This is a genomic window from Rappaport israeli (genome assembly GCF_001888055.1).
GTDB classification, from domain to species: domain Bacteria; phylum Pseudomonadota; class Gammaproteobacteria; order Cardiobacteriales; family Cardiobacteriaceae; genus Rappaport; species Rappaport israeli.
Window position 1 is genome coordinate 57,672 of sequence record NZ_LXHZ01000027.1, and the last position, 56,015, is coordinate 113,686.

The following is a 56,015-nucleotide window of genomic DNA, read 5'->3' on the forward strand; positions in this document are numbered from 1 at the left end:
GGCAGGTGGCGCTCAGGCAATCGGGCGTGATGTTGGTTTGTTCGTCTGTTAAGATTGCTGAAAGGATGGCGCGATTCATATGGCCTGCGCCTAAAAAACCGATATTGGGGTGGCTCATTTGTACCTCTATTTTTAAAAAAAGTATTTTAACAGTTATGGGGGTTATTTTAAGTTAAAATGTTTTTCCTTTGGCGCAAGGCGTCAAAACTGAATTATTCTAATTGAATTAGGGAGTAGTTATGGCTGAAGCGATGAACTTAGATGACTTGTTACGATTTTGTGCACAACAAAAAGCCTCGGATTTGCATTTAAGCGCAGGGTTACCGCCAATGGTGCGGGTGGATGGGGATATTAAGCGTATTAATGCCCCTGTTTTAGAGACAGAAGATTTGCGCGATATGCTTTATGGCATTATGACCGATGAGCAAGTAAAAAACTTTGAATCCGATTGGGAAGCGGATTTTTCTATGCAATTGCGTGATGTTGCGCGCTTTCGTGTGAATGTGTTTAATCAAAATCGTGGGATGGGTGCGGTATTTCGTACTATTCCTAGTAAGGTTTTGACATTAGAAGAATTATCTGCGCCAGAAAAATTTAAGGAATTAATTGAAGTGGCGCGTGGATTGGTGTTGGTAACAGGCCCAACAGGTTCGGGTAAGTCTACTACTTTGGCGGCTATGCTCAATCATATTAATGAAACGAAAAGCGAGCATATTCTGACTGTAGAAGATCCGATTGAATTTGTGCATGAATCAAAAAAATGTTTGGTCAACCAGCGTGAAGTGCATAGAGATACCCAGAGTTTTGCCAATGCTTTGCGTGCCGCACTGCGGGAAGATCCAGATATTATTCTTGTAGGGGAGATGCGGGATTTGGAGACCATTCGTTTGGCGCTAACCGCGGCAGAAACTGGACACTTGGTTTTTGGAACCTTGCATACTAGTTCAGCTGCAAAAACTATTGACCGAATTATCGACGTATTCCCAGGAGATGAGAAACAGTTGGTGCGCTCCATGTTATCAGAATCTTTGCGTGCGGTTGTAGCACAAGCATTGGTTAAAAAAGTTGGCGGTGGACGGGCTGCAGCGCATGAGGTGTTGGTGGGAACTTCTGCGGTTAAAAACTTGATTCGTGAGGATAAAGTAGCGCAGATTTATTCAATGATTCAAACAGGTTCACAACATGGAATGCAAACGCTTGACCAAAGCTTGCAACGCTTGGTGCAACAGGGCGTGATAGACCGCGCTTCAGCAGCAGGTAAAGCAAATGACCGTAATTTGTTTATTTGAGTGAGTTTTAATTTAATTTAGTCACCGAGAGATTTTATGGATATTGATTCCCCAGATGTTGCGCGAAAGATTTTTGAAAAATTAGCGCATTTTGCTATTGAGAAAAAAGTATCGGATATTTTTATTAATTCTAATCAAAATGCCGCGGTTAAAATCGATGGGCAAATGATTTATTTACAAGATTTTTTCTTTGATGAGCAGGGAGTGTATTACTTTTTAGAAGCCATTGCTCAGCCTCAGTCGATTCAGCAGTTTAAAGACACGCACGAGCTCAATATGATGATTGAGATTAAGGGGTTAAGTTATTTTAGGGTGAATGTCTATATGCAGCGCAATATGCCTGGATTTGTTATGCGGACAATCCCTACTGAAATTCCTGTGTTTGAAGATTTAAAATTACCCTCTATTTTGGCAGAATTTTCTATGGCAAAGCGGGGGTTGATTATTCTTTGTGGCGCAACGGGAACGGGAAAATCGACTACTTTGGCTTCGATGATTGACTACCGCAATCGCCATAGTCAAAACCATATCATCACTGTAGAAGACCCGATTGAGTTTATGCATAAAAGTAAAAAATCGGTGGTCATTCAGCGTGAGGTGGGCATTGATACGGAGTCTTATGGGGCAGCTTTGAAAAACTCTCTGCGTCAAGCGCCTGATGTGATTATGATTGGTGAGATTCGAGATAGTGAGACTATGCAATATGCGATGCATTTTGCTGAAAGTGGGCACTTATGTTTGGCAACAATGCATTCTACGAATAGTCAACAAGCCATTGAGCGTTTGTATAACTTTTTCCCAAGAGAGTTGCGTAAGCAGTTGCAAGTAGAGTTGGCGCATAATTTAAAGGCTATTATTACTCAGCGTTTGTTGCGCCGTGCTGATGGTCAGGGGCGGATTGTATCTATGGAGATGATGCACAACACACCTTATATTGAACATTTGATTCATGAAGGGGAGTTGCACAAACTCAATGAGGCGATGAAGCGAGGCAATGAAGAAGATGGGGTGGTTACTTTTGATGAAAGTTTGTTTCGTCTGTATGAAGATGGCTATATCAGCTATGAAGAGGCGAAAAACTATATTGAGTCAGAAAATGACTTCCGCATTATGTTGCGTGCGCACAGTAAGCGTCCATTGCCCAAAGAGCTAGCCAGTAGTGGGCAGTCGTTTAAAGTACAAGATGATGCGGCGCTTGAGCAAGAAATGCTTAAAAAGCAGCGAGATGAGCTTAAAAAAATGCGTGAGTTACGTATGCAAAATATAAATAAGTCTTAAATTCTAATTAGTTATGACGCTTTATAACGCTGCTGACCTTGAGGTGTTAAAGGGGTTAGACCCCGTTCGTCAACGCCCTGGAATGTACACGGATACCACACGTCCGAATCATCTTGCTCAAGAGGTGCTTGATAATAGTGTAGACGAGGCATTGGCGGGGTATGCCAAAAATATTGAGGTGGTTTTGCATGCAGATGGTTCGCTATCTGTGCAAGATGATGGGCGCGGTATGCCAGTAGATAGTCATCCTGAGGAAAAAATTAGTGGGGTGGAGCTGATTTTAACGCGTCTACACGCAGGGGGAAAATTTAGTCGCAAAAACTATGCTTTTAGTGGCGGGTTGCATGGTGTTGGGGTGTCGGTGGTGAATGCGCTCTCTAAATGGTTGGTGGTGGAGGTTATGCGTGAGGGTTGGTTGTATCGGATGCGTTGTGAATATGGTGAGGTGGTTGAACCATTAGAAGCGGTTGAGAAAATCCCTAAGCGACGCCGTGGAACGCGTCTTCATTTTTCACCTGAAGCACGCTATTTTGATAGCGTGAATTTTTCTTTGCCTAAATTAAAGCATTTGCTTAAGGCAAAAGCGGTGTTGTGTGCAGGATTGCAGATTGATTTTTTACATGAGGCGAGTGGTGAGCGCTTATCGTGGCGTTATGAGGATGGTTTAGCGGCGTATTTAAAAGAGCAGATACAGGGTGAGGTTTTATTACCTGAGCCTTATATTTTGAATCATCAAGATGAGATGGGGGAGTTGTCGGTGGCGCTGACATGGGTTACTGAACCTTTGGGGGAGGCGGTGGGGGAGAGCTATGCCAATTTGATTCCCACAATTGCTGGGGGGACGCATGTTAATGGTTTGCGTACGGGTTTGGTGGAGGCGTTGCGGGAGTTTTGTGAGTTTCGGCAATTATTACCGCGAGGTGTGAAACTTGCGCCTGAGGATAGTTGGCATGGTTGTCAGTATGTGTTGTCGGTTAAAATTCCTGAGCCACAGTTTGCCAGTCAAACAAAAGAGCGCTTGAGTTCACGCCAGTGCGCAGGATGGGTAAGCGCGGTGATTAAGGACAAATTCAGTTTGTTTTTAAATCAATATCATGAGTTGGGTGAAGCGTTGGCGCAGTTGGCATTGCAACAGGCGCAAAAGCGGTTGCGCGCTAGTAAACAAGTGGTGCGGAAAAAGTATAGTAGTGGTCCTGCCTTACCAGGAAAATTAGCCGATTGTGTGAGTCAGGATTTGGCGCAGACAGAATTATTTTTGGTGGAGGGGGATTCCGCTGGGGGCTCAGCGAAGCAGGCGCGCGATCGTCATTTTCAGGCAATTTTGCCGTTGCGCGGTAAGATTTTAAATACTTGGGAGGTGGATTCTTCTGAGGTGATGGCTTCTCAAGAGGTGCATAATATTGCTGTGGCGTTGGGGGTTGACCCAGATTCTTCGGATTTATCTGATTTGCGCTATGGCAAAATTTGTATTTTGGCGGATGCAGATAGTGATGGTTTACATATTGCGACGTTGATTTGCGCGTTAATGGTGCGTCATTTTCCACAGGTGGTGCGTGCTGGGCATTTGTATATGGCGATGCCGCCGCTCTATCGTTTGGATGCAGGTAAGCGGATTGAATATGCTTTGGACGCTGGGGAGCGTGATGCGCTGATGCAAATGATTCGTCGCGATGGTTTTAAAGGCAATATTAATGTGACGCGTTTTAAGGGGTTAGGGGAGATGAATCCGCCTCAATTGCGCGAAACGACGATGAATCCTGATACACGTCGTTTGATTCAATTGCGCTTAAATGAGTCGGGTGATTTGCCTATTTTGGATATGTTGCTGACTAAAAAGCGGGCTAATGATAGAAGACGGTGGATTGAGACTTATGGTAACCGCGTTCAGACAACGCATTCTTTAGAAGATTAAAGGTTGGGGCTTGTGGAAGAATTTTTTAGATGTTGAGGCGTTTAGCGAGAAGGCGTATTTAGATTACGCCATGTATGTGATTTTAGACCGCGCGTTGCCTCATATTAAAGATGGGCTAAAGCCTGTGCAACGACGGCTGATTTATGCGATGTCAGAATTAGGGTTATCAGCACAATCAAAATATAAGAAATCAGCGCGCACGGTGGGGGATGTGTTGGGTAAATATCATCCGCATGGCGATAGTGCCTGTTATGAAGCGATGGTGTTAATGGCGCAAGATTTTAGTTATCGCTATCCGTTGATTGATGGTCAGGGGAATTGGGGTAGCGTGGATGATCCAAAATCATTTGCGGCAATGCGTTATACCGAATCACGTTTGACTGCTTATGCTAAATCACTCCTTGCGGAGTTGGATCAGGGGACGGTGCAATGGGTGGATAATTTTGATGGTACGCTCAGCGAACCAGCTTATTTGCCTGCGCGTTTGCCTAATATTTTGCTCAATGGGGCTTCAGGGATTGCGGTAGGGATGGCAACTGATATTGCACCGCATAATTTGCGCGAAGTGGTGAAGGCGTGTTGTGCATTGTTAGAGGATGCGAATTTATCTGATGAGGCGCTATTGGCTTGTATTCCTGCGCCAGATTATCCCACAGGGGGGGAGTTGATTACGCCAAAAGAGGAGGTGAAACAACTCTATCAAAGCGGACAAGGCTCTATTAAATTGCGCGCGACATACCGCATAGAAGAGGGGAATGTGGTGATTGAGCAGCTGCCGTATCAGGTTTCAAGCAGTAGGATTATTGAGCAAATCGCTAAGCAAATGCAGAGTAAAAAAATGCAGTGGCTAGAAGATGTGCGCGATGAATCAGACCATGAAAATAGGGTGCGGGTGGTGTTGATTCCACGCTCTAATCGCATAGATATCGAGTTATTAATGCAACATTTATTTGCAACAACTGACCTTGAGAAAAATTATCGCACGCAATTAAATGTGATTGGTTTGGATGGTAAACCGCAGGTAAAACCATTGCGCGTGCTATTAACTGAATGGCTTTCTTTTCGTAAAGAGAGCGTGCGCAAGGGGTTGATTCATCGTTTGCAACAGGTTGAGGCGCGTTTGCATGTGTTGCAAGGATTGATGATTGCATTTTTAAATCTTGATGAGGTCATTCGTATTATCCGTGAGGAAGAGGAGCCTAAGGCGATATTAATCGCGCATTTTGGCTTGTCAGAGCAACAGACAGAGACAATCCTAAACACGCGTTTGCGCCATTTAGCGCGTCTTGAGCAACTCAATATTCAAGCTGAGCAACAAAGCCTTGAAGATGAGCAAAAAAGTTTACAACAAACGCTCAATAGTGAGGCGAAATTAAATGCCACCATTACGGCACAATTACAACTTGATGCGCAAGCCTATGGCGATGCACGGCGGACGTTGATTGTAGAGCGCAGCAGCGCTACGGCGCTAACGCAAGCACAGCTTATGCCGAGTGAGGCATTAACGGTGGTGATTTCTAAAATGGGTTGGGTACGTGCTGCAAAGGGCTATGATGTAGATGGGCAAGCATTGCAATATAAAAGTGGAGATGACTTTGCTTTGCAAACCAATATCCGTAGTAATGCAACTTTAGCGCTATTGGCGCGCAATGGGCAAAGTTATTCGATGGCTGTGCATGATTTGCCTTCTGCAAGAGGATTTGGTGAGCCACTGAGTAGCACTTTAGCGTTAGATGCGCATAATGAGATTGTTGCCATGCAAGCCATTGAAGAAGCAAAAGAATATGTGGTTTGTGCCGATAATGGCTATGGATTTCGGATTTTAGGGCGTGATTTATACGCTAAAACTAAAACAGGTAAAACCTTGCTAACCTTAGGCGTACAGGCGCAGGCTTTGGCGCTATTACTTTTACCAGAGAAGCACTGCCATTTGTTTGTATTGAGCAATGAAGGGCGTGCGCTGTTGTTTTCACCACAAGAATTGCCGTTAATGAGCAAAGGAAAGGGAAATCAGTTGTTGTCTATTAGTAAGAATGCATTTATGCAGGGGGTTAAGTTAACGCAGGCAGTGGTTGTCGGGGAGAATGAGGATATAGTGCTTTATAGCGGAAAACAAAAAATGACGATTAAAGTAAAAGACCGCGAGATATACGACCATGCGCGTGGGCATAAAGGCGTTTTGCTACCAAAAGGCTATCGCCGAGTGGAGCGTGTTGAAGTGGTGGGCTAGTCGATGAAAAAATTAACGATTACAGAGTTGGATAAAACGCTACATGCTTTCCTTGAAGCGGTTAAGCCTTTAGTTGATGAGAAAATTTTTGCGCAAACGCAAGCGGTAACTACTGAATTTGCTGAAGGGGTAGGGGAGGTACTAAACGAAGCCTTGCTATTACATGCGCAGGCAACTGCTGGGTCGTGGGTATTTGATATTTGGCGTGAGCACTGTTTGCTTAATCATGATTCATTGCCACTCTCAAGTAATGTTGGGGTAAAAATAGAATGGCAGGCAACACAAAATGGTTTGAAGCGGTTGGCTTTTTTTACGCATTGCATTGCGCAGGTGCACCGCTTGTATTTTCTAGGGCAATTAGAAGAGCGGTTAAAACAATTAAATTTGCCCTATTCGCCAGAGCCATGGCAAATCTTATTGGGAGCGGGTCGTCGTCCTGATTATCCACAAGATCATTATATTTTTAATCCAGAAAATGCCAAAGGGCGCCATGCCATCGTGTTGTTTAAAGGTAAGGCATGGAAAATGACGCTTATAGATGAAAAAAGTCGTCTTGCTAACCCCGCGCAAATTGAGAAGGTGCTCTATCAAATTCAAAGCAGTGGACACTTTGAACCTGATATTTTATTCACCGCACCCTCTGTTTTACCAACAGAAGAAGCATTAGAAGTGCGAAAACAAATGATTTCACGGGCAGATAATGGACGGATTTGGCAACAAATAGAATCCGCCTTATTTGTTATTAGCATTGATAATGGACATCACAATGATGATGAAGATGCATTACATGATATTAGCTTTGGGGAGGGGGATGGGATTTGGGCGTATAAGCCGTTTAATTATCGCTATCATCTGCAAGATAATCGTTTGTATGTCAATGTAGAACATACTTGGGTTGATGCGCATATTATCGATGAGATTTTGATGGTAGCGCAAGAGCATTATCACCAACAAGCGTTTGCCCGTAAAAATGACTTGCCCGAATATCTTGATGTAGAACTTTTGGATTGGACGATTGAGACCAATACACGCGCTTTAATTAAAGAACATTTGGTGGACTTTCAACGTCGTAGTGAGGCAATGAGCGTTACCATTCATGATATTTTTCTCAGTAAAAACGAAAGCCAATTACTAAAGCAAGAAAATAGCGACGCCATTATTCAATTGCTGTTGCAATATGCGCAAAAGGTAACCTATGGCAGTATCCGCAGTACCTATCAAACAATTGGAACTTATCACGAACATAATGGTTGTGGGGATAACATTCGCACTGTTTCAGAAATTAGCGTAGCGTTAGTAGAGGAAATGTTGCGCAATCAAAGCAATGAATCGCTATTTGCGCGCTATTTAGAAGAGTATCAGCAAAAATTACAGCGCGCAGAGTTAGAGTTAAGTTTGGACTATCATTTGCAAGGTTTGCAAGCGATGGCAGAAGCGCAGGGCTTGGAAGTGGCATTTTTTGAAAATGAAGGATTTAAGCGCTTGCAAGAAAACTTTATAACGACCACCTCTTATGCGCAACAACAAATGATTAGTCATGTAGCCTATGCGCCGAGTTATGATGGTGGTTTGGCGATAGATTATAGTTTGCAAAGAAGCAATATTACCTTTGTGATTACCCATAAGCGCAGTGAGTTGCCTAATGTAACGCAATTCACTCAAGCCCTTCAGTCAGGTCTTAAAAAGCTTTTGCGCTTATTTAACGAAGTAGAGAATAAGCATGTTCCAAGCTATTATCGGCTAGATTAGTGCGCCTTGGATATTCTTTAATAATTAAGTTTTTAGAAAAATATCAGCTTAGGGTAGAGTGAAATTTCCTGCACCGCGGCGCTCATAACGTCGCCATGCTTCAATAATGGCTTTAACAACAGTGGCTAATGGAATGGCAAAAAAAATCCCCAAATCCCCATAATCCCCAAAAATTAATACGGAAATAATGATGGCAACAGGATGAATATTAACCGCTTCAGAGAAAATTAAAGGCGCAATGACATTGCCATCTAAAATTTGAATAATGCTATATAAACCTGCAATCCACCAAAAAGTGCTGTTAATACCAAATTGCATATAAGCAACGGCTAAAATAGGGACTGTTACAACAGTGGCGCCAATATAAGGAATCAGGACGGATAAACCAACCATCAAACTTAGCAATAATGAATATTGTAAACCAAATAAATGTAGCGGAATAAAAGTAAGACACCAAACGACTAAAATTTCTGTGAATTTACCGCGAATATAATTTCCAATTTGAATATCAACTTCTTGCCAAATATCTTGCAAAATTTGTTTATTTTCTGGCAAGAATCGCCCAAGCCAAGTGAGAATAATGGCTTTATCTTTAAGCATAAAGAACACTAAAATTGGCACGAGAATGGCATAGATTAAAGTTGTTAATATGGCAAGAAGGGAAGCAAATAATTTACCGCTAAATAAATTACGACTAAGGCGAGTCAGTTCTAAATTAATATTAGCGATAATTTGATTAATATCTTGCTCAGTAAGTAAATTAGGAAAACGTTGGGGTAGAATTTGTAAGTGTTGTTGTCCAAGTAAAATATATTCGGGAAGGTCGTTAATAAGAGTTTTAGCCTGAAATAAAATGGTAGGGGCTAAAATAAAAAAGATATAAAAAATAAAGCTACTAAAGATTAGAAATACGATACTAACTGCTGCAATACGAGGAATATTAAAGTGTGTGATTTTTTTAATTACACCTTCTAATAAGTAGGCAATGACGACAGCAACAATAACTGGCAATAGCCATTGCCCTAAAATATAAAATGTTAATCCTAATGTGAGAAGAAAAAAGACTAAAGCAACTAATGAAGGGTTGCTTAAAAAACGTTGTAGCGGTTGCCAAAGAGTTTTCATGAAAAATTATATTCAAGCCCAGATAGTTGACTGATAGAGGGTCAACTATCTGGAAAAGTTTATAGATTTTTAGAAGATTCTGAAGGGGCTTCTAATGGCTGATATTGTTCTTTTATTAGAGGCAGGAAATCTCCTTCAAGAGTATTTTTCGCGCTAATTTGATGCACGCTTTGGCGATAAGCCGCTAGGGCAGCACGCGGTTGTTGTTGTGCTTCGAGAATTTGCCCCCAAAGCGCGAACGCCTCAGCGGTTTGCTTGAGTGTTAGCGATTGTTCAATATGTTTGCTGGCAATCTCATAGCGTTTAGCGCGGTAGGCTGTTAGCGCATAGGCATAATGAAAAATGGCATTATCACTAAAATGCCCACTAAGGTTATCAAACAAAGAGAGTTGTTCGTGGGCTTGTGCATTTTCAAGCTGGCTGTATGCTTGAATGAGCGTTAAATCGTGGGTACGTTTAATTTCTGTTGTAAGTAGGCGCTGTGCCTCTTGTGGATGAGCGTTTTCAACTAATGCATTAGAAAATTCGATAATCATTGCAGGGTCTTGACGCACATCTTTAGGCAATTTTTTCCACGCGCTTTCTAATTGAGCATGGTTTTCTTGTTCGGCGGTATCAGTTAAAAGCCTTTGGCATAGAGCGTTTTACGCGCTTCGTAGGCTTGTGTGCCGAGTTGGGATTTAATTTGTGGAAGTAAGGACCATGCTTTTTGCCATTGTTTTTGTGCGGCATAAGTTGTATCTAATAGACTGATAATTTTGATATTTTTAGGTTCGCGTTCATAGAGTTTTTCTAATAGCGGTTGTGCTTTGCCATAGTCTTGGCTATCAACATACATTTGCGCTTCACTTAGATAGGTTAAAGACAATTGTTGTTCGCCAGCTTTTTGTCGCGCTTTAAGTAGATATTGATTGCGGCGCTCATCAGCTTGTTGGTAAGTGGCAGCAATAGCTGCATTTTCATAGAAAATTACAGAATCTTTCCTTAATTCATCATTTAATTTTGCGCCTTTAATGAGATGTTTTTCTGCTTTGCTGTAATGCCCTAAAGCAAGTTCGCTTAGACCTTTATGCAGGTAGGTATGTGCTTTGCGTTCTTTGCGCGTTTGTAGATTGCGCGAAAAGAGTTTGGGTGAGCGCCACACAAAGATAAGCATTTTTAGCAGATAAAGCGCCAATACTGAGAAAACAAAGGATAAAATCAGCCAGACAACTAGATTCATGCTAATTATTTGGTCAGCATAATGAATGACTAACTCAGCAGGGAAGGTGCGGATAAGATAGCCGATGCTAACCGCTGCAACTAAAATCAATAAGGCGATAATAAAGCGAATCATGATTACTCCTGTGTGGCAGCTTGTGTGAAGGCATCTACCAGCTCAGCGAGTGTGGGTAAAGAACTGGTACTATTTTTAAGGGTTTCTATAGTGTCAAGCGCTTGTTTTACACTAGGCTGGGTAGTGTCAAAATAAGTGCTGATGTGTGTTTGTAGGCGTTCAGCGGTTTGTTTGTAGCTTTCTGTGTTATTAAATAATAAGGCATTGCGTGCAAATGCGAGGTCTAAGCGGATATTTTGACGAATGATTTGCTGAAGTTGCCAATTAGCATTAATCCAAGCTAAACCATCATCATCTGCTTTGGTAACGGTGATGGCTTTACTGAGAGTTTTAGAAAGTGCGTTTTTAGCGCGCGTTATCATGTTTTGATTAGACGTTGAAGGGTTTTCTTCACTCGCTGGCGTGGCTTGTGTTGCGGTGGTTTTAAATTCCCATGTGTGGCTATTTTCTAAAATCTCTTCTAGCAATTTTGCTGGTGCGGGTTGCTCTGCAAGAATTTTATATTGTGAGATTTTTTCTTGGATTTGCGCTTTTAACGATGGATAAGGCGCTTGCTCTAAATTAAAAGTGGAAAATTGTGCTTGTGCTTTTTCAAGATATTGCACAACGCCATCTGCTTGTCCAGCAAGGGCAGCAGCATTTGCAAGGTGTAGAAGTTGCAAAACGGGATAGGGGTTAGCGCGTGTTTGGAGTTGGGTAAATTGTTCTTCAATTTCTTGAGCGCGCTGGTTGATTTCATGCACTGCTTGTTGGGCATTTTGCTGAATTTTGCTCGTTTCTTCGCTCAAATCAATTTGAGGATTAGAGGATTGAACGGAGAATTGCTTAAGCGCCTGATTGATTTTTTGTTCGACTTCATCTGCTGTTAAAGTGTGATTGTGTTGATTGAGGCGATTAATTTCATTGTCAATATACGCTTGGATTTGCTCGGCGCTAACAGGCTCATTTTGTTGGGCTTGTAGATGTTCATGAATGCGCTGTTCTAACTTTCATCACTGATTGGTTGGGTTTGTGCAGTGTGCTCAAGTTGAGTGAGGCGTTGTTCTAAGGTTTTTAAGGTTTGATTATATTGTTCGTTTTGATTGCTGAGTGTGGCGATTTGTTGGTTTAGTTCTGTAGCTGTGGGTTGTTGCGTGTCATCTTGAGTGTTTAGATTGTAAACACTGATTGCCAATGCGCCCAGAGCAATGGCAAAGGCAAGATAAGACAGTTTGTTGCTTCCGCCGTTGTTGTTTTGATGGTTGCTGTGGGTTGTATGGTTGTTATTTGTAGGTGGTGGGGTAGGGGCTTTGGGTTTGTCGGTGTTGGGTGGGTTGGATTTTTGGCTTGTTGGATTGTCAGCGATATTTTTAGGTTGGTCTTTGTTTATTTGTTCAGTCTTGGGGGTATGGGTTGATGGGCTAGAGGTGGAGTTGTTCTCAGATTTGGTTGGAGAGTTTAGCTCAGGCGTTGTGCTGGTTTTGGGGGCTGCTTTATGCTCAGGCTCGCTAGGCTTTGCGGGTACAGGGGCATTATTTGGAGAGGTGTTAGGAGTTTTCGTGGGCTCTGGTGTAGTTTTATTTTTAGCTGGTGTGGTTTTGTTGTTATTTTTATTAGGCTGGTTGGGTTGATTTTTTTTCTGGCTCATAGGGTTCTCCTTTGTGTATGCCACCAAGTGATGAGGGCTTCGATTATGGCGTCATCGCTGGCTCGTTGGGCGGAAATTCGCTGTTGAAATCCTAGTTGTTGTGCATAGGCGCTCACGCTTTTGCTGATTGCAACAATAAAAGTGCGGCATTGTAGCAGTTTTAGATGGGAATGCGGATAATTTTGCATAAGGCAATCAAGGGCGGAGCGACTGGCGATGGTGAGGGCATGTGCTTGGCTGCTGTGTTGAATTTGTTGCAAAGTGAAGGTGGCGCAGTGGCGTTGGTAGGGGTAGTGGGTGGTTAGATGATTGTGTTGGCTTAGGGTTTGGCTTAGTAAGAGTCGTCCGTTGGGTGCGGTAATAAGGGCAATGCGTTGGTTTTGGGGTAAAAATACTTAAGAGCGCTTCGCTGTTATAAGGAGCTGGGGCGGTGAGGATAGGGTTGGTGGTGTAGGTTTTAAGTTGTTGGGTGGTTTTTTCACCAATGCTGATGAGTTGTTGGTGGGCTTTAGGGTGGGTTTGGCGGAAGTAATGCTGTACGGCGTTGGCGCTGGTGAAAATTAGGCTATCAGCTTCTTGTAGTTGTTGGTGGTCTTTTGGGGTGAGTTGAAGCGGGAGAAGGCTAAGCAGGGGGAGAGTGCTCACCTGCGCGCCTAAGCTATTGAGTTTGGCGCGAAGGGGGGGAGGTGCTTTGGGTCGCGGGTGTAGCAAACATGCAGTCCTTGAAGAGGCGGTGTCATAGATTTTGTGCAAGGATTTTTGCAGTAACTCAGGGGCGCCTTGCTCAATGAGTTGGTCGGCGAGACGGTGTCCAAGTGCTTCGGCGTTATGCTGGTGGTCTTGTCCTTGAGCTTGGAGAATGGTTTTGCCATCAGGTGTGCCTAGGCGGGTCTGTAGATGAATGCGCTCACCTTCTAATGTGGCGTAGGCGGCAATAGGGACTTGGCAACTGCCTTGTAAGCGGGTATTGATGATGCGTTCAGTGCGTACGCATAAGGCGGTGGGGGCGTGGTTTAGTGTTTGTAGGAGGTTCAGAAGAGCGGGGTTGTCGTGGCGGCATTCAATGCCAATGGCGCCTTGTCCAATGGCTGGAAGAGAGGTTTTGGCTGGGAGAATTTGGCGGATGCGTTGAGCGAGGTTTAGGCGTTTGAGTCCTGCGCAGGCTAGTACGATGGCGTCATATTCCTGATGGTCTAGTTTGGCAAGACGTGTTTGTAGGTTGCCGCGTAGGTCGATGAGTTGGAGGTCGGGGCGCTGGGCGGCAAGGTTCATGCGTCGTCTTAGGCTACAAGTGCCGATGCGGGCGTTAAGCGGGAGCGTTTCTAGGCTGTCGTATTGGTTGCTTACTAGTGCATCAAGTGGGGTGTCGCGCTCTAAGATGGCGGCTAGGGTGAATTCTTGCGGGAGGTCAACGCCAACATCTTTCATGGAGTGAACGGCGATATCAGCTTTATCCTCAAGCATGGCAATTTCTAATTCCTTAATGAATAATCCTTTGCCACCAATTTTGGCAAGCGGTTGATTGAGAATTTTATCGCCTTGAGTGGTGATAGGGATGAGTTCAACGCTTAAATGAGGGTGGTGTTGGCGTAGTTGTTGTGCGACGTGTTCGGCTTGCCAAAGGGCAAGTTTGCTTTGCCGGGTGGCAATGCGGATGTGTTGCATAATTTATGTCCTAAATTTAGGCGAGAGGTTTATTGAGAGGGGTTGGTTGTGATAATTTAGGCGCAGATTCTATAGTTATTTTTCAATAAAGGGAAGAAAGGGAAGGTGGGTTATGTCGGATAAGGCGGTGGTTCAGGGGCAAACAAACAGCGCTTGGGGTGGGCGTTTTCAGGAGTCAACGGATGCTTTTGTGGCGGAGTTTACGGCGTCTGTGGGCTTTGATAAGCGCTTGGCTAAAGAGGATATCACTGGGTCATTGGCGCATGCTAAGATGTTGGTTAAACAGGGGATTTTAACAAATGAGGAGGGGGCGCTAATCGCGCAGGGGCTAGCAGAGATTATGCAAGAGATTGAGGCTGGGCGTTTTGAGTGGTCGGTTGCGCTTGAAGATGTGCATATGAATGTGGAAAAGCGTCTGACAGACAAAATTGGTGAGGCGGGGAAAAAGTTGCATACGGGGCGCTCGCGTAATGATCAGGTGGCAACTGATATTCGATTGTTTATGCGCGGGGCGATTGATGAGGTTTTAAAGGAAATAAAGCGCTTGCAGGGTGGGATTGTTGATTTGGCGGAGCGAGAATATGCCACAATCATGCCAGGGTTTACGCATTTGCAGGTGGCGCAACCGATTACTTTTGGATATCATTTGTTGGCGTGGTATGAGATGTTGGCGCGCGATGTGGGGCGCTTTGTTGATTGTCGCGCGCGTTTAAATGTATCGCCTTTGGGTGCGGCTGCGCTGGCTGGGACGACGTTTGCGATTGATAGGGAGTTTAGTGCGCAGGAATTGGGGTTTTCTGGGGTGTGTGAGAATTCATTGGATGCGGTTTCTGACCGTGATTTTGCGATTGAATTTTGTGCAGCGGCGGCGATTGTGTTAATGCATTTGTCGCGCTTTTCTGAGGAGTTGATTTTGTGGAATTCAGCAGCGTTTGGGTTTGTGGATTTACCTGACCGTTTTTGTACAGGCTCGTCGATTATGCCGCAAAAGAAAAATCCTGATGTGCCAGAGTTGGTGCGCGGAAAAACAGGTCGAGTATATGGGCATTTATTTGCGCTATTAACCCTGATGAAAAGTCAACCACTGGCATATAATAAGGATAATCAAGAAGATAAAGAACCGCTTTTTGATACGCTTGATACGTTGTTGCATTGTTTGCGCGCTTTTGCAGATATGATGCCTGCGCTTAAGGCAAACAAGGATAATATGCTAAGAGCGGCGGCGAAGGGGTTTTCAACAGCGACTGATTTGGCAGATTATTTGGTGCGTAAGGGGGTGGCGTTTCGTGATGCGCATGAGATTGTTGGGCGGAGTGTGCGTTTGGCAATTGAGGCGCAATGTGATTTGTCGGAGTTGGCGCTTGAACAGTTGCAAGCGGTTTCAACCGCTATTGAGGCGGATGTGTATGAATATTTAACGCTTGAAGGGTCGGTTAATGCGCGAAATCATCGAGGTGGTACAGCTCCTCAGCAGGTGTTAGCGCGTGCACAGGCGCTGAAGGCGAAATTAAGAGCGTAAATAGATTTTAACATTAGGAGATGAATATGAATCTTAAAAAATTATGTTTGCTTGTGGCAGTGAGCGCGGTGTTATCTGGTTGTGTAAATCCTAATAATGCGCAGGTACGCAATGCTGCTGGAGGTGCGGTAGTGGGAGCAGCGGCTGGCGTGTTGATTGGTGATAATAAAAAATCTGCAGCAACAGGCGCTGTAGTTGGGGGCTTAATCGGTAGTCAAATTCGCTAATTTTGATATAAGTCATGCGCGCCTACTGTGAAATTCAGTAGGCGTTTTTTTGAGGATTAAAATCTATTGCCAGTGGGTTTGTATGGTGTCCTGCAAATAGATGTTAAAACGTATTGAAAATGGCGCGATGCGTTGGTTAACAGAGAATTTAGTGCTCAGTGAGCCATTTTTTGAGGGTGTTGGCATCTACTGGGGCATAAGGTTGTGACCTTAACTCACTATTGAGTTGCATTCTAAATTTCACAAAATCTTTTTCATTATCAATCATTAAAAAGGGATTGCCATTAAATTGCGCCTCAAGCGTGGTGGTTTCTTCTACGCCGTAATCATGTCCGACCCAAATGTTGGTTTGTTCTGGTAGGCGTTTGATTTTTTGTAAACTGTGATAAAGTTTGTGTACGTCGCTGGTGTCTAAATCAGCGCGCCCACAGCCATAAACGAATAAAGTGTCGCCAGTGATTAAATCCCCTGATAGATGATAACAACAACTGCCAATCGTATGCCCTGGAGTGAGCATAACGCCAATGGCGGTTTGCCCAAGCAAAATTTCATCGCCATCTTGTAATAAGATGGCGTCTTTGGGGCAGTCTTGCCAATGTGGTTGCTCTAATTCGCTAATAAATACGTCAATATCAGGGTGTTGTCTTAAGATGTCATGCACGGCGTTGACATGGTCGTGATGGCTGTGGGTAAGTAAAATGAGGCTAAGAATTAAGCTTCATCTTCAATTACTTCTAAAATGCCTTCAGCGTCCCATGCTGGGTCAACTAGGGCGACATGATTGCTGCCCTTATCCACAATAATATGAATAAAATTGTCGTGGTCTTCAACTTTTAATTGAATAATTTCGTAATTCATAAAAACTCGCTTGGATGATTATTGATTGTGTTGCTTCATAACGCGTGATTTTTGTCTTTGCCAATCGCGCTCTTTTTTGCTCGCGCGTTTGTCATAAGATTTTTTACCCTTGGCAACGGCAAGATTGATTTTAACTCTACCATTTTTCCAATATAGATTGATAGGCGCTAGGGTGTAACCTTCACGCTCAACGGCACCAATTAAGCGATTAATTTCATAACGGTGTAGGAGTAATTTGCGCGTGCGCGCAGGGTCGGCAATGATATGGGTTGAGGCGGAGGCAAGCGGGGTGATATAAGCGCCAAAAAGGAATAATTCACCGTCTTTAATCAGGATATAGCTTTCTTTGATTTGCACGCGCCCTGCACGGAGGGCTTTAACTTCCCAACCCTCTAGCGCAATGCCTGCCTCATAATGGTCTTCTAAGAAATAATCATGAAAGGCCTTTCGGTTGGTGATGATGTTGTTATCGTGCGCGGGTTTTTTTTTGCTCATAGGTTTAGAATGGTTTAGAAGCCGTTTAAAATAGGCGATAGTTTAATAAAAGGACGTTATTGTGCCACAAATTTTCAAATCCAAAAAATTGTTCTATACGCCTAAGCAGATGTTTGACCTAGTGGCGGATATAGAATCCTACCCAGAATTCTTGCCGTGGTGCGCTAGAGCGCGATTAATCGAGCGCAACGAAAATGAAATTATTGGCTCTATTACTGCGCAAAAGGGTGGATTTAATAAATCTTTTACCACACGCAATCACTATGACTACCCAAATTGGATGTCCATCTCTTTGCTAGAAGGGCCTTTTAAGCATTTGCAAGGTCGATGGGAATTTAAATCTCTGCCAGAAGGAGGGTGTGAGGTCAGTTATCAAATGGATTTTTCTACTCCCTTTTTTTTAGCCCCTTTTTTAGCGCCTTTAATGGAGCATATGGGCAATACAATGGTAGATAGCTTTGCTAAGCGTGCTGATAGTGTCTATCAAGGTAAAATCAATGACGCGTAAAACCATTCATATTGAAGTCGCCTACGCTTTACCCGAACGGCAAAAGATTATTGCTTTGCAGGTTTATGAGGGCATTACGATTCAAGAGGCAGTCGCTCGCTCGGGGATTGTACGATTTTTCCCTGAACTCAAACTTGATGAAGCCAGTTTTGGTATTTTTAGTCAGGAGCAATCAAAAGATTATGTTTTAAGAGATGGGGATAGGATTGAGATTTATCGACCGCTAATAGCCGATGCAAAAGAAATGCGCCGCCAGCGGGCACGTAAATAAAACGATTAGCTGGCGACGGCGTTAAAATTATTGATTTGTAGTTTGTTCAACGAGGTCTTTATAAGCGCCATGATTAATCACATTAACATAGCCCATACTTTCTAGCACTTGTCGAGCTAATTCAGCGCGGCGTCCGCTGCGGCAATATAAGTGAATAGGAGTGCTTTTATCGGCTACAACTTGCTCGATTTGCTCACCAATTTCCTCGTGAGAAATATTAATGGCTTGTGGTAGATGCCCTTGCTCAAATTCCTCACTTGTGCGCACGTCAATCCAAACGCCGTTTTCAACCACTTCAGTTGCGCTTTCGTTTGGTGAAGTGGCTGTTTGAGCCTGTGCACTCAAACCTAAACCAAAAGCACAAGCAGTTAAAATAATAAGTTTTTTAAACATAACAACTCCTTTTTTAAGGTTTTAAGAAAATTGAGCAAACAAATCGTTAAGACTTTCGCTCATTGTGGGGTGGGTGAAAATATAGCTGGCTAGTTGTTGATGGGTAAGCCCTTGGCGAATGGCTAAATCCATAAAATTGATAAGCTCATGGGATTGAGCGCACAGTAATTGCACTCCCAATACTTTATCTGTTTTGTTATCAATCACTGCTTTTAATAGTCCATCTGTTTGCTCTAAAATTTTCGCCTTAGGAATGGCATTGGCTTGTAAAACAGCAGTTTTAACTTCATAACCTTGCTCTTTGGCGGTTTCTTCATTAAGCCCTGTAACAGATAAAGGCGGATTGGTAAATACGCTATAAGGGAAAGTGCGACCTTTTGTAGTATAGCTACCATCCCCTAAAAGCTGACTTTTAACGACACGATAATCATCCAGTGAGATATAAGTAAATTGTGCAGAACCAGCAACATCGCCCATAGCATAAATATGTTTTTGGCTGGTTTGTAAGCGCTCATTAACAACAATAGCGCCCTGCTTATCTGTTTCAATATTGGCTTTATCTAAATCCAATCCAGAAGTATTGGGCTGCGCCCTGCAGAGATTAACACCGCATCAGCTAGAAAGTCGCCTTCTTCGGTGTGAATGAGCGTTTGCCCGTCTTTTTCATCAAGAGATTGAATGCGCTGAGAAAATTTAAACTCAATGCCTTGGCGTTGCATGATTTCCAAAAGATTGTTAGCAATGGCGCGGTCTTCTCTGCCAATAAATGTATCAGAGACTTCTAGCACAGTAACTTTACTGCCAAATTGAGCGAACATGCTGGCAAACTCTAATCCAATATAGCCTCCACCAATAATCACTAATTGTTGAGGTTTTTCGGTTAGTTGCATAATGGAGGTGCTATCGTAAATATTAGGCGCGCTCTCAATGCCTTGAATATCAGGGCGGCGGTTGGTCGCACCCGTGTTGATATAAATATGCTCGGCTTGAATAATTTGTTCGCCTTCCTCGGTTTGTACAGCAACTTGATGAAAATCAATAAATCGTGCTTTGCCAGTGATGACAGTAGCGACTTTATCCACCATATCAAAATTAGCTTGATTAAGTTTCTCTATAAGAGAATTTTTCTGCGCAATTGCTTCATTGAGTGGGTGATTGCTTTCTGCCAAGAATTTAAGTTTTTTACTGGGAATGCAGCCAATGTTAATGCAAGTGCCACCATACATTTTTGCACTTTGCTCAACTAAAATGACGCTTTTACCAGCATTTGCAAGCGCTTTAGCAAGCGTTTTACCTGCTTTGCCAAAACCAATAATAAGGTGTTCAATTTGTGTTGGATTCATGAAAATAACCAATTAGATAAATTCAAAGAGCGCAGGATTCTATCATAAGGCGAAAGACTATTTGCATGAACAAAAATCCAATGTGAAAGCAGGAGATGATTGGGATGTTTTATAAACAAAAAAGTTAACAAATTGTTGTGACAATGATTTTATTTTTTATCCTGATTGGGTGTGTGGGTAGGCAGGATATTCTGCAAGAGGATTAAATTGTAAAGTGGGAGAAAGTGGTTATAATGTGGGAAAATTTTCTGGGCTGGTTTGTCTGTTATGTTCCGTGGTTTTTACACACTTTCACTTGATTCTAAGGGGCGTTTGTCTGTGCCTACGAAAGTGCGCGAGCAATTTGCAGAGCAAGAGCAGCAGGAATTTATTCTAACGCTGGATGTGGAGAATAATTTGTTGCTTTATACCTTGTCAGAATGGGAAATTACGGAAAAAAAGCTAATTAAATTATCGAGTTTGCATAAAGCGTCGCGCATGATTAAGCGGCGTCTGATGGCTTATTCCACAGATGTTTCTATAGATAATGCAGGGCGTTTGTTAATTCCTAGTGAGTTGCGCCAAAAACACAGATTGATAAGAAGGTGGTTTTTATTGGGATGGGTAATAAATTTGAGATTTGGGCACAGGAACGCTGGGATAAGGTAACTGAGGAAGATACTCAGGCGCTTTTAGAGCAGGGTGTGGATTTAGAGGGCGAGTTAGAGTTGTTGTCGCTATGAGTGTATCGGAGCATATTTCTGTTTTATTGCAAGAGTCTATTTCGGCGCTAGAGATTAAGCCTGAGGGTTGGTATTTGGACGGAACTTTTGGGCGCGGTGGGCATAGTCGTTTGATTTTAGATTCTTTGAATGAAAAAGGACGGTTATATGCGTTAGATAGAGATCCACAGGCGGCCACAAAGGCTGGCGAGATAGAGGATGCGCGCTTTTATTTTAAACAAACAGAATTTTCTAATATGGCGCATGCATTTCCAGAGGTGGGGCTGGGTTCTTTAGATGGTGTTTTGTTGGATTTAGGGGTGTCGTCTCCTCAGTTAGATGAAGCAGAACGTGGGTTTTCTTTTTCTAAGCTTGGACCTTTGGATATGCGAATGAATCCTGAAAATGGGTTAAGCGCTAGGCAATGGTTGTTGCAGACAGATGAAGCAACGCTGATGCGTGCAATTCGTGATTTAGGCGGTGAGCCTCATACGATAGCAAGGCGTATTGCGCGCGCCATTATGGCGGTTAGAGAGCAATTGCAGACGACGCTTGATTTGGCGAGAGTGGTGCAAGAGGCAATGCCTAAAAAATTACAAAAATCAGGCTATCATCCAGCAACGCAGACATTTCAAGCGATTCGGATGATGGTTAATGATGAGGTGGGGGAGATAGAGCGCGCTCTGAGCGCGGCGACAAATTTATTAAAATCTAACGGGATTTTGGCGGTGATTACTTTTCATGGTGTGGAAGATGCGCTAACAAAGCGTTTTATTCGCGCGCAAGAGGGGGAGATGTTGCCCGCTGAGATTCCAGTGGCACAGGGGCGACGAAATGCGGTATTGCGTTTGGTTAATCCTGTCATTAAACCATCAGCTCAGGCGGTGGCGGACAATCCAAGATGTAGAAGTGCTCGATTAAGGAAGGCGGTAAAATTATGAAGGGGATAGTATGAAATTTATGGTCGTGATATTTATGGCGCTGTTTGTAACTTTAGGGTATTTGGGGGTGAAAACGGTGCAATACAGTCAAAAACAAAGTGAGATGGTTGATGCTGTGCAAGCGCTTAAAAAAGAACGCGATAAAATCAATGCTGAATGGACGCAGTTGTTGTTAGAGCAAAAAATGTTAGCAGATGATGCGGTAATTAATCGCGCGATTCGTGAGGGCTTGGATATGCATTTGCCACAGTCGACTCAGGTGGTGTATTTGAATTAAGTGCGGTAGAGATTATGTCTAGATCAGCTTCACGCTACGGCGCTAGCGCACGGCGTAATGTAGTGATGGGAGTATTGGCAATTTTGGGATTACTGCTGATGGCGCGATTGTTGTATTTGCAAATATACAGCGGTGCGTTCTTGCTTGAAGAAGGGTATAACCGCTCGCTTAGGGTGTTTAAAGAAGATGCGCTTAGAGGGATGATTTTAGACCGCGAAGGGGAGCCGTTGGCTATTTCAACGCCTATTTCTTCGGTTGTGGTTGACCCGAAGGTGTTTTGGTCAACTTTAAGAGGGGATTTTGATAGGCAGCGTGAACGGTGTTTAAGTGATGCGGTACAGGAGTCGTATTGCCAGTGGATTAATAGCCCTGATTTAAATGAAGAGGTTGCGCTGGTGCGCTATCAGTATTTACGTTTAGAGCCTATGGCGCAGTTGTTGAATCTCTCAGTAGATGAGTTGTATCGCACTTTAGAAGAGCGGCAGAAAAGGCGCTTTTATTATTTAAAACGACAGTTGCCGCCAGGGTTGGTGAATGAGGTGGTGGCGTTGAATTTGCCCGGGGTGAGTGGCGAGAGTACCTACCAGCGATTTTATCCCTCTGGGGAGGTGTTGGGGCAAATTATTGGCTTTACCGATATTGAAGACCAAGGGCAAGAAGGGGTGGAGTTGGCATTTAATAGTTGGTTGGCAGGACAACCTGGGCGTGTTCGGTATCTGCAGGGTAAAAATAAAAATACCATCGAGGTGGTTGAGGAGGAGGTGCCAGCTTCGCCAGGTGCGCCTTTGCAATTGAGCGTGGATAAGCGTATTCAATATATTACGCATCAAGTGATGAGTGATGCAATGGCAGAATTTCAGGCGGATTCAGTGTCGGCGGTGGTGGTAGAGGTGAAACGGGGGAGGTGTTGGCAATGGTGTCTCTGCCTGATGGTAATCCTAATAATAGCGCTGAGCGCATTCCTGAGTTGATGAAAAATCGTGTGATTACAGATGTGTTTGAGCCAGGTTCGACGATTAAACCAATTGTTATGGCAGCGGCGCTTGATGCGGGCGTGATTACGGAGAAAACTGTTTTTCCTACGCGAGGGAATTATTATATTGGGCGCAATGTGGTGCGCGATACTAAAAACTACGGCACGCTAGACAGTATTGGGGTGATTCGCAAGTCCTCAAATGTGGGAATGGCGATGATTTCTCAGCGTTTGCCGCGTGAAAAATATCAGTCGTTTATGCAATCAATTGGATTTGGGCGGTTGTCGGGTATTGAGTTTCCTGGTGAGCAGCGTGGGATTATGCACAATCCAAAAAATCTTGGGGATTTTGCGTATGCAACGACGAGTTTTGGCTATGGCATTTCGGTAACGGCTTTGCAGTTGGTGCATGCCTATGCCGCGCTGGCTAATGATGGAGTGCAAGTGCCGTTGACTTTATTAAAGCGTCAGAAAGCTGAGGCGGGTCGGCGGATTATGAGTGAGCAAACGGCGTTGAGTGTGCGCAAGATGCTTAAAGAAGCGGTGTCCAATCAAGGCACAGGGCGTAGAAGTAATACTGAAAATTATACGGTTGCTGGAAAAACAGGAACATCGCACAAAATTATTGATGGGCGTTATGCAAAAAATCGTTATCGTAGTGTGTTTGCAGGTTATGCACCTGCGGATAATCCAAAAATTGCGGTGGTTGTGGTGGTGGATGACCCTAAAAGGGGGGGATATTATGGGGGTGTGGTGGCAGCGCCTTCTTTTGCCAAAATTACTGAATGGTCTTTGAAAATGCTTGGCGTTTTGCCTGATAAAATTGGTCAATCGGGGCATATTGAGCTTGATATTGACCAAGAGGTTTTCGCAAGTGAAGCCAATGAGCTGGAGGCAATTCCTGATGCGCCTATCTGAATTATTAGATGGATTGTTAACGTTAGATGATAATAATGCGCGCGTTGAGGTAAAGCGTCTAACTTTAGATACGCGAGAATTAGATGCGCAGACACTTTTTTTAGCAACGCAGGGGTTACATCATCATGCGTTGGCATTTTTAACCTCACAGCATCAATATGCGCAAGTACTTTATCAAACGCCTTATGCCGATGCGCAAGAGAGCTGGCTGGGGTTTGCGCATTTAAATGAATGTGTTAGCGAAATTGCGGCGCGCTTTTATGGGCGACCAAGCGAAAAAATGACGCTGGTGGGGATTACAGGCACAGATGGCAAGTCGTCTTTGGTGTATTTATTAGCTCAAGCGCTGGATTGCGCGATGATGGGAACTATTGGGATGGGTAAGCTACAAGCTTTAAAACCCAGTTCGCATACCACTATTGATGCACTGGCGCTACAAAAACAATTGGCGCAGTTTTACGCGCAAGGGATTGAGACAGTGGCGCTGGAGATTTCATCGCATGCCTTAACGCAATATCGCGTGGCGGATGTGGCGATAAAAGTGGCGTTGTTTTCCAATTTAAGTCGCGACCATTTGGATTATCATGCCTCTATGGAGGATTATTTTCTTGCTAAGGCTAGTTTGTTTGCGCGCCCTATTGCGCATGCGGTGATTAATATTGATGATGCTTATGGGCGACGATTATTAGATGAGGGGCGAGTGTTTGTACAAGCTAAGGTGTGGGCGGTGAGCAGTCAAACACCCTATCAAGTGCGTCCTGAGCGCGCACAGCATACGCTTTGGGCAGAGAATATCGTTTTGCATGCATCGGGCTTGCGTTTTGATTTGGTTTTAGATGGTGTAGGGCGAAAAAGGGTGGAGAGTGCGCTATTGGCGCGTTTTAATGTAGATAATTTATTAAATGTAGCGGCGACGTTGTTGGCGCTGGGGCATTCGTTGGAGGCGGTGGTTGAGCGGTTGGCAAGCTTGCGCGGTGTGCCAGGTCGGGTGGAATGTTTGCCATTGCCCAATGGGGCGAAGGCGTTGGTAGATTATGCGCATACGCCTGCTGCCTTGCAGGGAGTATTGACAGGGGTTCGCGCTCATGTGCAGGGGCGGTTGTGGGTAATATTTGGTTGTGGGGGCGACCGCGATAAGGGCAAACGTGCGTTGATGGCGGCGGCGGCGGAGCGTTTTGCTGATGCAGTGGTAATTACAGATGATAATCCACGCACAGAAGACCCAATGGCGATTGTTTCAGAGATTATGCGTGGGTTTGAGTGTCCTGAAGCGGTGCAAGTGGTGCGCCCAAGGCAGGAGGCAATAGCCTTTGTATTGGCGCATTTATCGCCTAAGGATGCGGTGGTGATTGCAGGTAAGGGGCATGAGAACTATCAGATTATTGGACAGACGACGTTTGCTTATTCTGATCAAGCGGTGGTGAGGCAGTGGTGTGAGGGGCAAGATGACTGATTGGGCAACGTATTGGACGGCGCAGGCGGTGGTTGAGGCGACGAGAGGGCGTTTGTTTGGTGAGGCATTTTGCGCAAAACGAGTGATAACAGATAGTCGAGCGGTGCAGGCAGGAGATTTATTTGTAGCGCTCAATGGGGAGAATTTTCAAGGGGTGAGATTTGTGGAGCAGGCGCGCGCACGGGGGGCGGTGGCTGTGGTGGTAGAGCATTATCAAGCTGATTGTGCGCTGTCTCAGGTGGTGGTTGAGGATACGCTTTTGGCTTTGGGTCAGCTGGCGCATGCAAGACGGATGCAATCGACAGCAAAAGTGCTGGCTATCACGGGGACGAATGGTAAGACGTCTAGCAAAGAGATGCTAAAGGCGATTTTGAGCGCAAAAGGACAAACGCTTGCCACGCAAGGGAATTTTAATAATGCGGTGGGAATGCCGTTGACTTTGTTGCAATTAACACCTGCGCATGAATTTGTAGTGGTGGAGATGGGGGCAAATCATGCAGGGGAAATTGCCTATTTATGCGATTTGGCACGTCCTGAGGCGGTGGCGGTAACCAATGTTTCAGAAGCGCATTTGGCTGGGTTTGGCGATTATGAAGCGGTGGTGCGTGCAAAAGAGGAAATTTATGCGCACAGCGCAGGCGTTATGGTGGTGAACTTAGATTTGCCGTGTGCGCCGCGGTGGTTGGAGCGCTTTTCTGGGCGCGAGGTGGTGCGTTTTTCTTTGCAGGAGAAGGCGGAGATTTATGCCAGTGAAATTCAAGACAATGGGCGTGTGTTTACGTTGTGGGTTAATGGTGTGCCTTTTGCTGTGCAATGGCAGTTAGAGGGTGTGCATAACATAAGCAATGCGTTGACGGCGTGCGCGCTAGCGTATGCGGTAGGCGTTTTAGGAGAGAAAATGGCACAGGCGCTATCGGGTTTAACGCTCAAGCAGGCGCGCTTAAGTGCTTATGAATTTGGGGTGCATCGGGTCTATGACGATACTTACAATGCCAATCCTGCGTCTTTTAAAGCAGGGATTGAGGTGATTAAAACAGCAAAGAATGCGCTGGTTATTGCTGGAGATATGGGGGAGCTTGGGGAGCATGCCGCTTATTTGCATGCGCAAGTGGGGGCATATGCGCGTGAGTGTGGTGTGGCGGGGTTTTGGTGCGTGGGCGCATTTGCAAAAGATTATGGGCGTGGGTTTGGTGAGAAGGCGTGCGAGTTTGCCAATCAGCAGGATTTGGCGGTGGCGTTAGCGCAATTATTGCAACACCAACAGCCTTATACGGTGTTGGTGAAAGGTTCGCGCAGTGCGAAGATGGAGCGGGTGCTGGCGTTGGCGGGCTTGGATTTTTCTGATAAGGCGGGGGAGTAGAGATGATTTATGCGTTGACCGAATGGTTGAGTGCGTATTTTTCGCCAATAAATGCGCTGACGTATTTAACCACGCGCATTATTTTGGCTGCGTTGACGGCGTTGTTGGTTAGTATTGGCTTTGGCGGCAAGATGATTGTTTTGCTTAAGAATTTACAAATGGGGCAGTATGTGCGCGATGATGGCCCTAAAACGCATTTGGCAAAAACAGGGACGCCAACGATGGGCGGAGCGCTGGTGATTCTCAGTATTTCGCTGGCGATGTTGCTATGGGCGGATTTGACGGTGGCTTATGTGTGGGTGGTGTTGTTTGTGTTGTGGAGTTTTGGTGGGGTGGGGTGGTTGGATGATTATCGTAAGTTGGTGTTGAAAAATCCGCAGGGCTTGCGGGCAAAACATAAATATGCGCTGTTGTCGCTAGCGGCATTGTTAACCGCGATTTGGTTGTATCTTTTGGCGGAGGATGCGGTGCAGACGACGTTATTTTTGCCGTTCTTGAAAAATGTTTCTTGGCAGATGGAATGGTTATTTGTGCCATTGACTTATTTGGTTCTAAATGGGTCGAGCAATGCGGTTAATTTAACAGATGGTTTAGATGGGTTGGCGATTATGCCTGTGGTGTTAGTGGCAGGTGGGTTGGCGACGTTTGCTTATTTGTCGGGGCATGCTTATTTTGCGCAATATTTGCATATTCCTGCGGTTAAAGGTGCAGGTGAGGTGGCGATATTTTGTGCAGCAATTGCTGGGGCAGGGTTGGGGTTTTTGTGGTTTAACGCGCATCCTGCTTTGGTGTTTATGGGGGATGTGGGGGCGTTGGCGCTTGGGGCGGCTTTAGGGGTGGTGGCGGTTATTATTCGTCAAGAGTTGGTTTTGGTGATTATGGGGGGGGTGTTTGTGGTGGAAACGTTGTCGGTTATCTTGCAGGTGGGGTCTTATCGTTATCGTAAAAAACGCATTTTCCGTATGGCGCCTTTGCATCATCATTTTGAGCTGATGGGCTGGCCTGAGACGCGCGTTACCATTCGGTTTTGGATTGTAACGGTGGTGCTAGTGTTGGTGGCGTTGTCTACCTTGAAATTAAGATAAATGGGGGAGTGATGAATGCACAAAAGCTGGCTAAATTAACAGCGTTAGGATTGTCTCAACCAATTGCGGTGGTGGGGATGGGGGTCTCAGGGCAGGCGGTGTTGCAGGCACTGTTGTCTGCTGGTTATGAGGCTAAGGGGGTAGATGAAAAGCGCTCAACACAGAGTATTTTGTCTCTTAATTTAGACGTTGCTGGGGCATTGGCTGAATTCAAAACGTTGATTGTAAGTCCTGGTGTAGATAGGCGGCGACAGGCGTTAATTAGTGTTGCGAAAGAGGTGGCGATATTAAATGACGTGGAGTTATTTGCCCGTTTGGTGGATAAACCTGTGGTGGCGGTGACAGGCTCTAATGGTAAATCCACTGTGGTAACGTTGCTTTATGAAGCGCTTGGGGCGTTAGGATATAAGGCGGTGTTATGTGGGAATATTGGGCGTTCGGTGATTGAGGCGTTTTTTAGTGATGAGGCAGTGGATTATTACGTTTTGGAGTTATCGAGTTATCAGTTGGAACTTTGCCCGAGCTTGAGTCCTTTGGTGGGGGTAATTGTTAATATAACGCCTGACCATTTAGACCGCTACGAGGATTTTTCCGCCTATGCCGAGGCAAAGGGAAATTTGGCAAGACAAGCACAGCATTTGGTGCTAAATGCAGAAGATGCGTATTGTGTGGCGCTTTCAAAGACGTTGGATAAGCCGATAGAGTGGTTTTCTTTGCAAAAAACCTCTCAAGGGGGTGGTGTGCATGAGGGGATGCTCCTTGTGGAGGGAGAAGAGATATTGCCAGTGGTGGATTTGGCGCTTAAGGGTAAGCATAATTATGCCAATGTGTTGTGTGTGTTGTTGTCGTTGCGTGCATTGGGGTTGTCTTTTGCTGAGGCGTTGGGCGCTATTGGCACTTTTGCAGGATTGGCGCATCGGATGCAACAGGTGGCAACGATAGGCGGTGTGCTGTGGATAGATGATTCTAAGGCGACCAATGTAGGCGCAACGGTGGCGGCTTTGGCTGGGGTGTCGGCGCCATTAATTTTGATTTTAGGCGGAGCAGGTAAAGGGCAGGATTTTTCTGAATTAGCGCAGGCGGTGGTAGAGGCAAAGGTGAAACAGGTGCTACTTATTGGGGTTGATAATTGTGCTTTGCAAGAGGCGCTTAAGGAAAAAGCTGTGGCGTTTGTAGTGTGTCAAACGTTGGATGTGGCGGTAGCGCGTGCGCGGGATTATGCGCAAGCAGGGGATTGGGTGTTGTTATCGCCTGCATGCGCGAGCTTAGATCAGTTTAAAAACTATCAACAGCGCGGGCTTTATTTTGCGCAGTTGGCACAAAATGGAGCGGTCGATGTATAAAGTGCGATTAAAACCAAAGATTTTTGACCCTGTAAGCGATTTTCGCAAAATTCAGCGTGAGGGATTAACGCGCTGGTGGAGTATGTCGTTTCCAGATGTATGGTTGATTTTTTCTTGGTTGGCGCTGTTGGCGGTTGGGTTTGTAATGGTGGCTTCTACTTCGATGACGGAAGCTATTTCTAATGGGCAATCGGCTTATTATTACATTGTGCGGCAGATGATTTTTTTGTTGTTGTCGGTGTTGTTGGTGTATGCCTTTGTTTTAATACCGATAAAGCAGGTGCAGGACAATAGTGCGCGAGCATTGGTTGCGACGTTGACGTTACTTTTAATGTTGTATCTGCCTGGGATTGGGGTGCAGGTCAATGGCGCTAAGCGCTGGCTTAATTTAGGGCCATTTAATTTGCAGGTGGGGGAGATAGCGAAGTTGGTGATGATTATCTTTGCTGCAGATTTTCTAAAGCGCCACAATCAGTCGCTAGGAAATAGCTGGAAGCCGATGGTGAAATTATTGACGATTACGGCGATGTTGTCGGTGATTTTGATTAAACAGCCTGATTTTGGGACGACGGTGGTGATTGTGGCGACGGTGTTTGGCATGATGTTTATGGCGGAGGTGAGGCTTCGTTATTTGCTAACGATGAGTGCTTTGGCATTGGTGCTTTTGGTGATGGTGTTGCTATCGGCAGATTATCGGCGGCAGCGGTTATTTAGTTTTCTAGATCCATGGGCAAATCATTTGGATACGGGATATCAGTTGACGAATTCTTTAATTGCTATTGGGAATGGCGGTTGGTTTGGGCGTGGGTTGGGCGAGAGTGTGCAAAAGCATCAGTTTTTGCCTGAGGCGCATACGGATTTTATTTTTTCTATCATTACGGAGGAGCTGGGCTTGGTGGGGGCGTTTGTGGTGATGATGTTGTATGCGTTGTTGGTGTGGCGTGCGTTTGCAACTGGGCTTTTGGCAGATAAGGTGCGGATGCGCTTTTCTAGTTATTATGCTTATGGGGTGGGGCTGTGGATTGCGATTCAGGTGTTGATTAATGTGGCGGTAACCACTGGGGCGATGCCAACAAAGGGGTTGACGTTGCCGTTAATTAGTTATGGCGGTAGTTCAATGATTATGACGTGTGTGGCGCTTGCTATTTTATTGCGCGTCGATGCGCAGGCGCGATTTCAGGCTAAACGTGAAGGGCGGATTTAGGCGATGGTGGCGCAGGATTTTTCAGGTAAAACGGTGGTGGTGATGGCTGGAGGCACGGGTGGGCATGTTTATCCTGCGTTGGCGTTGGCTTTGGCGTTGTCAGCGCGTGGGGCTAGGGTGCATTGGTTGGGCAATGCAGATGGTTTTGAGGCGTCTAGGGTGCGTGCAGCAGGATTTGAATTGCATGATATTGCGGTAAGAGGGTTGCGTGGAAAGGGATGGCGACGGGGATTATCTGCGCCATGGATGTTGGGGCGTGCATTTTGGAGGGCGTTTCAAGCGCTTAGGCAGGTGCAGGCGGATGTGGTGATTGGTTTTGGGGGGTTTGTGTCTGGCCCTGGAGGGGTGGCTGCGAAGGGGTTGGGGATGAAGTTGGTGGTGCATGAGCAAAATGCGCGGATGGGGTTGACGAATCGTTTATTGGCAAAGGTGGCGGATAAGGTGTGGTTGGCTGATGCGCGGGCGTGGTCTGGGGATTGGAAGAAGGCAGAGGTGGTGGGCAATCCTGTACGTGAGGCGCTGGTGTCGGTGCTCGCACCTGAGGTGCGCTTTGCTAAGCGCTCAGGGGCGATTAAGTGGTTGATTATTGGGGGAGTCAGGGCGCTGCAGTATTGAATGAATGTGTGCCAAAAGCGCTTGCGTTATTAGCGCATAAAGAGCGTCCCGAGGTGGTGCATCAATGTGGCGAGGGGGCGCTTGAGCAGACGCGAGCGCGTTATACGGCGCTGGGGGTTGAGGCGGAGGTGGTGGCTTTTGTTGAGGATATGGCGAGTGCTTATGCGCAGTGTGATTGGATGTTGGCGCGCTCGGGAGCGTTGACGGTGGCGGAGGTGGCGACGGTGGGGGTGGCGGCGGTGTTTGTGCCATTTGCTTTGGCAGTCGATGACCATCAAACGGCGAATGCGCAAACGTTGGTGGATTCTGGAGCGGCAGAGTGTGTGGCGCAGGCTGAGTTGGTGCCTGAGCGTTTGGCTGAGCTGATTAGGGCGCATAATGACCGCGGGCGCTGTTTGCAACGGGCAAAATTGGCGCGTAAGCATTCGCAGGCAGGAGCATTGGAGCGTATGCTTGAATCTTTGGAGGGGGTATGAATCAGGGGTTGATGGGAGATTTTGAACCAATGGCGCTTCGTCAAATGCGACGCGTTAAGCAGATTTTTTTTGTAGGCATTGGTGGGGTGGGAATGTGCGCTATCGCGGAGGTGATGCTAAATTTGGGGTATGCGGTGTCGGGCTCTGATTTGGCGGAGTCGGTTAATACACGGCGCTTGCAGAAATTGGGGGCGACTGTTTTTTATGGTCATGATGCAAAAAATATTGAGGATACCGATGTGGTGGTGGCGTCTTCAGCGGTTAATCGACAAAATCCTGAAATTGCTGCTGCAATGGCGCGCGGTGTGCCAGTGATTCGGCGGGCGGAGATGTTGGCGGAGTTAATGCGGTTTCGTTTTGGGATTGCTGTGGCAGGGACGCATGGGAAAACGACGACGACGAGTTTAGTGGCTTCGGTTTTGGCTGATGCGGGATTAGACCCAACGTTTGTTATTGGGGGGGTGTTAACGGCAGTGGGCAGTAATGCGCGCTTGGGGAAGGGGCAGTATTTGGTGGCGGAGGCGGATGAGTCTGATGCGTCGTTTTTGCATTTGCAGCCGCTGATTTCGGTGATAACCAATATTGATGCTGACCATTTAGAGGCATATGGAGGGAGTTTTCATCATCTAAAGCAGGGGTTTGTGCGCTTTTTGCATAATTTGCCGTTTTATGGTTTGGCGATTGTGTGTATTGATGATGAGGGGGTGCGTTCGATTGTGCAGGAGGTGGGGCGTCCATTGGTAACGTATGGGTTTTCTGAGCAGGCGGATGTGCAGGCGGTCAATGTTCGCCAGCTGGGGTTGCAGATGCATTTTGAGGTGGTTGATAAACTTCATCAAACGCATCAGGCGATGGTGTTGAATATGCCAGGTAAGCATAATGTGTTAAATGCTTTGGCCGCGTATGCGGTGGCGCAAGAATTGGCGGTTCCTGTGGAGGCGATTGCAGCTGGATTGGCTGAATTTAAGGGGGTGGGGCGGCGTTTTACTTATCATGGTCGGATTGAACATGCACGCGGTGGGGCGGATATTTTTGAAGATTATGGGCATCATCCTAGTGAGATTGAGGCGGTGTTGCAGGCGGCGCGTGAGGGGTTTGCGCCTAGGCGAGTGGTGGCGGTGTTTCAACCGCATCGCTATACGCGTACGCGCGATTTGTTAGATGATTTTGCGTTGGTGTTAAGTGGCTGTGATGCATTGGTGCTGTTGGATGTTTATTCGGCAGGTGAGGCATTTATTGAGGGGGCGGATTCTAAGGCGTTGGCGCGTGCCATTCGCGCACATCATCAAGTTGAGCCGATATATGTAGAGGATAAGGAAACGCTTAATGAGCGCTTGGCGTCGTTTTTGTTAGAAGATGAGGATGTGGTGATTTATTTTGGGGCAGGGGATGTGGGGCGCTTAGCAAAACAATGGGCGCAGGATTAGGAGGGAGATGAATATGGTAGATGTGGGGCGCTTTGGTAAGGTGGTGGTGTTGTATGGTGGGGATTCGGCTGAGCGGGCGGTGTCGCTTAATAGTGGGCAGGCGGTGTATGAGGCGTTGAAAAATCAGGGGGTAGAGGCGCATTTATTGGATTCTAGGGATAAAATTGCGGTGATGCGTTTGCAAGAGCAAGGCTTTGCGCGGGCGTTTATCGCTTTGCATGGGCGTGGGGGGGAAGATGGACAAATGCAGGCGCTATTAAAATGGCAGGGGTTGCCTTATACAGGGAGTGGGGTGTTGGCGTGTGCGCTGGCGATGGATAAGGTGATGACTAAGCGGTTATGGTCGGGGTATGGGTTGCCTGTTGCGCCTGAGTGTGTGCTGAGTGAAGAAATGGATTATGCGATGTTGTGCGCGCGCTTGGGTGCGGAGGTTTTGGCGGTAAAACCAGCGTTGGAAGGCTCAAGTGTGGGGGTGAGTCGGGTGAGCTCACAACAAGAGTTTTTGCCTGCAATAGAGAAGGCTGGCGGTGTAACTGAGAAAATTATGGTTGAACCATGGATTGTAGGGCGTGAGTTGACATGTGTGGTGTTGGCAGGCAAGGCGTTACCTATCATCGAGATTCGCGCGGCGCAGGAATTTGAATTTTATGATTTTCAGGCAAAATATGAGGCAGATAATACGGGGTATTTTTGTCCTGCGCCTTTAGAGGAGGCGGTGGCGCTACATGTGCAGGAATTAGCTGTGGCGGCCTTTGAGGCAGTGGGAGGGAAAGGTTGGGGGCGAGTGGATTTTATGCTGGATGAGAATAATCGTCCGTGGTTGTTGGAGGTGAATATGGTGCCAGGAATGACTTCACATTCTTTGGTGCCGCTTGCTGCGCGTGCGGTGGGGATGTCGTTTGAGGCGTTGGTGTTAGCGCTTCTTGAGCAGACGCTGGATAAGGATGTAGACCATTATGATTAAGCTGGGGCGACGTCGCTCGGTTAGTCGGGCGCGCGATAGGCATACATTGTGGGATAGGTTGTCGTGGTTGGTCGAGGGGGTCATGCTTGTTACGGTGTTGGTGGCGCTGGTGCTTTTGTTGGCGGTAAGTTATCGCCGTGTTACACAGGAGGCGTTTTTTCCTATTGAGCGGATTTTGTTGGAACAGCCTTTGGTTTATGGTGATGCGCAGGCGCTTTTAAAGGTGTTTCGGGATAATAAGGTGTTGGATTTAACCCATTTGGATGCAAAACAATTGACTGAAAAGATGGAGGAGATTAGTTGGGTTGAAAGTGCTTCGGTGGAGAAAAAATGGTTAAGCTCGATTGTGGTGGATGTGGTGGAGCGTATTCCTGTGGTGCGCTGGGGTGAACATAGATATCTTGACCCCGACGGGGTGGTATTTACCTTGCCTGAAAATCCTGCTTTGCAGGCGTTATTTAAGGTGCAAGGCCCTGAAGGCTATGAAAAGGTCGTATTAGAACATTATCGAATTTTTGAACCATGGCTTTTAAGCTATGGGATTGCGATTGAGTCGGTTACTTTGGATTCGCGTTTGATTTGGCATGTGCGAATTGAAAATGGCGTAGATGTGGTTTTGGGGCGTCATGATTTAAATCAGCGCTTGAAAAAACTGGTATTGGCGTATGAACGAATTATTAAGACTCAAGCGCCTTATATTGAAAAAGTGGATTTGCGCTATCACGATGGGTTTTCAATTTATTGGAAAAAAGGCGTAAAACCACAGTTGGGACATTAGATAAATCGTTGCGTATAAGCGTAAATAAAAAATTAGGGTCTATAGTATGAAAGATGAATTTGTGCGCGTGGCTTTGGATGTGGGGAGTCATGGGGTGCGGGTGATGATTAGTTATTTGGAAGAGGGGCGACCGTTGGAGGTTATTGCGCTGGGCGATGCGCAAAGCAGAGGGTTTAAAAATGGCGCTGTGGTGGGGATTGAGCAAGCGAGTGCGGCCATTGAAGAGGCAATTGCTGAGGCGGAAAAAATTGCGCGTTTGAAGGTGCATTTGGTAGATGTGGCGGTGGGCTCTAGGCAGACTATCGCGATGAATACACAGGCGCATTTGGCGATTAAATCGGGAAAAATTAGTCGTCAGGAGAAAATTCATGCAATTTGTCAGGCTAGGGATAAAGGATTGGAGGGACGCGCTTGTGTGCATGCGTTGGTGCAAACGTATGTGGTTGATGAGCATAGTGGAATTGTTGACCCTGTCGGTATGGCTGCTGATGCTCTTGAGGCGTATGTGCATGTGGTGTCGATGGAGACGTGGCAACGTAGGAATTTATTGCAGTGTGTGCAAAATGCTGGGGTGGAGGTGGGGCGGTTGGTGTTTAAAGGCGTGGCGGTGTCTTATGCTGCGCTGACACCAGCAGAGCGTGATTTGGGGGTGTGTGTGGTGGATATTGGCGCGGATACAATGACTTACACAGTGTGGAGGGCGAATTGTCCTTTATATAGCAATGTGGTTGAGCTTGGTGGGGAGATAATTTCTAGTGAGTTGGCGCTTACTTTAAAAACTCCACGACAATTTGCCGAAGCATTAAAGATAGAAAAAGGTGTGGCGCTGGCGGCGCTGTTGCAAGAGCATATGTTGGAAATTTCTAGTGTGGGTTTGCGTGATAATCGTTTGGTTGAAGCGCAGGAGGTGGTGGATTGTATAGCCAGTGGTTATGTGAAGATGTTGAAATATTTGCGTTATGACCTTGAGCAGGCTGGGTTTTATCATTTACTGCCTGCAGGGTTTGTATTTTGTGGAGGCGCGGTGCAAATGCGTGGTTTTGAGCAGTTGGCGCGCGATTTTCTACAAACGCCAGTACGGGTAGCCTATCCTGAAAAAATTCATGGTTTACCTGAATTCTGGCAAGGAAATCCTGCTTTACATACCGTGTTAGGAATAGCTGCTTTACAGGCACAACCCCTTGAGAATTACGCGCTAGAAAATAGCAAAAAACACAGTATAATAACGCGCTTTAAAGATTTTATGCGTGCGCTCTAATTTGATTGACTTGAGGTTTACATGGCTTTTGAAATAATGGATGAACAAGAAAACACCTCAAAGGTGCTGATTAAGGTAATTGGTGTAGGTGGGGGTGGCTGTAATGCGGTACGCCAAATGACTGATTTTAATTTAGATGGCATTGAACTAATTTGTGCTAATACGGATATGCAGGTGCTACAAAAAAGCCCTATTCAAAATAAATTGCAACTTGGCGTGCAAACTACGCGTGGTTTGGGGGCAGGTTCAAAGCCTGAGATTGGGCGTCAGGCGGCTGAAGAGGATAGAGACCGCATTGAAGAGGTATTACGCGGCGCGGATATGGCATTTATTGCTGCAGGGATGGGCGGCGGTACAGGCACAGGCGCTGCACCTGTGATTTCTTCTATTGCGCGCAAATTAGGCATTTTGACGGTGGCAATTGTTACTAAGCCGTTTACCTTTGAAGGAACGCAACGGATGCGTAAGGCAGAAAAAAGGCATTGAAATGCTTAAAAAAAGAGGTGGATTGCTTAATTATTATTCCTAATGACAGAATTTCAGCGGTGATGGGGGAGGAGGCGACGCTTCTAGGCTCATTTGCAGCGGTGGATAATGTGCTTAAAAATGGGGTAAAAAGTTTGGCAGATATTATTCAGCGCGCTGGTTTGATTAATACTGATTTGGAAGATGTTAAAACCATTATGTCAGAACGCGGTATTGCCATGATGGGGACGGGTGAAGCTGAGGGTGAAAATCGGGCGCAGGTGGCGGTTGATCGCGCAATTTCTTCGCCTTTGTTGGAAAATATTGATTTATCGCGTGCGCGTGGATTGTTGGTTAATGTCAGCGCGAATTCTAATTTTAAACAATCTGAATATCTTGATATTGGTTCATTTGTGGAGAATTTGATTGATACTGAGCGTGCGCATGTAAAAATTGGGGTGTTTCTCGATGATGATTTAGATGATGTGTTGCGCGTAACAGTATTGGCAACAGGGCTTGAAGAGGATGAAGAGCAAGTTGATGATGCCTATGTGGATGTGATGAGCGATTTTGCAGCAGTTAAAAAAGAGCCTCATCAGTCTCTTCTAAGGAGAAAAAGGAAGAACCTTCTAGTGGGATTGATATTGCAAGTATTTTGCGTCGTCGTACGCGCTAGTATGGATGGCGTTCATTATGATAAATCGTCAGTGTACTCTTAAATCAGCTGTGCGTAGCTCAGGCATTGGGCTGCATTCGGGTAAGCGTGTGGATATTGCGCTTTTGCCTGCGCCTGCGAATCATGGGGTGGTTTTTCGGCGTGTGGATTTGTCTCCTGTGGTGGAGTTTGTTGCACAGGCAGATTTGGTACGCGATACGAAATTATGTACGGCGTTATCTCAAGAGGGTGTGCGGGTTGCAACGATTGAGCATTTGATGTCGGCATTGGCAGGTTTGGGGATTGATAATGTGGTGGTGGAGCTTAATGCGCCCGAAGTGCCAATTATGGATGGTTCATCTGCGCCATTTGTCTATTTGATTCAAAAAGCAGGGATTAAAGCGCAAGATGTTGCTAAGCGCTTTATCAAGGTTACTGAGCCAGTTGAGGTACGTGAAGGGGATAAGTGGGCGCGTTTGGTGCCTTATAATGGATATCGCTTGGATTTTTCTATTGATTTTGATCATCCTGTATTTAGACATCGCAGTAAGCATTTGCGCTTGGAGTTTAGTAGTGGGGATTATGTGCGCCATATTGCACGCGCGCGGACGTTTGGATTTTTGCGCGATATTGAGTTTTTACAAAGTCAGGGTTTGGCTTTGGGTGGAAGTCTGGATAATGCGGTGGTGGTCGATGATTTTCGCGTGATGAATGAAAATGGTCTGCGTTATGATGATGAGTTTGTGCGCCATAAAACGCTCGATGCTATTGGGGATTTGTATTTATTAGGGGCGCCGTTATTGGGTTGGTATCAGGGGTATAAATCAGGGCATGATTTGAATAATAAGCTGTGTTTGGCGCTTTTGGCTAAGCATCATTGCTGGCAATATACGACGTTGGATGTTCTAAAAGATGAGGCGTGGATTATTCTTGCCCATCTGATTTGTCTTTGTTTTCTCATTTTGCCTAATTAGGTTTTTCTTTTTATTGAAATAATAGGTTATGGAACTAAATCTTATTTATCAACGCTTAGATGATTTATTGTCGCGGGTGCAGGCGCTTAGGGGGTATCTTTGACTTTGAGCTGAAGTCAGAGCGCTTGGCAGAGGTTAATCGTGAGCTAGAGCAACCTGATGTGTGGAATAATCCTGAAATGGCAGCACGGCTTAATCAGGAGCGCGCAGCTTTGGCGGCTGTGGTGGAGGGACTGGTTGAGTTAGATGAGGGGTTGAGCGATAGCGTGAGTTGATAGAACTTGCGGAATTAGAAGAGGATGAATCGACGGTTAATGTGGTTTTGCAGGATGTGGGACGCTATGAAAAACAAGTAGAAGACTTGGAATTTCGTCGAATGTTTGATGGTGAGCTCGATGAAAATAATGCGTTTTTAGATATTCAATCAGGTTCTGGGGGAACTGAGGCTCAGGATTGGGCTTCAATGTTGTTAAGAATGTATTTGCGCTGGGGTGAGAGTAAGGGATTTGCAACGGAGATTGTGGAGGAATCTCCCGGTGATGTGGCGGGGATTAAGTCGGCAACGGTGCATTTTAGTGGCGAATTCGCTTTTGGTTGGTTGCGCACAGAGATTGGGGTACATCGTTTGGTGCGTAAGTCTCCGTTTGATAGTGGTAATCGTCGGCATACGTCCTTTGCGGCTGTGTTTGTTTCGCCTGAGATTGATGATAATGTGGATATTGAGATTAATCCTGCGGATTTGCGCATTGATGTTTATCGCGCTTCTGGGGCTGGGGGTCAGCATGTAAACCGTACGGAATCCGCGGTACGCATTACGCATCAACCTTCTGGAATTGTGGTGCAATCACAAAATAGTCGCTCACAGCATCAAAATAAAGATACTTGTATGAAACAGTTGCGCGCCAAATTATATGAATTAGAAATGAATAAGCGTAATGCTGAAAGTCAGGCGTTGGAAGATAGTAAGGCTGATATTGGATGGGGCAGCCAGATTCGTTCGTATGTGTTGGATTCACAGCGTATTAAGGATTTGCGCACTGGGGTGGAAACCAGTAATACGCAGGCGGTGTTAGACGGGGATTTGGATATGTTTTTACAAGAAAGTTTAAAACAAGGTGTGAAGGTATGAGTGAAAAGCCAGTAGATACGACAATAGATGGGGCTGAGGTTGAAGCGCTAGAAGAGAATAAATTAATTGCTGAGCGTCGCCAGAAGTTGCACCAGTTACGTGCAGAACGTGCGGTGGCTTTTCCTAATCAAGTTCTGCCAACGCATTCTTGCGCGCAAATTCATGCACAATTTGCCCAAGAGACTGATGCTCAGACGTTAGAAGATGCTGGACGTTTTACTTTGGCGGGGCGTATGTTGGCTAAGCGGGTAATGGGTAAGGCAAGTTTTGCGCAAATTCAAGATGGTAGCGGTGAGCGGATGCAGCTTTATATTGCGCGTGATGCGTTGCAGGAAAGGCGTTATGCGCAGTTTAAGACATGGGATAGAGGCGATATCATTGAGGCTACGGGGTCGTTATTTCGCACCAAAACAGGAGAGTTGTCTCTTAAGGTAGAGGCTTTGGATTTGGTTACAAAGTCATTGCGTCCTTTGCCCGAGAAGTTCCATGGTTTAACTGACCAAGAGGCGCGCTATCGTAGGCGCTATGTCGATTTGATGATTAATGCGCAAAGTCGTGAGGTGTTTGTTATTCGTTCAAAGGTGATTAGTTACATTCGCCAGTTTTTTGAGCGTCGCGATTTTTTAGAGGTGGAGACGCCGATGATGCATCCAATTCCTGGTGGGGCAACGGCTAGACCTTTTATAACGCATCACAATGCGCTGGATATGCCTTTATTCTTGCGTATTGCGCCTGAACTTTATTTGAAGCGCTTGGTGGTGGGTGGCTTGGAACGCGTGTTTGAAATTAATAGGAATTTTCGTAATGAGGGAATTTCTACACGGCATAATCCTGAATTTACGATGCTGGAGTTCTACCAAGCTTACGCCAATTATCAGATGCTGATGGATTTATCTGAGGAGCTTTTGGGTGGGTTGGCGCAAACGGTATTGGGTAGTACGCAAATAGAGTATCAAGGCAGATGTTAGATTTTGGTCGTCCTTTTGCACGCTTGACACTGTTGGAATCTATTGCGCAATATGCGCCTCAATATGCAGATTGCATGCAAGATAAGATGCGTTTAATTGAGGTGTTGAAATCTCAGTTTGGCTTAAAAATCAATGGTGTGCCAGAGATAGGAATGTTGCAGACGATGCTTTTTGAAGAGGCGGTAGAGCATTTGCTTATTCAGCCAACCTTTATTACAGATTATCCTGCGGTGGTTTCGCCATTATCGCGTCGGCGTGATGATTACCCTGAAATTGCTGAACGCTTTGAGTTGTTTATTGGTGGTCGTGAAATTGCAAATGGTTTTTCAGAATTAAATGACCCTGAAGACCAAGCGGAGCGTTTTCAAGTGCAAGCTGCGGCTAAGAATGCAGGCGATGATGAAGCGATGCATTATGATAGTGATTATATTTGCGCCTTAGAATATGGTATGCCTCCAACGGCTGGTGAGGGGATTGGCATTGACCGTTTGGTTATGCTTTTAACAAATAGTGCCTCTATTCGTGATGTGTTGTTATTCCCACTATTGAGAAATGAGTCCTAAGGGGTTGATATGATGTTTGTAAAAAATTACTGGGCGGTTTGGGTGTGGCTTTTTTAGTCAGTGGCAGTGCGCATGCGGAAAAATTTAATTTACCGCCTAAACCAATTAATGTGGTGGGTGCGGTGAAATTAATTGAGGCTAAGGAGGAGGATTCGTTAGCAGATTTAGCACTGGAATATGGTATTGGCTATGAGGCGATGATTAATGCTAATCCTAATGTGGATGAATGGTATCCAAAAGAAGGTACGAAGATTTTAATTCCATCGCGCTATATTTTGCCAGATGTGGCGCATGAGGGGATTGTGCTGAATTTGCCTGAGATGCGTTTATATTATTTCCCGCCTGATGAGGAGGTGGTGTATGTGTATGCAGTAGGAATCGGTCGAGAGGATTGGGCAACGCCTTTGGGAGTGCAGAAAATTACTGAAAAAGTTAAAAATCCTACTTGGACACCGCCAGCTTCTATTCGTGCAGAGCATGCCGCAAATGGCGACCCTTTGCCTGCGGTAGTGCAAGCTGGGCCAGATAATCCATTAGGGCGTTTTAAAATGCGCTTAACCAATCCAAGTTATTTGATTCATGGCACAAATAAACCTGCTGGTGTGGGTATGCGAGTTTCGCATGGCTGTGTGCGGATGTATGACGAGGGGATTGAAGAATTATTCTCTCTTGCGCCTATGGGAACACAGGTGAATATTATCAATCAGCCGATGAAGGTAGGTTGGTATGGAGATGGGTTATATTTAGAATTTCATCCACCTTTAGAAGAGTTTCAGGTGAGTGTGGAGGAAAGTGTGCGTATGGCGCGTGATACGGTGCAAGAGCAGTTGCAAGGTAGCGGCTATCAGGTGAGCAATGATTTAATTGATGCGGTGGTCTATGAGGCAAGTGGTATGCCTATTGAGGTAGCGTATCATTAGTTTGTTTTTCTTTGTAGATAAAAATAAAGCCATCTTCATGATGGCTTTATTTTTATAGAACGGTCAATTTAGCTTTGTTTGCGTTTGCCATCTTCTTTGCGCAAAATTTGATAGAGTTCGTCTTTAATGTGTAATTTTTTGCGCTTTTTTTGTTCAATTTCATCTTCACGACTAGCGCTAACAGGGTCGCTTTCTAGGCGAATAATTTCATCGTCTAGGTCGTTGTGCTCATTAAATAAGCGTGCGAAGTGATTGTCGCTTTGTTTAAGTTCGGAGATGAGGTCGCGATATTCAGGAAACATAATTAACTCCTTTTGTGGTGAATGAAAAATCTATTTTAGCCCAAAATTCGATGAGTTTATAGCAAGGAATACACCGATTTTGGGCGAGAATTTAGCAGCTGTAATAAAGTTCAAATTCAAGTGGGTGGACTTGTAGACGCATGCGTTCAACCTCAGCGCGTTTGATGGCGATATAGGCGTCGATGAGGTCTTGGCTAAAGACTTCTCCTGCTTTTAAGAAGTCTTGGTCAGCCTCAAGGGCATCCAGCGCTTGCTCTAGGGAGAAGGCAACTTGTGGAATGCCACTGGCTTCTTCTGGTGGAAGGTCGTATAGGTCTTTATCCATGGCTTCACCAGGGTGGATTTTATGTTTGATGCCATCTAGTCCTGCCATGAGGAGGGCTGCAAAACAGAGGTAAGGGTTGGCTGTGGAGTCGGGGAAGCGTACCTCTATGCGTCGTCCTTTGGGGTTGAAAATATACGGGATGCGAATGGAGGCGGAGCGGTTGCGCGCGGAATAAGCAAGCATTACAGGCGCTTCAAAATGTGGGACGAGGCGTTTGTAGCTGTTAATCGATGGATTGGTAAAGGCGTTTAGCGCGCGGGCATGTTTGATGATGCCTCCAATGTAATAAAGGGCGATATCAGAGAGTCCGCCGTAGCCATCGCCACTAAAGAGATTATGCCCTTCTTTGCTCAGTGACATATGAACGTGCATGCCTGAGCCGTTGTCCCCCACAATGGGTTTGGGCATGAAAGTGGCTGTTTTACCATAGGCTTCAGCAACATTACGGATGACGTATTTAAGTTGTTGTACTTCATCTGCTTTGCGGGTTAGTGTATTGAATCTGGTTCCGATTTCGCATTGTGCTGTGGCTACTTCGTGATGATGCACTTCAACGGTTTGTCCAATTTCTTCTAATACTAGGCACATGTCAGCGCGTAGGTCGTTAAGGCTGTCGATAGGAGGGATAGGGGAATAACCGCCTTTTTGTGCGGGATGATGTCCGCTTTTGCGTTCATCGATAAGTGTGTTGCTGTTCCAATGCCCTTCGTTGCTATAAATTTCAAATGAGGCTTTGTGTGAGCTGGTTTGATAGGTCATGCTGTCAAAAATGAAGTATTCATTTTCTGGCCCAAAAAAAGCGCTATCCGCAATTCCTGTTGACTTGAGGTAGGCTTCAGCGCGTTTGGCGAGTGAGCGGGGGTCGCGACTATAGCTTGTAGGGTATCAGGTTCGATAATGTTGCAGGTGATGATGAGGGTTTTGTGGTCGCTAAATGGGTCGATGTAGGCGGTTTGCGGGTCGGGCATTAAAATCATGTCGCTGTTGTGAATGCCTTTCCAGCCAATGATGGAGGAGCCGTCAAACATTTTACCTTCTTCAAAAAAATCTTCGTCAATGCTGTTGGCTGGATAGGTGAAGTGGTGTTCTTTGCCGTTGGTGTCGGTAAAGCGCATATCGACAAAGCGTATTTCCTCTTCTTCGAGACGTTTTAAAATGACGTTGATGTCCATGATGGTTCCTTGATGAATATGTGTGAAAAATAGGCGCTATTGTGCTTGAATTTTAGGCGATAAACAATGCAAAAGCGCAACTTTATCGTGAGCGCGAAGCATTTTAAAAGGCTAATTGTCCGTCGCCTAAAGGCTCTTTTCCAGCAATTTGTGCGATAACGTGTCCTGTGCGGATAAGATGATTGCGCGCAAGGGCATATACGATGCCACTGGTGGGCGCAGATAGGGGGGTTGGGGGGTGATTGGGGGTCGTCAATGGAGATGAGTTCAGCGATAATATCGTGTTGTTTGACGTGTTCACCTGCTTTGATATGGAAGTTGAGTAGTCCACTATGTGGGGCGCTAATTCTTGCTACGCCAGAGAGTGGTGTGCCAATGGGGTGAGAGATATGGTCATGGTATTGGGTGGTGGGGTTAGGGGCAATGCTGCCGATGATTTGCAAAAAGTTAAAGAGATTTTGTGCATCTTGATAAGCGTATTTAGCGTTGATGTCGCGTTCTCCGCGTAGTTCAATTGTGCTGGCAAAAGTGGCATTTGGAAGATTAAGATTGAGTTGTTTGGATAAGCGCCACCATGGGCAGGCGTTGGCGTAGTCAAATGCCATGCCAGCTGGGTCTTCTTCTAGAAGCAGCACGCTGGCATTGAGGCTTTTGGCGAGTTGCTCTCCAAGGGATTGGTGGCGTTGATTGACAAAGGCATGAACGCAAGCTTGCGCGTCGCAGTGAACGTCTAGGACGTAATCCGCATCATGCGAGAGGGTTTGGAGAGTTTTGCGCAGATGTTCGCTTTCTAATGTCGGGTGCCAATCATTTAGAGCTTGTTTAAACGCTTGGCGGATTTGTGAGATTTGCTCATTTGTTGAAGCTTGGGCAAGCTTTTGTGGGTCAAGATAGGGGACGGCATGTGTGGCAAGGTCGAAAAATCCACGATTGAAATTGCCACTATAATCAAAATCAAAACGCCCGAGCTGATAACCACCTAAAAATTGTCGCATCCCTAACGGATTGGCAAAGGGTATGATAATAATTTCCCCATAAATACGCGCTTTTTCAAGCATATTATGCAGATGATGAAGCATAAAAATTCCTGGCCATTCGTCAGCGTGCAATGCGGCTTGGATATACACTTTAGGGCCGTGGCGATGCTGTTGATAGCGCCAAATGCTAAGCTCACTGGTTGTACCAGGAGAGCCGCTAGGAATAGTGAGCGTTTGTTTATGCATGAGTTATCCTTAGGTTGAATTAAGCGCTACAATAGCCAACTTTTAGCATAGGATGAGAATTTATGACTGATACTCGTTTTGCGCCCAGTCCTACGGGTGATTTACATATTGGCGGTGTGCGCACGGCATTATACTGCTGGTTGCAGGCAAAAAAAACTCATGGCAATTTCCGTCTTCGGATTGAAGATACCGACCAACAACGCTCTACTCAAGCCTCAACGCAGGTTATTTTAGATGGCTTAGCGTGGCTTGGTTTGCATCATGATGGGGAGGTGATTTATCAAAGTCAGCGCTTTACGCATTATCAGCAAATTATCGCCAAAATGATTGAACAGGGATTGGCTTATCATTGCTGGTGTAGCGCTGAAGAATTAGAAGCGATGCGAGAAGCACAAAAAGCGCGCGGCGAAAAACCACGTTATAACGGTAAATATCGTAATGGCGGCACACCTGTAGAAGGGGTTAATCCTGTAGTGCGATTTAAAAATCCATTATCAGGCGTGGTAACATTTGAGGACAAAGTGCGAGGCACTATTACTATTAGCAATAATGAGTTAGATGATTTTATTATTCAACGTAGCGATGGTAGCCCAACCTATAATTTTTGCGTGGTAATTGATGATGCTGAGCAAGGCATTGATTTAGTCATTCGTGGTGACGACCATATTAACAATACACCCAAACAAATTAATTTATATCAAGCACTAGGCTATGAAATCCCCGAGTTTGCTCATGTACCAATGATTTTAGGAGATGATGGGAAACGCTTATCAAAACGCCATGGCGCAACCAATGTATTAGATTATCGCAATGAAGGCTACTTGCCACAGGCCATATTAAACTATTTAGTCCGCTTAGGATGGTCACATGGCGATCAGGAAATTTTCAGCTTGGAAGAAATGATTGATTATTTTTCTATTAAAGACGTACACAGCGCTGCAGCAACCTTTAACACCGAAAAATTGCGTTGGCTCAATCAGCATTATTTAAAAGAAAGTAGCCCAGAAATACTCATTGAACCCCTGATGCAACAGTTTAGAATGCTAGACATTCAAATTAAGCATGAAAAAGCCAAACAAGCCCTAATACACTACCAAGAGCGCGCCAAAACATTAAAAGAAATGGCTGAAAATATGCGCTGGATTGCACAAGCGCCACAGCATTATCCAGAAAAAGCAGTCAAAAAAGCTTTTAAAGGTGCAGAGAGTAGTCAAATCCTAGATGATATGGCAAATGAATTTGCACAAATGACAGAATTTGAAGCAGATAGTATTCATAAAATCATAGAGCAATATGTTGAAGCAAATAATCTTGGTTTTGGAAAAGTTGGACAACCTTTGCGTTTGGCTATCACAGGTGGCGCACCATCACCTGATTTGCATATTAGTTTAGCGCTTTTAGAAAAAAACGAAGTAATTAAGCGCCTAAATAATGCTATTGCTTATATAGAAAGCATGAAATAAATGTTATCAAAACAATGAATTGTAAATTTCGTTATGAAAAAAACACACCAATAGTTGACAGGGTGCGCGCTTCTGTTAGAATGACGCGCCTTGCACTACGGTGTAGGGGCTATAGCTCAGCTGGGAGAGCGCCTGCATGGCATGCAGGAGGTCAGCGGTTCGATCCCGCTTAGCTCCACCAAGTACAAGACGTTGCGTCCCCTTCGTCTAGCGGTTAGGACATCGCCCTTTCACGGCGGTAACAGGGGTTCGAATCCCCTAGGGGACGCCATTTTACTTCATTTGTAAAATGGCGTTACTCGGACGCAATATAACTTAATACAATAAAAATTGTATCGACTGATGCTTATTCAGTCCCCTTCGTCTAGAGGCCTAGGACATCGCCCTTTCACGGCGGTAACAGGGGTTCGAATCCCCTAGGGGACGCCATCTTATTTTGATATTTGTAGGGATAGAAATATCTGCACTGTGTCTTTGATAGAATTTTTTTAGGAATATAATATTCTATATTTAATTTTAATATATAGTTTGATTAATATGAATATAAAATACCTAGAAATTAAAAATCTGACAGAGTGCTGCCAGATTTTTAATTGATAATACTAGTTATATTTCTTCATGGTTCTTACCAAGGAGATTTACGGTTATATTCCTCGTTGAGTTTTTCAATAATCTCCCTGATTTCTCTAAGCTCTTTACCCTCGCCAAGTAAAATTATTTCCATTTTTCCTAGCCGTTGTATACGAGAGATATCTGCATGTTCATTTTCTTGTAATAGTTTATCAGTTTCATATCTTCCTCTTAGACTAAAAAGCTTTAGAAAAGCTAACTGAGCACTCATCTGTGTAGGATTTGCTCTGAAAATCTTTTTCAATTGTTCTGGGTCATTAATTTTGTTAATTTTTGACCATAACTCTTTAATATTTTTTTCTGCCTGCTTTTGCAGGCTACTAAATATAGCACCGAACATATTTATTTTCTCATGTTGAATAGGGAAAGCTATTCTTTTTTTTTTGCAAGCATAATTTTAATTTTTAAAAATAAGTTTATTATGATGTATTGTATTGTTAATCAATTAGATGATGAGTAATTAAAAGATATGGTGAGGTTATTTTTGTGAGCTGGTTTTGAGTAAATTATAGATATAAGATTGCCAATGGGTGGATAGGGATAGACGGTGGGTTGGGCGGCAGTTTCTAGGACATATTTTGCATTTTGTGTTGCGTTATAGTGGGGGCAGTGGGTTTGCAAACAAGGCTGGGCGTATGGATGGCGATTGATGAGTATGCCGTTTTCATCATAAAAGCGGATATCTAGTGTGCGCCAAGTATTTTTCATCCAAAAACTAAGGGGGCGGGGGGTGTCAAAGATAAAGAGCATGCCGTAGTTTGGGAGTAGGTAGGGTCGGTACATTAATCCTTGGCTTTGTTTTTTTGGTGTGTCGGCAATTTCAACGCGTAGCCAGTTTTGATTGCTATCTTGTAACCAAGCGAAGGTTGTGGCGTGGGTGGAGCTGCTAAGGAAAAATAGCAGCAGTATAAATTTATGGGTAATTTTTTCTCTCAGTTTTCTTTTGATTTCATTTGGCATTTTTCTGTGAGTTATGAGTTGAATGTTTTTTCATCAGGGGTTGATGGATTTAGGTTGTGTTCAATGATTTTCTTTTTGAGGGTATTGCGCGTGATACCGAGCATTTGGGCGCTACAAGTTTGATTATAATTGGTATGGGTTAGGACGTAGCGAATAACGGAGGCTTCCGCTTCGTTGATAATTAGACGGTAGAGTGAGTCGCAGGGTTGTCCGTTGAGGTCTTTTAAGTATTGGTCGAGGCTTTGTTGGATTGCGCTTTGGATGCTGTGGATGGTCATGGTAAGCGTTCCTTTATTGGGGGTTGGAGGCGGTTGATGAGTTCGATTTGTGCGTTATCGCTACTGGCTTGATTTATTAGGGGGCGCCAGTGGGGATAGTTTTGATGATGTTGATAATACCAATGTAGATGTTTGCGTGCAATGTAGAGCGCTTGTTTGCCGTAGAGTTGATGGAGGGCTTTAATGTGTTGGGTGATGGTGGTTTGGCGATGAGTGTAGTGGTTGGGTAGGTTATTGAGTAGATGTTGGCAGTCGGCAAATAGCCATGGATTACCTTGGGCGGCACGTCCTATCATTACGCCATCAAAGTGATAGGTCTGGATGAGGTGTTGGCATTGTTTGGCGCTGGTGATGTCACCGTTGACAATAACAGGAATATTAACGTGCTGTTTGGCATTGGCGATAGCTTCATAGCGTGCTTGTCCGCGGAATTTTTGTGCGCGGGTGCGTCCGTGCACACTTAATAAGGCAATGTTGCTATCTTGAGCGATTTTAGCAATGTTGTGGATATTGATATGTTCTTCATGTGGCCCGATGCGGGTTTTAAGGGTGACGGGGATGTTAACAGCTTTGCTGACGGAAGTTAGAATCTCAGCAACTTTTTTTTCATCACTGAGTAGGGCTGAGCCAGCAAGATGCTTGCCTACAGATTTTGAGGGGCAGCCCATATTAATATCAATGACGTCTGCTCCACGCGCTTGCATGAGTTGCGCTGCTTGTGCCATGAGTTTTGCGTCGCTCCCAACTAACTGGACGATTTTAGGTTTTTTGGGATTATCACCAAAATATAAGCGGGTTTGAGCGAGGCGGGTATCCATTAGGTCGGGTTTGGCGCTAATCATTTCAGCAACGCTAAAATCAGCTCCTTGCTGTTCACAAATTTGGCGAAAGGGTTGGTCGCTAATGCCTGCCATAGGCGCTAGGATAATAACTGGATTAGGATAGTGAAAGCGCCCTAAACTAAACATAGATGGCTTTTAAAGAAATTATGTTGAGTGAGAGATTTCTATTTCTTGACTGTGTTGCTAGATATTTTTTTAAATTAAAGATGGGGCGGTTTGTTTTGTACTGGATGAAAAAATTAAATAATTTATGAAGATTGTTTTGGTTATAGAAGAATAAATGGATATTGATAAGGCGACCTAAGCCAAGAATGAAGACGATTGTTTTTTCTGCAAGTTTTTCCATGGTTATAGATTCTTTGGCGTGAGTTCTAGTAATATCCAGCCTTCTCGTTCATCGACGCGTTGAATGTGGTAACCATCGTTATAGTGGTTTTCTATGTCATTTTGTTGGCGCTCTAATAACCCTGCAAAGTATAGGCGAGTGCTGGGTTTTAGGTGCTGTTCGAATTGAGGGCGTAGAGCACAGAGGGGTTCTAGAAGAATATTGGCAATAAGAAGGTCAACTTTTGGTGCTTGCTCTGGATTTTTGCATAAATGTATGCGCCCATGGACGTTATTTTTTTCTGCATTATCAGCGCTGGCAATTAGAGCTTGCGGGTCGATGTCAGTTTGCCAAACTTCTTTTGCTCCTGCTAGGGCAGCTGCTATTCCGAGAATACCTGAGCCACAGCCGTAATCATAAACGCTTTTATCGGTTACATTGGCATGGTTGACGAGATAATTTAGGCACATAGCGGTTGAGGGGTGAGTACCAGTGCCAAAAGCAAGTCCAGGGTCTAGGCGTAGGACAATAGCATCAGGGTCTTCAATGATATGTTCACTAGCAGCAACCCAAAAATTAGTTCCAAATTGAATGGGTTGGAAATAATCTAACCAAGCACGCGTCCACTGACTATCGGCAAAAAGTTTATGGGTGATGTTATAGGCGTTGTTTAGTTCTGCGGTGAGCGTAGCTTGTACATTCTCTGGATTGGTTCCTTGGGCAAATAATCCAGTTACTCCTGTCGCTGCCCAAAGAGGCATTTCGCCAATAGGCGGTTCGAATAGTTCGCTATCATCGGCGGCGGTATAAGTGATGGCAATTGCCCCAGCATCGATGAGTGCTTGTTCTAAGCGTTCGCTTTCCAATTCATTGTGTGCAATGAGAGTGATTTCTAGCCAGTTTTGTTCTTTCATAGAATTTTTACAATACATAACCGCCTTTTTAGATTTAAAGACGGTTATTGGGTTAGTTGAGACCTAGTTTGTGTTCTAAATAGTGGATATCCATACCGCCTTCATTAACAGTAGGGTCTTCTAATAAATCTTGATGTAGAGCAATATTAGTTTTAATCCCTTGAATGACAAGCTCTGAAAGCGCAACTTTGCTACGGGCAATAGCGGTAGCGCGAGTATCGCCCCAGCAGATAAGCTTGCCCACCATAGAATCGTAGTGTGGTGGAACGGTATAGCCAGTATATAGATGTGAGTCAACGCGCACTCCTAAACCACCTGGAGTATGAAATTCACTAATTCTACCTGGAGATGGGATAAAGGTTTTAGCATCTTCGGCATTGATACGGCATTCAATGGCATGACCACGTATAACAATATCTTTTTGCGTATAGCTTAGGGGCAAACCACTGGCAATACGGATTTGTTCGCGCACGATATCGACGTTAGTGACCATTTCTGTTACAGGATGCTCAACTTGCACGCGAGTATTCATTTCTATAAAAAAGAATTGCCCATTTTCATACAGAAATTCAAAAGTTCCTGCCCCTTCATAGCCAATGCGTTTGCAAGCTTGTACACAAATTGCCCCAATTTCGGCACGCTGCTCAGCACTAATGTCGGGTGCAGGTGCTTCTTCCATAACTTTTTGATGACGACGCTGTAAAGAGCAATCACGCTCACCTAGATGGATGGCATTACCATGTTTATCAGCAAGAACTTGGATTTCAATATGGCGTGGCTTTTCTAAAAATTTTTCCATGTAGACCATATCATTACCAAAAGCTTGACGCGCTTCTCGTTTGGTCATCGCTACCGCTTCGACAATTTCACTTTCACTACGTACAACGCGCATTCCACGACCACCACCACCGCCAGCAGCTTTGACGATTACAGGATAACCAATTTTTTGTGCAATATGTTTAATCTCATTAGCCTCTTCACCAAGAGGACCATCTGAACCAGGGACACAGGGAATACCAGCTGCTTTCATTGATTTAATGGCTTCTACTTTATCGCCCATAATGCGGATCGTTTCAGCGCGAGGCCCGATAAAAGCAAAGCCTGACTCTTGAACACGCTCAGCAAAATCAGCATTTTCAGATAAAAATCCATAACCTGGATGAATAGCATCTGCATTAGTTACTTCAGCAGCGGAAATAATTGCAGGCATATTCAAATAGCTTTCACTAGAGGCGGCAGGACCAATACAAACTGATTCATCAGCCAATAGAACATGTTGTAGTTGATCATCTGCTTTAGAATGCACGGCAACGGTGGCAATGCCTAACTCACGACAGGCTCGCATAATGCGCAAGGCGATTTCACCGCGGTTGGCGATTAAAACTTTATTAAACATGAGCGCTCCTTATTCGACGATAAATAAAGGTTCGTCGTATTCTACTGGTTGCCCGTTTTCGACTAAGATTTCTACAATTTTTCCACTAAAATCAGATTCAATGCGATTAAACATTTTCATGCTTCAATGATACAAACAGTATCGCCTACTTTAATTTGACTGCCTATGCGGACAAAGTCTTCTGCTTCAGGAGAGGCAGCTGAATAGTAAGTTCCAACCATTGGTGAGCGGATAATATTGCCTTGAATGGTTTTTTCAGCTTGAGTTGCAGTGGTGGTTATGTCTTGGCTTTGCGGTGGGGGTGCTGAGATTGGCATGGGCATAGAATAAGCAGGCGCAGGTTGTGGGTAGTGCGCATTAGGGTGTTGACCTTGTCGATTGATGCGTACAGATTCTTCCCCTTCGGTAATTTCAATCTCTGAAATATCAGAGCCTTCTAGTAACTCAATTAGTTTTTTTATTTTGCGTATATCCATAAAATCCTCTGGGTTAAGTTCTAAATACTATACATCTATCGCTTAAAGGGTTAGCTAGAAAGATGTTTCTCAGCTGCTAGAAGTGCAAGTTCATAGCCAGTACTGCCTAATCCACAAATTACACCTTGGGCTAAATCGCTAAAATAGGAGTGATGTCGAAAGGGTTCGCGTTGATAGATATTTGACAAATGCACTTCAATAAAAGGAATACTAATAGCAGCAAGTGCATCGCGTAAAGCGATGGAGGTGTGAGTGTAGGCAGCAGGATTGATGATAATAAAATCAATCTTTTTTCTGCTTGCCTCTTGTATGCTGTCAATGAGTGCGCCTTCATGATTATGCTGAATGAATTCTAGTTGATGGTTGAAGGCTTTTGCGAGAACGTCTAAGCGAGATTGTATATCGGTTAATGTTTCTAGACCGTATTGCTCAGGCTCACGTTTGCCGAGCAGATTCAAATTAGGTCCATTAATTACCAAAATTTTTGCCATAAGATAATTTTTTCCAAAAGTTTTGCAATTGTGCGCAGAGCATAGTGGTTGTCTATATTGCGCGAAAGATGTGGCATTATAACGCATTTTATGCGCAGTTCTTCAAGAGGTAGCAAATTAATTGCTTGCTATGAGGGTTGGGATGCGTCGTGTTGGGTTGTGTTAAGAGGTTTACGCGGTAATATGTGCGGTTTTGTGGGTTTCTTTGTATGGGTTCTTGGGAGGATTTATGCCGATTTTGATGTTTTTGTTTTGTTTGGGGTGCGGTGGAATTATTGTTATTGATTTTGGTTTCTAGTGCAATTGGGGCTTTGGCAACTATTGGGTTGTTATTATTATCGATTTTTGTAGGGATAGGGATGCTTGCTGGAGAGAAAGAGAAATGGCGCGCGGCTGTTGGTGGGCGAGGGGCTGTGGTGAATTTGGCGAGCGTGTCGCTTAAAAATGGTGCATTTCGGTTGATTGCAGGAATGCTGTTGTTATTGCCTGGGTTTTTAAGTGATGTTTTGGCAATTTTTTTATTGGTGCCACCGTTAAGAAAATTATTAGGGGCGCAGTTGTTGCGGTTATTTAGAATTGAGGCGGTGATGGGTAAGGGGGGCAAATATGGCATGGCTGATTATGAGGAGAATGTGGTTGAGGTGCGAGATAGTGAGGGACGGGTTGTGAATGCGACTTTGGAAGTAAGAGAAAATCGCGATTAATATAATTTGAGTTTTGTTGGTTTGATTTTTGATGTTGGCGATACGTATTTTGCGGATTTTACTGGCGTAGTGTTTATTAATTTTTATGGAGCGGATGTGATGAAAGATTTGGCGTTATTGATGGATTTTTATGAGCTGACGATGGCAAATAGCTATTTTGAGCAGGGAAGACAAGAGGAAATTGCTTACTTTGATTATTTTTTCCGTAGAGTGCCGGATAAGGGGGGATATGCGATTTTTGCAGGACTGGAGCAGTTCGTTGAGTATGTGTTGTCCTTGCGTTTTGATGAAGCGCATATTGATTTTTTGCGTCGTAAGAATATGTTTAGTGAAGGGTTTTTGCAGTATTTGCGGGATTTTTCATTTAGCGGTGATATTGTGGCGTTTGCTGAGGGGACGGTGGTCTTTCCTTCTGAGCCGTTGGTTAGTGTGCGTGCGCCTATTATTGAATGCCAGTTAATTGAGACTTTTTTGTTGTTGTCTTTAAATCATCAGTCGTTGATTGCTACAAAGGCGGCAAGAATTGTAAAGGAGGCAGGAGGAAAACGTGTATTAGAATTTGGTTCTAGACGAGCTCATGGTGGGGATGCGGCAATTTATGGTGCGCGAGCAGCCTATATTGGTGGTGTGAATGGGAGTTCTAATACGGCAAGTGAGTTTAAGTTTGGTATGCCAGCTTCAGGAACTATGGCGCATGCGTTTGTACAAAGTTATGACAGTGAATACGAGGCGTTTTTGGCTTATGCAAAGAGTTATCCTGAGCAGACGGTTTTGTTGGTGGATACGTATAATACGTTAAAACAAGGTGTGCCAAATGCGATTCGGGTGCATCAGGAGTATTTAAAACCTAATGGTTATGCGTTGCAGGCGATTCGTTTGGATAGTGGGGATTTGGCGTATTTGAGTCAGCGGGCGCGTGTGATGTTGGATGAGGCGGGGATGCAGGAGACAAAAATTGTAGTGTCTAATGGTTTGGATGAATATTTAATTAAAGATTTAATGAGTCAGGATGCACAAATTGATGTTTTTGGCGTGGGTGAGCGCCTGATTACGGCACGCAGTGAGCCTGTTTTTGGTGGGGTGTATAAAATTGTGGCGCTTGAAAATCAAGGGCAGGTGGTGCCAAAGATTAAAATTAGTGAAAATGTATTAAAAACAACTACGCCAGGATATAAGCAGGTCTATCGTTTGTATGATGAAAATCATCGGGCAATTGCGGATTTGATTACGTTGCAAGATGAAGTTGTTGATGGTTCTAAGCCATATTTGTTGTTTGACCCCGAGCATCCTTATAAGCAAAAAGAGATTTGCAATTTTACTGCTGAAGCGCTATTAAAACCGGTTATTCTAAAGGGTGAAAAGGTGGCAGATTTGCCTTCTCTTACAGAGATTCGCACCCACGCACAGCAATCGCTTGCAGCGATGTGGCCAGAGGTGCTTAGGCTTGAAAATCCGCATGGTTATTATGTAGATTTATCCCAAAAGCTTTGGCAACTTAAACGGGATTTGATTGAACAAAACACTAAACTTTAGGAGTAGGCGATGGATTTAGAACGTTATGCGCGCTATTTGGTAGATTGGTTAGAGATTCAGCGCAAAGAGTTTTATAAAATGGATGGCTATGTGCTTGGGGTGAGTGGTGGGGTGGACTCAGCTGTAGTGGCGCACTTATTAGCGCGTACGGGAGCGCCTGTGCGAGCGTATCTGTTGCCTAGTCGCTTAAGCGCTGAAAAGGATAAAAGTGATGCGCAGTTGGTGTTGGAGAGTGCTGGGTTGTCAGGGGAGGTTATTTCTATTGCGCCAATGGTGGAGGTTTTTATGCAGCAGTTGGCGGGAAATTTACACCCAGACCCTGAGCGGGTGAATGTGTTAAATGGTAATTTACAAGCTAGGGTGCGGATGGTAACGCTCTTTACGGTGGCGCAAAGTTATCGCAGTATTGTGGTCGGAACAGACAATGCGGCTGAATGGCATACGGGTTATTTTACAAAATTTGGTGATGGTGCGGCAGATGTTGTGCCGCTGGTTCATTTGCGTAAGGAACAAGTGTTTGAATTGGCAAATATTATTGGTGTTCCTCAGAAAATCATTGAGCGCGCACCTAGTGCTGGTCTATGGGCGGGGCAGACGGATGAGGATGAAATGGGTGTTTCTTATGCTGAAATTGACGCGCATTTAAGAGGAGAGGTTGTGAATGAGGCGGCATTGGAGCGAATTGCTTTTTGGCATGAACGTTCGCATCATAAGCGGGTGATGCCGATTCAACCGCTTGCGCCTAGGGAGCAATCTTAGTGCGTGATAAAAAGATATGGGCGCAAGATTCTAGCAATAAGGCGGCGCATGATATTTATAGTTTGTATTTTATCGGCTGGATATGTGGATATTTGGCATTTGTGATTGCCTTTGTTTGGGCAAGTATAAAAGTATATTCGCCTGCTGTTGCGCCACTTTATAAAAGTCATTTTCGTTTCCAGCAATCAATGGCATGGCAGGGATTGCTGGTGTTTTTGTTGTCGGGGGTGATTTGGTATTTTTGTTACCCATTATTAAGCTGGCAGCAGTGGTGGTATGCGCTAGTGTTGGTGGTACTGACTATACTGTTACCGCTATATTGGTGTATTAAGCGTTGCATTATGGGTTTTAATCTCCTGAAAAATGATCAGGCGGTGCGCAATCCTTATACATTTTTATACCCTAAGATGTGATGCTAGTACTTGGTAAAATTAACAGGGATTTCTAGAGTATTTATGGCTATGCACCATGCGAGCTTTCTTTGTATCTATCAAGCATATCTCAACCAATGTTGCGCATGGTTTTAATGGCGCTGTCAAGAGAGACAAAGTGCGTACCGTTGCGAAAAAAGGATTCTAATGGTTGTGGCCACTAAAAAGTTAATAATCCCATCTTCGCTAGGATTAAGGCTGAAATACCAGTTGCGCCATTTATTGGAGTGGTAACGATGCGCCCGCTTGCAGCATTTTATTAATAGCCAGTGTATATAAGATATAAGCACTAGCGCAAAGGCATATGGATGAGTAAACGGGTATTGGGTAAGTGATTTTTGAGTGCGCAAACTTTATAAAAAAGTTGCTTTTTGTCAGGCTCATCTTTAAAATGGCGCGCTTTTAGAAGCTATCTTAGAGAGGAATTGAATGCCAAGTGTAAAAGTTCGTGATAATGAGCCTTTTTGACGTTGCTTTACGTCGTTTTAAACGTGCTTGTGAAAAAGCAGGTATCTTAGC

Annotated in this window: 53 protein-coding genes, 3 tRNA genes and 9 pseudogenes (2 of these 65 cut by a window edge); 41 read left to right on the forward strand and 24 right to left on the reverse strand. The window is 44.9% G+C overall.

The window, feature by feature from the left end:
* Window positions 1–118, reverse strand: partial view of a pyrroline-5-carboxylate reductase gene (proC, locus tag A5N84_RS08725; protein WP_072282063.1) — the 5' end (the start) only. The gene continues 725 nt to the left of window position 1, outside the view; the window shows 118 of its 843 coding nt (coding positions 1–118); its start codon is at window positions 116–118; the stop codon falls past the left edge of the window.
* Between the two features lie 133 nt (window positions 119–251).
* Between proC and A5N84_RS08730 the strand changes: the two genes are divergently transcribed.
* The 5 genes from A5N84_RS08730 to A5N84_RS08750 are packed head-to-tail and all read left to right on the forward strand — an operon-like array spanning window position 252 to window position 8,458.
* A complete protein-coding gene (locus A5N84_RS08730) occupies window positions 252–1,289 on the forward strand; it encodes a type IV pilus twitching motility protein PilT (protein WP_072282111.1) in 1,038 nt (345 codons plus the stop codon).
* 36 nt (window positions 1,290–1,325) lie between these two features.
* Window positions 1,326–2,567 (forward strand): PilT/PilU family type 4a pilus ATPase, encoded by a 1,242-nt coding sequence (locus A5N84_RS08735; protein WP_072282064.1) that lies wholly within the window; start codon window positions 1,326–1,328, stop codon window positions 2,565–2,567.
* A gap of 13 nt (window positions 2,568–2,580) precedes the next feature.
* Window positions 2,581–4,479 (forward strand): DNA topoisomerase IV subunit B, encoded by a 1,899-nt coding sequence (gene parE / locus A5N84_RS08740; RefSeq protein WP_072282065.1) that lies wholly within the window; start codon window positions 2,581–2,583, stop codon window positions 4,477–4,479.
* Between the two features lie 10 nt (window positions 4,480–4,489).
* A complete protein-coding gene (gene parC, locus A5N84_RS08745; RefSeq protein ID WP_233120080.1) occupies window positions 4,490–6,709 on the forward strand; it encodes a DNA topoisomerase IV subunit A in 2,220 nt (739 codons plus the stop codon).
* Between the two features lie 3 nt (window positions 6,710–6,712).
* Window positions 6,713–8,458: a choline/carnitine O-acyltransferase gene (locus tag A5N84_RS08750; protein ID WP_072282067.1), complete on the forward strand. Its 1,746-nt coding sequence runs from the start codon at window positions 6,713–6,715 to the stop codon at window positions 8,456–8,458.
* A gap of 48 nt (window positions 8,459–8,506) precedes the next feature.
* Here the strand turns inward: A5N84_RS08750 and A5N84_RS08755 are convergent, their stop codons facing one another.
* The 7 genes and pseudogenes from A5N84_RS08755 to hemC all read right to left on the reverse strand — a co-directional run.
* Complete coding sequence (locus tag A5N84_RS08755) at window positions 8,507–9,583, reverse strand: AI-2E family transporter (protein ID WP_072282068.1); 1,077 nt, start codon at window positions 9,581–9,583, stop codon at window positions 8,507–8,509.
* Between the two features lie 59 nt (window positions 9,584–9,642).
* Window positions 9,643–10,149 carry a heme biosynthesis protein HemY gene (locus A5N84_RS08760; RefSeq protein WP_072282069.1) on the reverse strand — a complete coding sequence of 169 codons (507 nt, stop codon included), beginning with the start codon at window positions 10,147–10,149 and terminating at the stop codon, window positions 9,643–9,645.
* 53 nt (window positions 10,150–10,202) lie between these two features.
* On the reverse strand, window positions 10,203–10,919 hold the full coding sequence (locus tag A5N84_RS08765) for a heme biosynthesis HemY N-terminal domain-containing protein (RefSeq protein WP_072282070.1): 717 nt from the start codon (window positions 10,917–10,919) through the stop codon (window positions 10,203–10,205).
* Between the two features lie 2 nt (window positions 10,920–10,921).
* Complete coding sequence (locus tag A5N84_RS08770; protein WP_072282071.1) at window positions 10,922–11,707, reverse strand: uroporphyrinogen-III C-methyltransferase; 786 nt, start codon at window positions 11,705–11,707, stop codon at window positions 10,922–10,924.
* Window positions 11,708–11,901: 194 nt separating this feature from the next.
* Window positions 11,902–12,546: a hypothetical protein gene (locus A5N84_RS10340; protein WP_072282072.1), complete on the reverse strand. Its 645-nt coding sequence runs from the start codon at window positions 12,544–12,546 to the stop codon at window positions 11,902–11,904.
* A pseudogene (locus A5N84_RS13110) lies at window positions 12,543–13,191 on the reverse strand (uroporphyrinogen-III synthase). The gene A5N84_RS10340 and the pseudogene A5N84_RS13110 overlap by 4 nt, the downstream one beginning before the upstream one ends.
* A gap of 114 nt (window positions 13,192–13,305) precedes the next feature.
* Window positions 13,306–14,211: pseudogene (gene hemC / locus A5N84_RS12965) on the reverse strand (hydroxymethylbilane synthase); the annotation flags it as partial.
* A gap of 112 nt (window positions 14,212–14,323) precedes the next feature.
* Here hemC and argH point away from each other — a divergent pair.
* A complete protein-coding gene (argH, locus tag A5N84_RS08790; protein WP_072282075.1) occupies window positions 14,324–15,730 on the forward strand; it encodes an argininosuccinate lyase in 1,407 nt (468 codons plus the stop codon).
* Between the two features lie 26 nt (window positions 15,731–15,756).
* Entirely contained in the window at window positions 15,757–15,957 is a 201-nt protein-coding gene (locus A5N84_RS08795) for a YMGG-like glycine zipper-containing protein (protein ID WP_078055688.1), read from the forward strand.
* Window positions 15,958–16,105: 148 nt separating this feature from the next.
* On the opposite strand, the gene A5N84_RS08800 is transcribed toward A5N84_RS08795, so the two are convergent.
* The 3 genes from A5N84_RS08800 to smpB are packed head-to-tail and all read right to left on the reverse strand — an operon-like array spanning window position 16,106 to window position 17,310.
* Window positions 16,106–16,618: an MBL fold metallo-hydrolase gene (locus A5N84_RS08800; RefSeq protein WP_233120081.1), complete on the reverse strand. Its 513-nt coding sequence runs from the start codon at window positions 16,616–16,618 to the stop codon at window positions 16,106–16,108.
* Between the two features lie 50 nt (window positions 16,619–16,668).
* Entirely contained in the window at window positions 16,669–16,815 is a 147-nt protein-coding gene (locus tag A5N84_RS12185) for an MBL fold metallo-hydrolase (protein WP_233120082.1), read from the reverse strand.
* An 18-nt stretch (window positions 16,816–16,833) separates the two neighbouring features.
* Window positions 16,834–17,310 (reverse strand): SsrA-binding protein SmpB, encoded by a 477-nt coding sequence (gene smpB / locus A5N84_RS08805; RefSeq protein WP_072282077.1) that lies wholly within the window; start codon window positions 17,308–17,310, stop codon window positions 16,834–16,836.
* Window positions 17,311–17,371: 61 nt separating this feature from the next.
* Between smpB and A5N84_RS08810 the strand changes: the two genes are divergently transcribed.
* Both A5N84_RS08810 and A5N84_RS08815 read left to right on the forward strand, forming a co-directional pair.
* Window positions 17,372–17,818: a type II toxin-antitoxin system RatA family toxin gene (locus A5N84_RS08810; protein ID WP_233120083.1), complete on the forward strand. Its 447-nt coding sequence runs from the start codon at window positions 17,372–17,374 to the stop codon at window positions 17,816–17,818.
* Window positions 17,808–18,089 carry an RnfH family protein gene (locus A5N84_RS08815; RefSeq protein ID WP_072282078.1) on the forward strand — a complete coding sequence of 94 codons (282 nt, stop codon included), beginning with the start codon at window positions 17,808–17,810 and terminating at the stop codon, window positions 18,087–18,089. Before A5N84_RS08810 ends, A5N84_RS08815 begins: the two co-directional genes overlap by 11 nt.
* Window positions 18,090–18,116: 27 nt before the next feature.
* Here the strand turns inward: A5N84_RS08815 and A5N84_RS08820 are convergent, their stop codons facing one another.
* Together A5N84_RS08820 and A5N84_RS13560 are read right to left on the reverse strand one after the other, a co-directional pair.
* Complete coding sequence (locus A5N84_RS08820; protein ID WP_072282079.1) at window positions 18,117–18,482, reverse strand: rhodanese-like domain-containing protein; 366 nt, start codon at window positions 18,480–18,482, stop codon at window positions 18,117–18,119.
* Between the two features lie 21 nt (window positions 18,483–18,503).
* Window positions 18,504–19,825: pseudogene (locus A5N84_RS13560) on the reverse strand (FAD-dependent oxidoreductase).
* Window positions 19,826–20,092: 267 nt separating this feature from the next.
* Here A5N84_RS13560 and A5N84_RS08830 point away from each other — a divergent pair.
* The 23 genes and pseudogenes from A5N84_RS08830 (at window position 20,093) to A5N84_RS08925 (ending at window position 41,272) form a co-directional block, all read left to right on the forward strand.
* Window positions 20,093–20,473, forward strand: a complete 381-nt coding sequence (locus tag A5N84_RS08830) for a division/cell wall cluster transcriptional repressor MraZ (RefSeq protein ID WP_233120086.1) — start codon at window positions 20,093–20,095, stop codon at window positions 20,471–20,473.
* Window positions 20,425–20,547: a hypothetical protein gene (locus tag A5N84_RS12200; RefSeq protein WP_233120087.1), complete on the forward strand. Its 123-nt coding sequence runs from the start codon at window positions 20,425–20,427 to the stop codon at window positions 20,545–20,547. Before A5N84_RS08830 ends, A5N84_RS12200 begins: the two co-directional genes overlap by 49 nt.
* Window positions 20,544–21,467, forward strand: coding sequence for a 16S rRNA (cytosine(1402)-N(4))-methyltransferase RsmH (gene rsmH / locus A5N84_RS08835; RefSeq protein ID WP_072282080.1), 924 nt, complete (start codon window positions 20,544–20,546; stop codon window positions 21,465–21,467). Before A5N84_RS12200 ends, rsmH begins: the two co-directional genes overlap by 4 nt.
* Window positions 21,468–21,477: 10 nt before the next feature.
* On the forward strand, window positions 21,478–21,744 hold the full coding sequence (gene ftsL, locus A5N84_RS08840) for a cell division protein FtsL (protein WP_072282081.1): 267 nt from the start codon (window positions 21,478–21,480) through the stop codon (window positions 21,742–21,744).
* 14 nt (window positions 21,745–21,758) lie between these two features.
* The gene (locus tag A5N84_RS12205) at window positions 21,759–22,715 is read left to right on the forward strand and encodes a penicillin-binding protein 2 (RefSeq protein ID WP_233120088.1); all 957 of its coding nucleotides are present in this window, start codon (window positions 21,759–21,761) and stop codon (window positions 22,713–22,715) included.
* Window positions 22,658–23,635 carry a peptidoglycan D,D-transpeptidase FtsI family protein gene (locus tag A5N84_RS12210; RefSeq protein ID WP_233120099.1) on the forward strand — a complete coding sequence of 326 codons (978 nt, stop codon included), beginning with the start codon at window positions 22,658–22,660 and terminating at the stop codon, window positions 23,633–23,635. The genes A5N84_RS12205 and A5N84_RS12210 overlap by 58 nt, the downstream gene beginning before the upstream one ends.
* Window positions 23,622–25,088, forward strand: a complete 1,467-nt coding sequence (locus A5N84_RS08850) for a UDP-N-acetylmuramoyl-L-alanyl-D-glutamate--2,6-diaminopimelate ligase (RefSeq protein WP_078055689.1) — start codon at window positions 23,622–23,624, stop codon at window positions 25,086–25,088. Before A5N84_RS12210 ends, A5N84_RS08850 begins: the two co-directional genes overlap by 14 nt.
* A complete protein-coding gene (locus tag A5N84_RS08855) occupies window positions 25,081–26,448 on the forward strand; it encodes a UDP-N-acetylmuramoyl-tripeptide--D-alanyl-D-alanine ligase (protein ID WP_072282082.1) in 1,368 nt (455 codons plus the stop codon). Before A5N84_RS08850 ends, A5N84_RS08855 begins: the two co-directional genes overlap by 8 nt.
* 2 nt (window positions 26,449–26,450) lie before the next feature.
* Window positions 26,451–27,533, forward strand: coding sequence for a phospho-N-acetylmuramoyl-pentapeptide-transferase (gene mraY / locus A5N84_RS08860; RefSeq protein WP_072282083.1), 1,083 nt, complete (start codon window positions 26,451–26,453; stop codon window positions 27,531–27,533).
* Window positions 27,534–27,544: 11 nt separating this feature from the next.
* On the forward strand, window positions 27,545–28,876 hold the full coding sequence (gene murD, locus A5N84_RS08865; RefSeq protein ID WP_072282084.1) for a UDP-N-acetylmuramoyl-L-alanine--D-glutamate ligase: 1,332 nt from the start codon (window positions 27,545–27,547) through the stop codon (window positions 28,874–28,876).
* A complete protein-coding gene (ftsW, locus tag A5N84_RS08870; protein WP_078055690.1) occupies window positions 28,869–30,080 on the forward strand; it encodes a putative lipid II flippase FtsW in 1,212 nt (403 codons plus the stop codon). Before murD ends, ftsW begins: the two co-directional genes overlap by 8 nt.
* Window positions 30,081–30,083: 3 nt before the next feature.
* The gene (locus A5N84_RS12215; protein WP_233120089.1) at window positions 30,084–30,695 is read left to right on the forward strand and encodes a glycosyltransferase; all 612 of its coding nucleotides are present in this window, start codon (window positions 30,084–30,086) and stop codon (window positions 30,693–30,695) included.
* A complete protein-coding gene (locus A5N84_RS12220) occupies window positions 30,656–31,171 on the forward strand; it encodes a glycosyltransferase (protein WP_233120090.1) in 516 nt (171 codons plus the stop codon). The genes A5N84_RS12215 and A5N84_RS12220 overlap by 40 nt, the downstream gene beginning before the upstream one ends.
* Window positions 31,168–32,598 carry a UDP-N-acetylmuramate--L-alanine ligase gene (gene murC, locus A5N84_RS08880; protein WP_072282085.1) on the forward strand — a complete coding sequence of 477 codons (1,431 nt, stop codon included), beginning with the start codon at window positions 31,168–31,170 and terminating at the stop codon, window positions 32,596–32,598. Before A5N84_RS12220 ends, murC begins: the two co-directional genes overlap by 4 nt.
* A gap of 13 nt (window positions 32,599–32,611) precedes the next feature.
* Entirely contained in the window at window positions 32,612–33,562 is a 951-nt protein-coding gene (locus A5N84_RS08885) for a D-alanine--D-alanine ligase (protein WP_072282115.1), read from the forward strand.
* Entirely contained in the window at window positions 33,555–34,340 is a 786-nt protein-coding gene (locus A5N84_RS08890; protein ID WP_072282086.1) for a cell division protein FtsQ/DivIB, read from the forward strand. Before A5N84_RS08885 ends, A5N84_RS08890 begins: the two co-directional genes overlap by 8 nt.
* A gap of 46 nt (window positions 34,341–34,386) precedes the next feature.
* The gene (gene ftsA / locus A5N84_RS08895) at window positions 34,387–35,598 is read left to right on the forward strand and encodes a cell division protein FtsA (RefSeq protein WP_072282087.1); all 1,212 of its coding nucleotides are present in this window, start codon (window positions 34,387–34,389) and stop codon (window positions 35,596–35,598) included.
* A gap of 21 nt (window positions 35,599–35,619) precedes the next feature.
* Window positions 35,620–36,084 carry an FtsZ/tubulin family protein gene (locus A5N84_RS12225; protein ID WP_072282088.1) on the forward strand — a complete coding sequence of 155 codons (465 nt, stop codon included), beginning with the start codon at window positions 35,620–35,622 and terminating at the stop codon, window positions 36,082–36,084.
* Window positions 36,081–36,782: a cell division protein FtsZ gene (locus A5N84_RS12230; RefSeq protein WP_072282089.1), complete on the forward strand. Its 702-nt coding sequence runs from the start codon at window positions 36,081–36,083 to the stop codon at window positions 36,780–36,782. Before A5N84_RS12225 ends, A5N84_RS12230 begins: the two co-directional genes overlap by 4 nt.
* Complete coding sequence (gene lpxC / locus A5N84_RS08910) at window positions 36,760–37,692, forward strand: UDP-3-O-acyl-N-acetylglucosamine deacetylase (RefSeq protein WP_072282116.1); 933 nt, start codon at window positions 36,760–36,762, stop codon at window positions 37,690–37,692. Before A5N84_RS12230 ends, lpxC begins: the two co-directional genes overlap by 23 nt.
* 28 nt (window positions 37,693–37,720) lie before the next feature.
* Window positions 37,721–38,821, forward strand: a pseudogene (prfB, locus tag A5N84_RS08915) (peptide chain release factor 2).
* Window positions 38,818–40,352, forward strand: a pseudogene (lysS, locus tag A5N84_RS08920) (lysine--tRNA ligase). Before prfB ends, lysS begins: the two co-directional pseudogenes overlap by 4 nt.
* 44 nt (window positions 40,353–40,396) lie before the next feature.
* Entirely contained in the window at window positions 40,397–41,272 is an 876-nt protein-coding gene (locus tag A5N84_RS08925) for a L,D-transpeptidase family protein (RefSeq protein WP_078055692.1), read from the forward strand.
* 68 nt (window positions 41,273–41,340) lie between these two features.
* Here A5N84_RS08925 and A5N84_RS08930 read toward each other — a convergent pair whose 3' ends face one another.
* From A5N84_RS08930 to A5N84_RS08940, 3 genes and pseudogenes are all read right to left on the reverse strand, one after another.
* The gene (locus A5N84_RS08930; protein ID WP_072282091.1) at window positions 41,341–41,574 is read right to left on the reverse strand and encodes a YdcH family protein; all 234 of its coding nucleotides are present in this window, start codon (window positions 41,572–41,574) and stop codon (window positions 41,341–41,343) included.
* A 91-nt stretch (window positions 41,575–41,665) separates the two neighbouring features.
* Window positions 41,666–43,071, reverse strand: a pseudogene (gene glnA, locus A5N84_RS08935) (type I glutamate--ammonia ligase).
* Window positions 43,050–44,294 (reverse strand): succinylglutamate desuccinylase/aspartoacylase family protein, encoded by a 1,245-nt coding sequence (locus tag A5N84_RS08940; protein ID WP_072282092.1) that lies wholly within the window; start codon window positions 44,292–44,294, stop codon window positions 43,050–43,052. Before A5N84_RS08940 ends, glnA begins: the two are co-directional and overlap by 22 nt.
* Before the next feature lie 62 nt (window positions 44,295–44,356).
* Here A5N84_RS08940 and gltX point away from each other — a divergent pair, with 62 nt between their 5' ends.
* The 4 genes from gltX (at window position 44,357) to A5N84_RS08960 (ending at window position 46,186) form a co-directional block, all read left to right on the forward strand.
* A complete protein-coding gene (gene gltX, locus A5N84_RS08945; RefSeq protein ID WP_072282093.1) occupies window positions 44,357–45,757 on the forward strand; it encodes a glutamate--tRNA ligase in 1,401 nt (466 codons plus the stop codon).
* Between the two features lie 105 nt (window positions 45,758–45,862).
* Window positions 45,863–45,938: transfer RNA gene (locus A5N84_RS08950), tRNA-Ala, on the forward strand.
* Window positions 45,939–45,953: 15 nt separating this feature from the next.
* Window positions 45,954–46,028: transfer RNA gene (locus A5N84_RS08955), tRNA-Glu, on the forward strand.
* Between the two features lie 82 nt (window positions 46,029–46,110).
* Window positions 46,111–46,186, forward strand: a tRNA-Glu gene (locus tag A5N84_RS08960).
* A gap of 196 nt (window positions 46,187–46,382) precedes the next feature.
* Here the strand turns inward: A5N84_RS08960 and A5N84_RS08965 are convergent.
* From A5N84_RS08965 to aroQ, 8 genes and pseudogenes are all read right to left on the reverse strand, one after another.
* Entirely contained in the window at window positions 46,383–46,727 is a 345-nt protein-coding gene (locus tag A5N84_RS08965; RefSeq protein ID WP_072282094.1) for a hypothetical protein, read from the reverse strand.
* A 101-nt stretch (window positions 46,728–46,828) separates the two neighbouring features.
* Window positions 46,829–47,347, reverse strand: coding sequence for a DUF192 domain-containing protein (locus A5N84_RS08970; RefSeq protein ID WP_072282095.1), 519 nt, complete (start codon window positions 47,345–47,347; stop codon window positions 46,829–46,831).
* Window positions 47,348–47,358: 11 nt separating this feature from the next.
* The gene (locus A5N84_RS08975; protein WP_072282096.1) at window positions 47,359–47,625 is read right to left on the reverse strand and encodes a helix-turn-helix domain-containing protein; all 267 of its coding nucleotides are present in this window, start codon (window positions 47,623–47,625) and stop codon (window positions 47,359–47,361) included.
* On the reverse strand, window positions 47,622–48,593 hold the full coding sequence (dusB, locus tag A5N84_RS08980) for a tRNA dihydrouridine synthase DusB (protein WP_072282097.1): 972 nt from the start codon (window positions 48,591–48,593) through the stop codon (window positions 47,622–47,624). The genes A5N84_RS08975 and dusB overlap by 4 nt, the downstream gene beginning before the upstream one ends.
* A 222-nt stretch (window positions 48,594–48,815) precedes the next feature.
* Window positions 48,816–49,724 (reverse strand): 50S ribosomal protein L11 methyltransferase, encoded by a 909-nt coding sequence (prmA, locus tag A5N84_RS08990; RefSeq protein WP_233120092.1) that lies wholly within the window; start codon window positions 49,722–49,724, stop codon window positions 48,816–48,818.
* Window positions 49,725–49,758: 34 nt separating this feature from the next.
* Complete coding sequence (accC, locus tag A5N84_RS08995) at window positions 49,759–51,102, reverse strand: acetyl-CoA carboxylase biotin carboxylase subunit (protein ID WP_072282100.1); 1,344 nt, start codon at window positions 51,100–51,102, stop codon at window positions 49,759–49,761.
* Window positions 51,103–51,111: 9 nt separating this feature from the next.
* A pseudogene (gene accB / locus A5N84_RS13115) lies at window positions 51,112–51,578 on the reverse strand (acetyl-CoA carboxylase biotin carboxyl carrier protein).
* Between the two features lie 50 nt (window positions 51,579–51,628).
* Complete coding sequence (aroQ, locus tag A5N84_RS09005; RefSeq protein WP_072282117.1) at window positions 51,629–52,069, reverse strand: type II 3-dehydroquinate dehydratase; 441 nt, start codon at window positions 52,067–52,069, stop codon at window positions 51,629–51,631.
* 260 nt (window positions 52,070–52,329) lie between these two features.
* Between aroQ and A5N84_RS09010 the strand changes: the two are divergent.
* The 5 genes and pseudogenes from A5N84_RS09010 to rpsU all read left to right on the forward strand — a co-directional run.
* Window positions 52,330–52,773 (forward strand): annotated as a pseudogene (locus tag A5N84_RS09010) (FxsA family protein); the annotation flags it as partial.
* Window positions 52,774–52,872: 99 nt separating this feature from the next.
* Complete coding sequence (locus A5N84_RS09015; protein WP_072282118.1) at window positions 52,873–54,306, forward strand: nicotinate phosphoribosyltransferase; 1,434 nt, start codon at window positions 52,873–52,875, stop codon at window positions 54,304–54,306.
* Window positions 54,307–54,315: 9 nt separating this feature from the next.
* Window positions 54,316–55,065, forward strand: coding sequence for an NAD(+) synthase (gene nadE / locus A5N84_RS09020; protein ID WP_072282102.1), 750 nt, complete (start codon window positions 54,316–54,318; stop codon window positions 55,063–55,065).
* On the forward strand, window positions 55,065–55,478 hold the full coding sequence (locus A5N84_RS09025; protein ID WP_072282103.1) for a hypothetical protein: 414 nt from the start codon (window positions 55,065–55,067) through the stop codon (window positions 55,476–55,478). The genes nadE and A5N84_RS09025 overlap by 1 nt, the downstream gene beginning before the upstream one ends.
* 447 nt (window positions 55,479–55,925) lie before the next feature.
* Window positions 55,926–56,015 (forward strand): annotated as a pseudogene (gene rpsU / locus A5N84_RS09030) (30S ribosomal protein S21); it runs 127 nt beyond the window's last position.

What these genes read in the sequence shown, in the direction of transcription:
- murD (WP_072282084.1), top strand. Translation starts at nt 27,545, where the DNA reads ATGAATGCACAAAAGCTGGCTAAATTAACAGCGTTAGGATTGTCTCAA.
- A5N84_RS08730 (WP_072282111.1), top strand. Translation starts at nt 252, where the DNA reads ATGAACTTAGATGACTTGTTACGATTTTGTGCACAACAAAAAGCCTCG.
- smpB (WP_072282077.1), bottom strand. Translation starts at nt 17,310, where the DNA reads ATGAGCAAAAAAAAACCCGCGCACGATAACAACATCATCACCAACCGA.
- dusB (WP_072282097.1), bottom strand. Translation starts at nt 48,593, where the DNA reads ATGTTTAGTTTAGGGCGCTTTCACTATCCTAATCCAGTTATTATCCTA.
- argH (WP_072282075.1), top strand. Translation starts at nt 14,324, where the DNA reads ATGTCGGATAAGGCGGTGGTTCAGGGGCAAACAAACAGCGCTTGGGGT.
- A5N84_RS12210 (WP_233120099.1), top strand. Translation starts at nt 22,658, where the DNA reads ATGGTGTCTCTGCCTGATGGTAATCCTAATAATAGCGCTGAGCGCATT.
- aroQ (WP_072282117.1), bottom strand. Translation starts at nt 52,069, where the DNA reads ATGGCAAAAATTTTGGTAATTAATGGACCTAATTTGAATCTGCTCGGC.
- gltX (WP_072282093.1), top strand. Translation starts at nt 44,357, where the DNA reads ATGACTGATACTCGTTTTGCGCCCAGTCCTACGGGTGATTTACATATT.
- A5N84_RS12200 (WP_233120087.1), top strand. Translation starts at nt 20,425, where the DNA reads ATGGGTAATAAATTTGAGATTTGGGCACAGGAACGCTGGGATAAGGTA.
- A5N84_RS08965 (WP_072282094.1), bottom strand. Translation starts at nt 46,727, where the DNA reads ATGTTCGGTGCTATATTTAGTAGCCTGCAAAAGCAGGCAGAAAAAAAT.
- A5N84_RS08890 (WP_072282086.1), top strand. Translation starts at nt 33,555, where the DNA reads ATGATTAAGCTGGGGCGACGTCGCTCGGTTAGTCGGGCGCGCGATAGG.
- A5N84_RS08850 (WP_078055689.1), top strand. Translation starts at nt 23,622, where the DNA reads ATGCGCCTATCTGAATTATTAGATGGATTGTTAACGTTAGATGATAAT.
- A5N84_RS08855 (WP_072282082.1), top strand. Translation starts at nt 25,081, where the DNA reads ATGACTGATTGGGCAACGTATTGGACGGCGCAGGCGGTGGTTGAGGCG.
- A5N84_RS08795 (WP_078055688.1), top strand. Translation starts at nt 15,757, where the DNA reads ATGAATCTTAAAAAATTATGTTTGCTTGTGGCAGTGAGCGCGGTGTTA.
- A5N84_RS08820 (WP_072282079.1), bottom strand. Translation starts at nt 18,482, where the DNA reads ATGTTTAAAAAACTTATTATTTTAACTGCTTGTGCTTTTGGTTTAGGT.
- A5N84_RS10340 (WP_072282072.1), bottom strand. Translation starts at nt 12,546, where the DNA reads ATGAGCCAGAAAAAAAATCAACCCAACCAGCCTAATAAAAATAACAAC.
- rsmH (WP_072282080.1), top strand. Translation starts at nt 20,544, where the DNA reads ATGAGTGTATCGGAGCATATTTCTGTTTTATTGCAAGAGTCTATTTCG.
- prmA (WP_233120092.1), bottom strand. Translation starts at nt 49,724, where the DNA reads ATGTATTGTAAAAATTCTATGAAAGAACAAAACTGGCTAGAAATCACT.
- ftsW (WP_078055690.1), top strand. Translation starts at nt 28,869, where the DNA reads ATGTATAAAGTGCGATTAAAACCAAAGATTTTTGACCCTGTAAGCGAT.
- A5N84_RS12185 (WP_233120082.1), bottom strand. Translation starts at nt 16,815, where the DNA reads ATGAATTACGAAATTATTCAATTAAAAGTTGAAGACCACGACAATTTT.
- A5N84_RS12215 (WP_233120089.1), top strand. Translation starts at nt 30,084, where the DNA reads ATGGTGGCGCAGGATTTTTCAGGTAAAACGGTGGTGGTGATGGCTGGA.
- A5N84_RS08970 (WP_072282095.1), bottom strand. Translation starts at nt 47,347, where the DNA reads ATGCCAAATGAAATCAAAAGAAAACTGAGAGAAAAAATTACCCATAAA.
- A5N84_RS08735 (WP_072282064.1), top strand. Translation starts at nt 1,326, where the DNA reads ATGGATATTGATTCCCCAGATGTTGCGCGAAAGATTTTTGAAAAATTA.
- mraY (WP_072282083.1), top strand. Translation starts at nt 26,451, where the DNA reads ATGATTTATGCGTTGACCGAATGGTTGAGTGCGTATTTTTCGCCAATA.
- A5N84_RS09015 (WP_072282118.1), top strand. Translation starts at nt 52,873, where the DNA reads ATGAAAGATTTGGCGTTATTGATGGATTTTTATGAGCTGACGATGGCA.
- A5N84_RS08765 (WP_072282070.1), bottom strand. Translation starts at nt 10,919, where the DNA reads ATGATTCGCTTTATTATCGCCTTATTGATTTTAGTTGCAGCGGTTAGC.
- ftsA (WP_072282087.1), top strand. Translation starts at nt 34,387, where the DNA reads ATGAAAGATGAATTTGTGCGCGTGGCTTTGGATGTGGGGAGTCATGGG.
- murC (WP_072282085.1), top strand. Translation starts at nt 31,168, where the DNA reads ATGAATCAGGGGTTGATGGGAGATTTTGAACCAATGGCGCTTCGTCAA.
- A5N84_RS08750 (WP_072282067.1), top strand. Translation starts at nt 6,713, where the DNA reads ATGAAAAAATTAACGATTACAGAGTTGGATAAAACGCTACATGCTTTC.
- nadE (WP_072282102.1), top strand. Translation starts at nt 54,316, where the DNA reads ATGGATTTAGAACGTTATGCGCGCTATTTGGTAGATTGGTTAGAGATT.
- A5N84_RS08940 (WP_072282092.1), bottom strand. Translation starts at nt 44,294, where the DNA reads ATGCATAAACAAACGCTCACTATTCCTAGCGGCTCTCCTGGTACAACC.
- A5N84_RS08975 (WP_072282096.1), bottom strand. Translation starts at nt 47,625, where the DNA reads ATGACCATCCACAGCATCCAAAGCGCAATCCAACAAAGCCTCGACCAA.
- A5N84_RS12205 (WP_233120088.1), top strand. Translation starts at nt 21,759, where the DNA reads ATGTCTAGATCAGCTTCACGCTACGGCGCTAGCGCACGGCGTAATGTA.
- A5N84_RS12225 (WP_072282088.1), top strand. Translation starts at nt 35,620, where the DNA reads ATGGCTTTTGAAATAATGGATGAACAAGAAAACACCTCAAAGGTGCTG.
- A5N84_RS08930 (WP_072282091.1), bottom strand. Translation starts at nt 41,574, where the DNA reads ATGTTTCCTGAATATCGCGACCTCATCTCCGAACTTAAACAAAGCGAC.
- A5N84_RS08830 (WP_233120086.1), top strand. Translation starts at nt 20,093, where the DNA reads ATGTTCCGTGGTTTTTACACACTTTCACTTGATTCTAAGGGGCGTTTG.
- A5N84_RS08885 (WP_072282115.1), top strand. Translation starts at nt 32,612, where the DNA reads ATGGTAGATGTGGGGCGCTTTGGTAAGGTGGTGGTGTTGTATGGTGGG.
- parE (WP_072282065.1), top strand. Translation starts at nt 2,581, where the DNA reads ATGACGCTTTATAACGCTGCTGACCTTGAGGTGTTAAAGGGGTTAGAC.
- ftsL (WP_072282081.1), top strand. Translation starts at nt 21,478, where the DNA reads ATGAAATTTATGGTCGTGATATTTATGGCGCTGTTTGTAACTTTAGGG.
- A5N84_RS08755 (WP_072282068.1), bottom strand. Translation starts at nt 9,583, where the DNA reads ATGAAAACTCTTTGGCAACCGCTACAACGTTTTTTAAGCAACCCTTCA.
- A5N84_RS08815 (WP_072282078.1), top strand. Translation starts at nt 17,808, where the DNA reads ATGACGCGTAAAACCATTCATATTGAAGTCGCCTACGCTTTACCCGAA.
- accC (WP_072282100.1), bottom strand. Translation starts at nt 51,102, where the DNA reads ATGTTTAATAAAGTTTTAATCGCCAACCGCGGTGAAATCGCCTTGCGC.